At 39.6% G+C, this 57,671-nt stretch carries 50 protein-coding genes and 1 tRNA gene (1 of these 51 running past the window's edge); 18 read left to right on the forward strand and 33 right to left on the reverse strand.

Annotated features, from left to right (window positions below; all coding sequences use genetic code 11):
• Nucleotides 1-609: 609 nt before the first annotated feature.
• The 6 genes from ESV85_RS07240 to ESV85_RS07265 all read right to left on the reverse strand — a co-directional run bounded on the left by ESV85_RS07240 (nucleotide 610) and on the right by ESV85_RS07265 (nucleotide 8,597).
• Nucleotides 610-1,629: a type IX secretion system membrane protein PorP/SprF gene (locus tag ESV85_RS07240; RefSeq protein ID WP_317130774.1), complete on the reverse strand. Its 1,020-nt coding sequence runs from the start codon at nucleotides 1,627-1,629 to the stop codon at nucleotides 610-612.
• The gene (locus tag ESV85_RS07245; RefSeq protein WP_146916170.1) at nucleotides 1,629-3,965 is read right to left on the reverse strand and encodes a PKD domain-containing protein; all 2,337 of its coding nucleotides are present in this window, start codon (nucleotides 3,963-3,965) and stop codon (nucleotides 1,629-1,631) included. Before ESV85_RS07245 ends, ESV85_RS07240 begins: the two co-directional genes overlap by 1 nt.
• Before the next feature lie 102 nt (nucleotides 3,966-4,067).
• The gene (locus ESV85_RS07250) at nucleotides 4,068-5,339 is read right to left on the reverse strand and encodes an adenylosuccinate synthase (protein ID WP_146916172.1); all 1,272 of its coding nucleotides are present in this window, start codon (nucleotides 5,337-5,339) and stop codon (nucleotides 4,068-4,070) included.
• 146 nt (nucleotides 5,340-5,485) lie between these two features.
• The gene (locus ESV85_RS07255; protein ID WP_146916174.1) at nucleotides 5,486-5,833 is read right to left on the reverse strand and encodes an STAS domain-containing protein; all 348 of its coding nucleotides are present in this window, start codon (nucleotides 5,831-5,833) and stop codon (nucleotides 5,486-5,488) included.
• Nucleotides 5,834-5,837: 4 nt separating this feature from the next.
• The gene (locus tag ESV85_RS07260; protein ID WP_146916176.1) at nucleotides 5,838-6,326 is read right to left on the reverse strand and encodes a Fur family transcriptional regulator; all 489 of its coding nucleotides are present in this window, start codon (nucleotides 6,324-6,326) and stop codon (nucleotides 5,838-5,840) included.
• Between the two features lie 54 nt (nucleotides 6,327-6,380).
• Nucleotides 6,381-8,597 (reverse strand): RelA/SpoT family protein, encoded by a 2,217-nt coding sequence (locus tag ESV85_RS07265; protein WP_146916178.1) that lies wholly within the window; start codon nucleotides 8,595-8,597, stop codon nucleotides 6,381-6,383.
• Between the two features lie 158 nt (nucleotides 8,598-8,755).
• Between ESV85_RS07265 and ESV85_RS07270 the strand changes: the two genes are divergently transcribed.
• The 4 genes from ESV85_RS07270 to clpX all read left to right on the forward strand — a co-directional run bounded on the left by ESV85_RS07270 (nucleotide 8,756) and on the right by clpX (nucleotide 12,231).
• Nucleotides 8,756-8,837 (forward strand) — tRNA-Leu (locus ESV85_RS07270).
• Between the two features lie 92 nt (nucleotides 8,838-8,929).
• Entirely contained in the window at nucleotides 8,930-10,255 is a 1,326-nt protein-coding gene (tig, locus tag ESV85_RS07275; protein ID WP_146916180.1) for a trigger factor, read from the forward strand.
• 75 nt (nucleotides 10,256-10,330) lie between these two features.
• Nucleotides 10,331-11,005, forward strand: a complete 675-nt coding sequence (locus ESV85_RS07280) for a ClpP family protease (protein ID WP_146916182.1) — start codon at nucleotides 10,331-10,333, stop codon at nucleotides 11,003-11,005.
• Nucleotides 11,005-12,231, forward strand: a complete 1,227-nt coding sequence (gene clpX, locus ESV85_RS07285) for an ATP-dependent Clp protease ATP-binding subunit ClpX (protein WP_146916184.1) — start codon at nucleotides 11,005-11,007, stop codon at nucleotides 12,229-12,231. The genes ESV85_RS07280 and clpX overlap by 1 nt, the downstream gene beginning before the upstream one ends.
• A gap of 30 nt (nucleotides 12,232-12,261) precedes the next feature.
• Here clpX and lpxB read toward each other — a convergent pair whose 3' ends face one another.
• The 8 genes from lpxB to ESV85_RS07325 all read right to left on the reverse strand — a co-directional run bounded on the left by lpxB (nucleotide 12,262) and on the right by ESV85_RS07325 (nucleotide 24,481).
• A complete protein-coding gene (gene lpxB, locus ESV85_RS07290) occupies nucleotides 12,262-13,380 on the reverse strand; it encodes a lipid-A-disaccharide synthase (RefSeq protein ID WP_146916186.1) in 1,119 nt (372 codons plus the stop codon).
• 32 nt (nucleotides 13,381-13,412) lie between these two features.
• Nucleotides 13,413-13,832 carry a 6-pyruvoyl trahydropterin synthase family protein gene (locus ESV85_RS07295; protein ID WP_146916187.1) on the reverse strand — a complete coding sequence of 140 codons (420 nt, stop codon included), beginning with the start codon at nucleotides 13,830-13,832 and terminating at the stop codon, nucleotides 13,413-13,415.
• Nucleotides 13,833-13,964: 132 nt separating this feature from the next.
• Nucleotides 13,965-14,915 (reverse strand): DUF1735 domain-containing protein, encoded by a 951-nt coding sequence (locus ESV85_RS07300; protein WP_146916189.1) that lies wholly within the window; start codon nucleotides 14,913-14,915, stop codon nucleotides 13,965-13,967.
• A 22-nt stretch (nucleotides 14,916-14,937) separates the two neighbouring features.
• Nucleotides 14,938-16,521 (reverse strand): SusD/RagB family nutrient-binding outer membrane lipoprotein, encoded by a 1,584-nt coding sequence (locus ESV85_RS07305; protein WP_146916190.1) that lies wholly within the window; start codon nucleotides 16,519-16,521, stop codon nucleotides 14,938-14,940.
• A 10-nt stretch (nucleotides 16,522-16,531) separates the two neighbouring features.
• Entirely contained in the window at nucleotides 16,532-19,657 is a 3,126-nt protein-coding gene (locus ESV85_RS07310; RefSeq protein ID WP_146916192.1) for a SusC/RagA family TonB-linked outer membrane protein, read from the reverse strand.
• Between the two features lie 485 nt (nucleotides 19,658-20,142).
• Nucleotides 20,143-22,065 (reverse strand): OmpA family protein, encoded by a 1,923-nt coding sequence (locus ESV85_RS07315; RefSeq protein ID WP_146916194.1) that lies wholly within the window; start codon nucleotides 22,063-22,065, stop codon nucleotides 20,143-20,145.
• A 4-nt stretch (nucleotides 22,066-22,069) separates the two neighbouring features.
• A complete protein-coding gene (locus tag ESV85_RS07320) occupies nucleotides 22,070-22,696 on the reverse strand; it encodes a 7-carboxy-7-deazaguanine synthase QueE (protein WP_146916196.1) in 627 nt (208 codons plus the stop codon).
• A gap of 180 nt (nucleotides 22,697-22,876) precedes the next feature.
• Complete coding sequence (locus tag ESV85_RS07325) at nucleotides 22,877-24,481, reverse strand: amidohydrolase (protein WP_146916197.1); 1,605 nt, start codon at nucleotides 24,479-24,481, stop codon at nucleotides 22,877-22,879.
• A gap of 173 nt (nucleotides 24,482-24,654) precedes the next feature.
• Between ESV85_RS07325 and leuS the strand changes: the two genes are divergently transcribed.
• Genes leuS through ESV85_RS07340 form a run of 3 tightly spaced genes read left to right on the forward strand, consistent with a single transcriptional unit; the run spans nucleotide 24,655 to nucleotide 29,386 of the window.
• A complete protein-coding gene (leuS, locus tag ESV85_RS07330; RefSeq protein WP_146916199.1) occupies nucleotides 24,655-27,429 on the forward strand; it encodes a leucine--tRNA ligase in 2,775 nt (924 codons plus the stop codon).
• Nucleotides 27,430-27,476: 47 nt separating this feature from the next.
• Nucleotides 27,477-28,547, forward strand: a complete 1,071-nt coding sequence (locus tag ESV85_RS07335; RefSeq protein ID WP_146916201.1) for a glycosyltransferase family 4 protein — start codon at nucleotides 27,477-27,479, stop codon at nucleotides 28,545-28,547.
• Complete coding sequence (locus ESV85_RS07340; protein WP_146916203.1) at nucleotides 28,547-29,386, forward strand: FkbM family methyltransferase; 840 nt, start codon at nucleotides 28,547-28,549, stop codon at nucleotides 29,384-29,386. Before ESV85_RS07335 ends, ESV85_RS07340 begins: the two co-directional genes overlap by 1 nt.
• A gap of 730 nt (nucleotides 29,387-30,116) precedes the next feature.
• Here ESV85_RS07340 and ESV85_RS07345 read toward each other — a convergent pair.
• Entirely contained in the window at nucleotides 30,117-31,040 is a 924-nt protein-coding gene (locus ESV85_RS07345) for an AraC family transcriptional regulator (protein WP_146916205.1), read from the reverse strand.
• A 179-nt stretch (nucleotides 31,041-31,219) separates the two neighbouring features.
• On the opposite strand from ESV85_RS07345, the gene ESV85_RS07350 reads away from it, so the two are divergent.
• The 5 genes from ESV85_RS07350 to ESV85_RS07370 all read left to right on the forward strand — a co-directional run bounded on the left by ESV85_RS07350 (nucleotide 31,220) and on the right by ESV85_RS07370 (nucleotide 35,123).
• A complete protein-coding gene (locus ESV85_RS07350; RefSeq protein WP_146916207.1) occupies nucleotides 31,220-32,746 on the forward strand; it encodes an aldehyde dehydrogenase family protein in 1,527 nt (508 codons plus the stop codon).
• Between the two features lie 78 nt (nucleotides 32,747-32,824).
• Nucleotides 32,825-33,223: a DUF779 domain-containing protein gene (locus tag ESV85_RS07355; RefSeq protein ID WP_146916208.1), complete on the forward strand. Its 399-nt coding sequence runs from the start codon at nucleotides 32,825-32,827 to the stop codon at nucleotides 33,221-33,223.
• A gap of 64 nt (nucleotides 33,224-33,287) precedes the next feature.
• Nucleotides 33,288-33,632, forward strand: coding sequence for a hypothetical protein (locus ESV85_RS07360; RefSeq protein ID WP_191321967.1), 345 nt, complete (start codon nucleotides 33,288-33,290; stop codon nucleotides 33,630-33,632).
• Nucleotides 33,632-34,360 carry a VIT1/CCC1 transporter family protein gene (locus tag ESV85_RS07365; protein ID WP_146916210.1) on the forward strand — a complete coding sequence of 243 codons (729 nt, stop codon included), beginning with the start codon at nucleotides 33,632-33,634 and terminating at the stop codon, nucleotides 34,358-34,360. The genes ESV85_RS07360 and ESV85_RS07365 overlap by 1 nt, the downstream gene beginning before the upstream one ends.
• Before the next feature lies 1 nt (nucleotide 34,361).
• Entirely contained in the window at nucleotides 34,362-35,123 is a 762-nt protein-coding gene (locus tag ESV85_RS07370) for a DUF5995 family protein (protein ID WP_146916212.1), read from the forward strand.
• Nucleotides 35,124-35,158: 35 nt separating this feature from the next.
• Here the strand turns inward: ESV85_RS07370 and ESV85_RS07375 are convergent, their stop codons facing one another.
• The 3 genes from ESV85_RS07375 to ESV85_RS07385 all read right to left on the reverse strand — a co-directional run bounded on the left by ESV85_RS07375 (nucleotide 35,159) and on the right by ESV85_RS07385 (nucleotide 37,098).
• On the reverse strand, nucleotides 35,159-35,575 hold the full coding sequence (locus ESV85_RS07375; protein ID WP_146916213.1) for a PIN domain-containing protein: 417 nt from the start codon (nucleotides 35,573-35,575) through the stop codon (nucleotides 35,159-35,161).
• A complete protein-coding gene (locus tag ESV85_RS07380) occupies nucleotides 35,572-35,826 on the reverse strand; it encodes a DUF6364 family protein (protein WP_146916215.1) in 255 nt (84 codons plus the stop codon). The genes ESV85_RS07375 and ESV85_RS07380 overlap by 4 nt, the downstream gene beginning before the upstream one ends.
• 156 nt (nucleotides 35,827-35,982) lie before the next feature.
• The gene (locus ESV85_RS07385) at nucleotides 35,983-37,098 is read right to left on the reverse strand and encodes a DUF4407 domain-containing protein (RefSeq protein WP_146916217.1); all 1,116 of its coding nucleotides are present in this window, start codon (nucleotides 37,096-37,098) and stop codon (nucleotides 35,983-35,985) included.
• 300 nt (nucleotides 37,099-37,398) lie between these two features.
• On the opposite strand from ESV85_RS07385, the gene ESV85_RS07390 reads away from it, so the two are divergent.
• Nucleotides 37,399-38,055, forward strand: coding sequence for a GDSL-type esterase/lipase family protein (locus tag ESV85_RS07390; RefSeq protein WP_146916219.1), 657 nt, complete (start codon nucleotides 37,399-37,401; stop codon nucleotides 38,053-38,055).
• 10 nt (nucleotides 38,056-38,065) lie between these two features.
• Here ESV85_RS07390 and ESV85_RS07395 read toward each other — a convergent pair whose 3' ends face one another.
• Nucleotides 38,066-38,656, reverse strand: a complete 591-nt coding sequence (locus ESV85_RS07395) for an outer membrane beta-barrel protein (protein ID WP_146916220.1) — start codon at nucleotides 38,654-38,656, stop codon at nucleotides 38,066-38,068.
• A 196-nt stretch (nucleotides 38,657-38,852) separates the two neighbouring features.
• Here ESV85_RS07395 and msrA point away from each other — a divergent pair, with 196 nt between their 5' ends.
• Entirely contained in the window at nucleotides 38,853-39,953 is a 1,101-nt protein-coding gene (gene msrA / locus ESV85_RS07400) for a peptide-methionine (S)-S-oxide reductase MsrA (protein WP_146916222.1), read from the forward strand.
• 131 nt (nucleotides 39,954-40,084) lie between these two features.
• On the forward strand, nucleotides 40,085-40,492 hold the full coding sequence (locus tag ESV85_RS07405; RefSeq protein ID WP_146916224.1) for a hypothetical protein: 408 nt from the start codon (nucleotides 40,085-40,087) through the stop codon (nucleotides 40,490-40,492).
• Here ESV85_RS07405 and ESV85_RS07410 read toward each other — a convergent pair whose 3' ends face one another.
• Nucleotides 40,493-40,924, reverse strand: coding sequence for a Dabb family protein (locus ESV85_RS07410; RefSeq protein ID WP_146916226.1), 432 nt, complete (start codon nucleotides 40,922-40,924; stop codon nucleotides 40,493-40,495).
• A 160-nt stretch (nucleotides 40,925-41,084) separates the two neighbouring features.
• Here ESV85_RS07410 and ESV85_RS07415 point away from each other — a divergent pair, with 160 nt between their 5' ends.
• Both ESV85_RS07415 and ESV85_RS07420 read left to right on the forward strand, forming a co-directional pair.
• Complete coding sequence (locus ESV85_RS07415) at nucleotides 41,085-42,263, forward strand: hypothetical protein (RefSeq protein ID WP_146916227.1); 1,179 nt, start codon at nucleotides 41,085-41,087, stop codon at nucleotides 42,261-42,263.
• A gap of 2 nt (nucleotides 42,264-42,265) precedes the next feature.
• Entirely contained in the window at nucleotides 42,266-43,267 is a 1,002-nt protein-coding gene (locus tag ESV85_RS07420; RefSeq protein ID WP_146916229.1) for a 2-hydroxyacid dehydrogenase, read from the forward strand.
• A gap of 91 nt (nucleotides 43,268-43,358) precedes the next feature.
• Here ESV85_RS07420 and ESV85_RS07425 read toward each other — a convergent pair whose 3' ends face one another.
• From ESV85_RS07425 to trxA, 12 genes are all read right to left on the reverse strand, one after another.
• Nucleotides 43,359-43,553 carry a cold-shock protein gene (locus tag ESV85_RS07425; RefSeq protein ID WP_086501652.1) on the reverse strand — a complete coding sequence of 65 codons (195 nt, stop codon included), beginning with the start codon at nucleotides 43,551-43,553 and terminating at the stop codon, nucleotides 43,359-43,361.
• Between the two features lie 2 nt (nucleotides 43,554-43,555).
• Nucleotides 43,556-43,837, reverse strand: a complete 282-nt coding sequence (locus ESV85_RS07430; protein WP_223275941.1) for a cold-shock protein — start codon at nucleotides 43,835-43,837, stop codon at nucleotides 43,556-43,558.
• 10 nt (nucleotides 43,838-43,847) lie between these two features.
• A complete protein-coding gene (locus tag ESV85_RS07435; protein WP_146916231.1) occupies nucleotides 43,848-45,050 on the reverse strand; it encodes a DEAD/DEAH box helicase in 1,203 nt (400 codons plus the stop codon).
• Nucleotides 45,051-45,057: 7 nt separating this feature from the next.
• On the reverse strand, nucleotides 45,058-46,050 hold the full coding sequence (locus ESV85_RS07440; protein ID WP_146916233.1) for a fatty acid desaturase family protein: 993 nt from the start codon (nucleotides 46,048-46,050) through the stop codon (nucleotides 45,058-45,060).
• A 517-nt stretch (nucleotides 46,051-46,567) separates the two neighbouring features.
• Nucleotides 46,568-47,914: a hypothetical protein gene (locus tag ESV85_RS07445; protein WP_146916235.1), complete on the reverse strand. Its 1,347-nt coding sequence runs from the start codon at nucleotides 47,912-47,914 to the stop codon at nucleotides 46,568-46,570.
• Nucleotides 47,911-48,957, reverse strand: coding sequence for a c-type cytochrome (locus tag ESV85_RS07450; RefSeq protein WP_146916237.1), 1,047 nt, complete (start codon nucleotides 48,955-48,957; stop codon nucleotides 47,911-47,913). Before ESV85_RS07450 ends, ESV85_RS07445 begins: the two co-directional genes overlap by 4 nt.
• 99 nt (nucleotides 48,958-49,056) lie before the next feature.
• The gene (locus tag ESV85_RS07455) at nucleotides 49,057-49,773 is read right to left on the reverse strand and encodes an acyl-[acyl-carrier-protein] thioesterase (RefSeq protein ID WP_146916239.1); all 717 of its coding nucleotides are present in this window, start codon (nucleotides 49,771-49,773) and stop codon (nucleotides 49,057-49,059) included.
• Nucleotides 49,770-50,945, reverse strand: coding sequence for an MFS transporter (locus tag ESV85_RS07460; protein WP_146916240.1), 1,176 nt, complete (start codon nucleotides 50,943-50,945; stop codon nucleotides 49,770-49,772). Before ESV85_RS07460 ends, ESV85_RS07455 begins: the two co-directional genes overlap by 4 nt.
• Before the next feature lie 262 nt (nucleotides 50,946-51,207).
• Nucleotides 51,208-51,693, reverse strand: coding sequence for a DUF6691 family protein (locus ESV85_RS07465; RefSeq protein WP_146916242.1), 486 nt, complete (start codon nucleotides 51,691-51,693; stop codon nucleotides 51,208-51,210).
• 12 nt (nucleotides 51,694-51,705) lie between these two features.
• Nucleotides 51,706-52,287, reverse strand: a complete 582-nt coding sequence (locus ESV85_RS07470; protein ID WP_146916244.1) for a YeeE/YedE family protein — start codon at nucleotides 52,285-52,287, stop codon at nucleotides 51,706-51,708.
• A gap of 130 nt (nucleotides 52,288-52,417) precedes the next feature.
• Nucleotides 52,418-53,839, reverse strand: a complete 1,422-nt coding sequence (locus ESV85_RS07475; RefSeq protein WP_146916246.1) for an MBL fold metallo-hydrolase — start codon at nucleotides 53,837-53,839, stop codon at nucleotides 52,418-52,420.
• 91 nt (nucleotides 53,840-53,930) lie between these two features.
• On the reverse strand, nucleotides 53,931-54,245 hold the full coding sequence (gene trxA / locus ESV85_RS07480) for a thioredoxin (RefSeq protein WP_092901422.1): 315 nt from the start codon (nucleotides 54,243-54,245) through the stop codon (nucleotides 53,931-53,933).
• Between the two features lie 168 nt (nucleotides 54,246-54,413).
• On the opposite strand from trxA, the gene ESV85_RS07485 reads away from it, so the two are divergent.
• On the forward strand, nucleotides 54,414-57,395 hold the full coding sequence (locus tag ESV85_RS07485) for a DUF2723 domain-containing protein (RefSeq protein ID WP_146916248.1): 2,982 nt from the start codon (nucleotides 54,414-54,416) through the stop codon (nucleotides 57,393-57,395).
• A gap of 259 nt (nucleotides 57,396-57,654) precedes the next feature.
• Here the strand turns inward: ESV85_RS07485 and ESV85_RS07490 are convergent, their stop codons facing one another.
• Nucleotides 57,655-57,671, reverse strand: the final stretch of a protein-coding gene (locus ESV85_RS07490; protein ID WP_146916250.1) for a DUF6728 family protein. 178 nt of this gene lie beyond the right edge of the window; 17 of the gene's 195 nt are visible here — the last part of the coding sequence; its start codon lies off the right edge, out of view; the stop codon is at nucleotides 57,655-57,657.

Consider the following 57,671-nt stretch of genomic DNA (forward strand, 5'->3'; position numbering starts at 1 on the left):
CACTGCCTATAAAACCGCACGAAGCAAATTCTATAAGCTTCTCCCTGTCTGTTCTCAGGTTACTATTTTTTTTGTCTTACATCACTTCAAAGAACTTAGTGTCACTCATTTGTGACTCTGGTCAGATACCGGTAACTCGCGTTTTCCGATCCGTTTTCCCCCCTTCCTTGCTGAAGGGAGTGCAAAGGTAAGAGGATAATTTTAACTTCCAATAACCTTCTCAAAATTTAATTTCTAAAGTTTCTCAGAGGCTAACCTCTCTCCGCTTTATCCCCCTTCCGTCCTGAAGGGAGCGCAAAGGTAAGTGATCATTCCTGACTTCCAAACCCTTTGCAAAATTTAATTTTTCAATACTTTTTGAGCTTCTCAACTCTTCCCGTTTCCGCTGCCGTTCGCCTCGTTTGGGAGTGCAAATATCTGCCTTTTATTCTTAAACACAAGACCTATTTGCAAAATATCCCCTCAAAACACATAACTGCTTGAATACAACCCGCAAAGATTTTTGGAAATAAATATGCCCTGATCAAGCAAAAACGACCACCACTCCACCTAGGTGTTCTGTCCAAAATACATTCCTTGAAATAATCTCTTGAACTTTCAAGATTTGACTTAATATCTGAATGTAGGAAGCTCCGAATAATCCTTTTTACGTTGGTTGCTGGGTGAAAAAACATACCTCAAAGAAATCTCATGGGCTCCACCAGATACACGCTGACCCAATTTTGAAATAGAATAGTCAAAGCTATATCCAAAGTCCAGCCCAGAGTCCAACTCAATTCCAATTAGCCCTATTAAGGATTCATTATTTGGTAAATTATACTTGCTAGGAAGACCCCGGTACCAAAAACCAAGGATCAAAGGTTCAAAATAAAACTCCGCTCCTAGGTCTAACTGATCAAAAGCTCCCTGCGACTTATAGTTAAATGCCAATGCAAGCGATCGCTCCTGATCTGTATTATTGAAGAAGTCATTGATATTCCCCGGAGCTAGATTAAACCTAACTCCTCCGTGCAGTGAATATTTGACCGGAAGCCTATTTGAATTCAATTCCAAATAGCTAATCTGAGGCTCCAACAAATGAAAGGCAGAGAATCCAAACCAAAACTTATCTTCATAATATAAGAGTCCCGCATTTATATCTCCTGCTCTAAGGCGACTATCTCCCGAAAAGCCAGCACCTGGCTCGCCTACTACTACACCTTTATCTATATCTAATTGAGTTCCCAAGATAACTTGGTCAAAAAGCACATCTCTTGACAAGAGACTTCCCTGAGCCCCAACATGAAGAAAACGCTTTTCACCTAATCTCAATCTATAGCTATACACCAAGCCAATTTCATCCGTCCTACTTTGATTGAAGGATTCTCGCGCTCCTGAGATAATTATTCCTAAACCCGAATTATACTTTTCAGAAAAATGATCTGCATAAGCAGTGTATGCAATAAAGCTTTGATCCAAAGCTGGCCATTGATTTCGGAAGTTAACTCCTACCCTCGTGAGCCCTGTACTTCCCGCGAGTGCAGGATTCAGATAAAAAGGATTGGCATAGAACTGCGAATACTGTACATCTTGGCTGAAAGCCCTAGAAGATAAAAGAAATAGAAAAACAAATACTACGTAAATCCTCATCATCTAATCAATTTGAATTTACCTGCTTTAGTCACCTTTTCTCCATCGGTAGCTACTCCATTATACCTATATACAAAAAACCCTGCGTCAAGTAGCTTCTCATCTAGCTTCCCATCCCAACCAGCAGTGTTGATATCGTCCGTCTCAAAAATCAAATTTCCCCAAGTATTGAAAATTAAAAGTTGTCCCGAAACTAGTCCTTTGGATTTAGGAACAAAAAATTGATTCTCGTTCTTTAAAGGAGTGAAGCCAGTAGGAAACATAAGTCTGTAGCTTCTGATTATTGAAACCGTCCTAACCTCTGATGATTCACATCCCCACTCATTAGTAATAGTAAGCATTACATCAAAGTCACCTTTTTTACCATATATATGTGTAGGGTTTTGCTCAGTAGATATCGAGCCATCACCAAAATCCCAATTCCAACTTACAGTACCATCAGCCGACAGATCAGAAAACTGGAACACATCATCGGGAAAGAATCCTCCATCGTCCTCCCCTTTCACTCCTGTTCCTTGTATTTCAAATTCGAATTCCGCCAAAAGCTCTTCCTCAAGAATCACTATGTGTAATGGTTCGGGCGATGAATAGCAGTCTAAATCAACATGCTTTATCTGAAGTTCATATTCTCCAGCGATGGAGATTGCCTTCATTTCTTCATTTAAGTAAGTTTGCCCTGCTCCAGTAAGCTTATAATCATAGGTAAGCGGGTCATAATTTGAAATACTACTAGTCACATCCACAAACTGGCCAGGTGTGCAACCTACTACTGGAGAAATAAAATCAAAGTCTGGAAATTCAGGAAAACTCACCAAAACGGAATTGGAGATCGCCGGGCAATTCTTACGATTATAAGCTTTCACCAAATACTCGCCTACGGTATTCGCGGTATATTTCTCGGAAACTGCTCCTTCTATAAGTTCATCATCTTTATACCATTCGTAACGCTCATATACCTCATCACCTTTTGAAGTAAGTGTCACAGATTCTCCTCCACATAATCGCACTTCTTCTACTACCTCGGAATTACCATCGACATATATACTTACAGGCTCTGGAGATTCTTGGATTTTCAATGTCATGGCATTGCCAGCAGAGGTTTTTCCGTAGGTATCCGTAATTGTATAGTAAACAGTGACGCTTTGATCTGTAAATCCCTCATTTGGAAAAAATGTAAAATCTCCGCCATTTGTCCCTGCAGTGAAAGTGCCTTGAGGCAATTCTAATACTCTATTCTCCTCACGACATTTCCCTTGGGCACAGATGTCCTCACTTTCCTCTTCTATATCACCAAGTGATGCATAAAATTGCAAACATCTTATCTCAGAATTTTCATTTGGAAGAATCACTTCTTCATCTGTAATATAATAAGTGTTCTCTTGTCCTTCACAGGATGCAAAATCTGAGAAATCAACACCTGATGGAGATTGCAGACCTTCATCATTGGATACTTCAACAATTAGATTTCTGATTTCATGGATATTTGTCTCACCTCCAGTAGATGCAGCAAAGCCTATTTTCAGATTCTTTGAAGGCTCATATGGAAAAGGAACGCCTGGAAAAATAGTAATTGTCCTAGGTTCATTAGTTACAGTAGTAACTACCATTTCTAATTTCAAAAGATATCCTACGCCATTAGGATTAGGCTCTAACTCCAAAAAAACTTTGCGATAACCAGGAATAGCAGGAGCTGTTACTCGCCCAGTCCCAGGACCACCAGAACTCAATGGGAATTGGTATTCTACATCCAAAGCCAGTCCGAGTGATCCAGAAGGCGGATCTACAGTCATCTTCCCATCGACAAACTGATAGCCATTGAGACCTGCCCCACTTTTTCTTATCGAAATACTATTAGGGTACAAGCCATTTGGGGAGCCAGAAAACCCTCCGATTTTGCCTTCACTAGAATTACTATAATTTCCATAAGCATCGAAACCAATGCCCAAATAACCTCCTGTCATCCCAGGTACATTATCTCTCTGAGTATATCCAAACGCTCCACCGAAACCTCCAGGCTTAAAATTCTGCACATCAGCATCAAATAGAAATACAGTAAGCCCATCTGCGCCACTCCCTCCATACATAAAATATTCGAAGGAAGCTTTTATCCCATAAGCTGGAGAAAAAGGAATGTCTATATAAACATACCCGTTTTGTTCTCTTTGTGCATCTGTCAAACGCAGCACTCCATCAACTAACCTTGCACTACCTCCAAAAACAGTCGCTGATCCAATTGACTCTTCAGCACTAAAAGTTTCACAGTAAGGAAAGCCAACTTGTGAGTAGGTAGTGAAAGATACTAAGTAGAGCGCAATGGCTAATATTAAAAATTTCAATGCTAGGCTAGGTTTTTGGGAAAGCCAAAATACACTTTAAACGCATAGAAATAAAAAAGCCCTTGATTTAAAAATCAAGGGCTTCAAGTATTGTAAGCTCGATTATCGCAAAATCGTTTGAGTACGATCTGGGCCAACTGAAACTAATTTGATTGGAACATTCAATTCTGTTTCCAAATATTCAACATAATCTTTCAATTCTGTCGGGAAATCATCATATGCATTAATATTTTCCAAAGAGCAATTCCATCCTTTCATCGTTTTATAGACTGGAGAAACATCTTGTTCTGTTATCTCAAAGCTCAATTTGTCAATTTTCTCTCCTGTAGGAAGCACATAATGCGTACAAACTTTGATGTCCTTAAAGATATTCAATACATCACCTTTCATCATGAATAGTTGCGTAACACCATTGATCATGATAGAATAACGTAGTGCAGGTAAATCCAACCAACCACATCTTCTAGGGCGACCGGTAGTACTTCCGAATTCATTCCCTTCTTTTCTCATGTCCTCTCCATCCTTATCGAACAGTTCGGTTGGGAAAGGTCCGCTACCCACTCGGGTACAATATGCCTTGAAAATTCCGAAAACTTCACCGATTTTAGAAGGAGCAACTCCTAATCCTGTGCAAGCTCCGGCTGCCATTGTACTGCTACTTGTCACAAAAGGATAGCTACCAAAGTCAACATCTAACAATGAACCTTGTGCGCCTTCAGCAAGAATTCTCTTTTTGGAATCCAAGGCTTCATTAACCACATATTCACTATCTATCAGATTTAAAGTCTTGAAAAACTCAACTGCTGAGAAGAATTGCTCTTCCATTCCTGGCAATTCATCCAAAGGATGATTGTAGAATGAAAGCGTAGTTTTATGCTTAGCTACAAGTGCTTCGTATTTTTCTTTGAAATCAGGACTTAAAATATCTCCTACACGAAGTGCAGTTCTTCCTATCTTATCCTGATACGTTGGACCGATACCTTTTAAGGTAGAACCAATTTTCTTATCACCTTTAGATTGCTCAAGAGCAGCGTCAAGTAATTTATGAGTAGGGATGATAATCGTGGCTTTCTTAGAGATTACCAGGTTTTTCATGTAATCAATCGAGAATTTACCCAATCCATCAATTTCCCTTTTCAGGACAATTGGGTCGAGTACGACTCCATTGCCTATTATATTAAGTATCTGTGAGCGAAAAATCCCAGAAGGGATCTGATGCAGAACATGTTTGATCCCGTCAAATTCTAAGGTGTGCCCAGCATTGGGACCACCTTGAAAACGGGCTACAATTTCATAATCAGGCGCTAAAACGTCTACTATTTTTCCTTTTCCTTCATCTCCCCACTGGAGACCTAGAAGTACATCCATCTTCATTTGATGTGCGGTCTATCTGTTACACTAGTCTTTTTGAAGCGTGAAATTTGCGATAAGCCCATACAAAACCAAGAGAAAGGATGTAATTATTTGCTCAACGCAAAAAACGTGACGTATTAACTATAGAAAAAAAATATTGCTAAGAACTAGTTTATTGCTGACTTTTTGAACTCCTCTACCGAATCAAAAACCGTAAAAATATTATTCAGCTTGGTGATAATCAACAGTTTCTTAACGTGGTCAGATGGTGCGGTCAGGTACACTTCACCATCTTTATTTCTCATTTTTGTAAGCATAGTGATCAAAAGACCAATTCCACTGGAACTGATGTATCTCACTTCACTCAGGTCAACCACGAAATTCTTGGCACCTTCTTCCACCGCATCGGAAACAACCTCGACGAGTTTAGGCCCTACTTCATCTCCAATCAAATCACCCTGAATAAATAGGTAATGAGCAAGCTCATCCTTACTTGTATTATATGTCAATTTCATATGATTATAATTTGTCTTTCAAGGGTATTTCTTCTTTTCTGTTTTCACAATTCTCTTTGAGACAATTGCCATACAATATTAAAGAGTGGTGAAGCACTTTGAAGTTCAGAATTTCACCCACTGTATTTTGAATGTTTTGGATTCTAGGATCGCAAAATTCAAGAACCTGATTACAATCTGTGCAAATTAAGTGATCGTGCTGCTTGAAACCGTAGGACTTTTCGAATTGAGCTAGGTTTTTACCAAACTGATGCTTCGTCACCAAATCACATTCAACCAGAAGATCCAGCGTATTGTAAACAGTCGCGCGACTTACGCGGTAATTCTTATTTTTCATACTGATGTAGAGAGACTCTACATCAAAATGTCCTGTTCGGCTATAGATTTCTTCGAGGATAGCATAGCGCTCCGGTGTTTTTCGGAGCTTCTTTGTTTCAAGATAAGCTGTAAATATCTTTTTTACCTCTTCGAAGTGATTTGTATTCAAAGGCATTAGCTGGGTATTTTTTCAAATATAACTTTTGTAAGTAAGAAAAGATTCATTGCATCAATCAAACCTTGAAACCTTTAATATCCCATCCACTTCAATTAGATTTTCGATCAATTTATCAAGATGCTCTGTGCTGTGCACATACAGCTTAATTGTCCCTTCAAAAATCCCTGCATCCGAATCTACCGTGATAGAGCGCATATTCACTTTCAGCTCATTTGAAATCACTTTGGTCACATCATTAATCAGTCCAACTCTATCTGTCCCGATAATTCGCAAACCAGCGAGAAAGGCGATCTCTTTTTGACTTGTCCACCTTGCTTTTATTACTCGGTTTCCATGGTTGGAAAGCAATTCTAGCGCATTAGGACAGGATGTACGGTGAATTTTGATCCCTTCATTTACAGTCACAAAACCAAAGACATCATCCCCAGGTATAGGATTACAACATTTAGCCAAAATGTAATCTACCACATCCATATCCTCTCCGATCAGTAGCTGATCGTGATCTGGTCCTTTCAGACTTTTTATCTCTTTGGTGAAAGAAGATTCGTCCCTTACTTTCTCCTGACTGGATTTGTTTTGAAGTTTTTGCGTTGCTTTAAAATCCTTGAATGATTTGATCGAGGTCGGGTCAATTGCTCCAATACCAACTCGAAAATAAAATTCATTTGCAGTTTTCAGTTCGAAAAATGCCCGAAGCTTTTCTACAGATTCAGAATTGAATTCCATCTTCATCTGTTTCATCTTGCGCTGGACTATCTCTCTTCCATCAAGAATTGCGGATTTCTTATCCTCTCGAAGCGCATCCTTGATTTTGGCTTTTGCTCTAGTGGTAACAACGTTGTTGAGCCAATCTTCTGAAGGCTTTTGCTTGTTTGAAGTAAGGATTTCTACCTGATCACCATTTTTCAACTTATGGGAAATAGGCACCAATCGCTGATTGACTTTTGCTCCTATACATTTAGCCCCTACTTCTGTATGAATCTCAAAAGCAAAATCCAATGCAGTAGACCCAAACGGCAGAACTTTCAAATCCCCCTTAGGAGTAAAAACAAAGACTTCATCATGAAATAGATTTCCTCTGAAATCATCCATAAATTCAATCGCATTCCCATCATTGGACTCCAGCAAACCTCTCACTTGAGTAATCCAGTCATCCAGCCCAGTAGGTCCCTTGGAGTTTTCCTTGTCTTTATATTTCCAATGAGCAGCATAACCCCGCTCAGCTATCTCATCCATCCTTTCGGTTCGAATCTGCACTTCAACCCATTGCCCAGTTCCACTCATTACTGTAGTATGGAGTGATTCGTAACCATTGGAACGTGGGGTACTTATCCAATCTCTAAGTCGGTCTGGATTTGGTCTATAAAAATCTGTCACAATAGAATACACTTGCCAGCAATCAGCTTTTTCACTATCCAGGTCACTTTCCAAAATAATCCTAATCGCAAACAGGTCATATACTTCCTCAAAAGGGATCCCCTGTTTCTTCATCTTATTATATATAGAGAAAACAGATTTAGGTCTTCCTTTGATGGTGAATTCCAGTCCAGTTCTATTGAGTTCCTCTTCTATAGGCAGAATGAAGCTGCGGATGAATTTATTTCTATAGGATTTTGATTCATTGATTTTGAAAACAATCTCCTTGTAAGTCGCAGTGTCTGTGTATTTCAGATAAAGATCTTCCAACTCAGATTTTATCGCATAAAGCCCAAGTCTATGTGCCAAAGGAGCATACAAATACATGGTTTCCGATGCAATTTTGAGCTGCTTATGCCTCGGCATGCTGGACAGAGTTCTCATATTATTGAGTCTGTCTGCAAGTTTGATCAAAATCACACGCACATCATCAGAAAGCGTGAGGAGCATTTTTCGGAAATTCTCAGCTTGCTGCGAACTTCCGTATTCAAACACTCCTGCGATTTTGGTAAGACCATCTATAATAGTCATGACCTTATAGCCAAATTCCCGCTCAATATCCTCCAGTTCCCATTCCGTATCCTCCACTACATCGTGAAGTAAGGCAGATACGATTGAGGTCGTGCCCAAACCTATTTCTTCCACACAGACTAATGCCACTTCAAGCGGATGATAGATATAAGGTTCACCAGACTTACGGCGCATGTCCTTATGTGCTTCAAGAGACACATTGAAGGCTCTTTTTATCAATTTCGCATCGCCATCTTTTAGAATTGGTTTTGCTTGTCTCAATAGCCTACGATAGCGCTTAAGTATTTCTTTTCTTTCTTCTTCTATGTCCACTTCAATCATACAGGAGGAATTTAATACAAAAATGGTGGTCTAAGTTCATCTTGCATCAAATGTTGAATATTTTTTTTTGTCTGCTATTGCATTTTATATATTAGTACCTACATTTGCATCCACAATTGGAATTAGAAACATATTTTCTAATCTAAATTGAACTTATTGCGGATGTGGCGAAATTGGTAGACGCACTAGACTTAGGATCTAGCGCCGCGAGGCATGGGGGTTCGAGTCCCTCTATCCGCACTAAATACCGAACCCTCAATCACTCAACTGTCTTCAACAACAGGGTAGGGATTGGGGGTTTTTAGTTAATCTTCATTCTAAAATTTTGAGCTTTGGAAATCACACAAGACAAGCATTCAGCAAATCAAGCTTCAATTAAAATTAAATTAAACGAAGCAGATTACCAACCTAAGGTTGAGGCAAAACTTAAGGACTTTGCCAAAAAATCTAACATCAAAGGATTCAGACCTGGGAAGGCTCCTATGTCTATGGTGAAGGGCATGTACGGCACCTCTGTACTTGTAGAGGAAATCAATGCTATCCTTAGCGAATCCCTGAATACTTATTTGAAAGAACAAACTTTCAAAATCTTGGGAGACCCACTTCCACAAAATCAAGATGCAGCGATCGACTGGAAAACTCAAAAAGAGTTTGAATTTGACTACAAAATCGGATTCGTTGAGTCAGTAGATCTTACTCTTGATCCAAAAATCAAAGCAACAAAATATTCCATCAAAGTAGACGACAAGTTGATCAATGAAACTCTTGACAACCTTAAATCTCAATACGGTAATAGCACTAACCCAGAAGTAAGCGAAGAAGGCGACCATATCTATGGTGACTTGAAAGCTACTGAAGGTGAATTCGAGAAAACTGTTTCTTTGGATTTGACTAAAATCACTAAGAAACTTGCTGGTAAATTCATCGGGCTTAGCAAAGAAGCAGTCGTAGAATTCGAAGCGAAGGATGTGAAGAAAGGTCAATGGGAAGAGGCTTTCGGCCTTAGCGAAGAAGAGTCTGCAGACATCGATGGAGCGTTGACTATGACTGTAAAAAACATCAACAGAACTGAGACTGCCGAAATGAACCAAGAGTTCTTCGACAAAATCTTCGGTCCTGACGAAGTGAAGTCTGAAGAGGAATTCATTACTAAAGTACGTGAGACACTTCAAGCTAACTACGACAGGGAATCCAAAGTATTTACTGAGGAAGAATTGAAGAAGGTATTGACTGAAGCTGCGAAGGTGGATCTTCCAGAAGCATTCTTAAAAGAATGGCTTCTGATCGCCAATCAAGGCAAAGTATCTGAAGCGGATGTAGAAAAAGAATTTCCTATCTACGCAAGACAATTGACTTGGTCATTGATCTCCAACGAGATTGCTACCAAAAATGAAGTCAAAGCAGAGCATGAAGAAGTGATCGAGAAAACCAAGCAAATGGTTCGTGAGCAATTCGCCTCTTCTGGCCTTGGTGCGCAGATGGAAGACAGCATGGATATGTTCGTAGACAACTACCTTAAAGGTGAAGAAGGTCAGAACTACATGAATATGCTTACTTCAATTCAGAATGAAAAAGTCCTTGCTTTTGCCCTTGACAAAATCAGTGTAAAAGAAAAGGATATAAGCATTGATGAATTCAAGGAACTTTTAGATAAGTAATTCGCTTAAATCATCATAAAAAAGTCCTTATTTAAGGGCTTTTTTTATTTTTGCTTACCACAACAAACTCGAAAGATGATTAACAAAGAAGAATTCCGTAAGTACGCCATTCACAATCAAGGCGTAAGTGGTACTGCTTTTGACCAGTACACTCAACATATTGAAAACATGACTCGCTCTGTAATCGAAGAGCGGCCTCAGAATTTCAGAGAGATTGACGTATTCTCTAGATTGATCATGGACCGTATTATTTTCCTAGGAACAGGAGTAGATGATCATGTTGCAAATATTATTGTAGCACAGCTACTTTTCCTAGAATCAGTAGATTCTAAGAAGGATGTATTACTTTATGTCAATAGCCCAGGCGGATCAGTGACTGCAGGCTTAGGGATCTATGATACGATGCAGTTTATCAACCCTGACGTGGCTACAATCTGTACAGGAATAGCAGCTTCTATGGGAGCTGTATTACTTGCAGGCGGAGCAGCTGGTAAAAGATCTGCGCTGAAGCATTCTAGAGTAATGATTCACCAGCCATCAGGCGGTATGCAGGGAAAATCCACTGATATGGAGATTTCCTTAAAGCTTATTCTATCTATGCGTGAGGAATTATATGATATTCTAGCAGTGCATACTGGTAAAACTCCAGAAGAGATAGAGAAAGATTCCGAAAGAGATTATTGGCTTAAGTCAGAAGAGGCGAAAGCTTATGGACTAATCGATGAAGTACTAGTTAAAAAACCAAAATAATGGCTCAAGTTACCTGCTCCTTTTGCGGTAGAAATAAGAAAGATGTAGATCTAATGGTGTCGGGTATCTCGGCACACATTTGTAATTTCTGCATTGATCAAGCTCATTTGATTCTTGGTGAAGAAGATAAAACCAAGAAGCCAGATGGAGCAAAACCAAAAATCAAACTCAAGAAACCTAAGGAACTCACTAGCTACTTAGATCAATATGTAATTGGTCAGGAAGATGCTAAGAAAGTTTTGACGGTAGCTGTATACAATCACTACAAACGTCTTTTCCAAAAAGACGAGAATGATGATGTAAAGATTGAAAAATCTAACATCATTATGGTTGGAGATACCGGAACAGGTAAAACCTATCTAGCCAAAACTTTGGCAAAAACCCTTGAAGTTCCCTTTTGCATAGCCGATGCGACTGTTTTGACAGAAGCTGGCTATGTTGGCGAGGATGTGGAAAGTATCTTGACGAGATTGCTACAGGCAGCAGACTACAATGTAGAAGCGGCTGAGCGCGGAATCGTATATATAGATGAGCTGGATAAAATCGCAAGAAAATCAGACAACCCATCTATTACACGAGATGTAAGTGGTGAAGGCGTGCAGCAAGCCATGCTAAAGCTATTAGAAGGCACTATCGTGAACGTACCACCTCAAGGCGGACGAAAGCATCCTGACCAAAAGATGATCGCTGTAAACACAGAGAATATTCTATTTATCTGTGGTGGAGCATTCGATGGAATAGCTAGGCATATCGGTAAAAGACTAAATACTCAGCCTTTGGGATTCAGCAAAGCAGCGGCGGATGCGGTAGCAGATCGAGAAAACCTGTTACAATATGTAACAGCACAGGATTTGAAAGCTTTTGGCTTAATTCCAGAATTGATCGGAAGACTTCCTGTTTTGACGCATTTGGACCCTCTTCATGCTGATGTCTTGAAAAGAATCCTCACAGAACCAAAGAATGCTTTGGTAAAGCAATACGCCAAGTTGCTTAATTATGAAGGAGTGAAAGTCACTTTCGAAGAAAGTGGCATTGATTTCATCGTAGAGAAAGCGGTAGAGTTCAATCTTGGAGCTAGAGGGTTGAGATCAATTTGCGAAGCGATCATCACAGATGCGATGTATGACATTCCTTCAGATGATTCTATCACAGAATTGATTATCGATGCGAAATACGCTCATGAAAAATTCGATAAGTCAAAGTTTAAGCGACTTCAAGTAGCCTAATATAAAAACCCTGCTTCACTGAGGCAGGGTTTATTTTTTGCCTATACTTTTTAGAATCAACACAGCCGCAGTATCCGACGCACTCCCCTCTCCTATTTTCTCTTTGATCAAATCATAACCTTGGAGCATATGACCTCTGTATACTGGATTCCCTAAAATCTGCTGCAACTCAGCTTTTAGATTAGGAATCGAAAAATCATTTTGAATAAGCTCCTTCACGACCTCTTTATCGGCAATTAGATTTACTAGGGAAATGTAAGGCACACGAATCAAATTCTTGGCTATAGCATATGAAATAGAGCTAGTCCTATACACAACTACCTGAGGAACTCTAAACAAAGCCGCTTCTAAAGTTGCTGTTCCCGATGTAACCACCGCAGCTATTGCATGAGAAAGCAGATCATAGGTCTGATCAAATATCACTCGTATACCGGCATCTATTCCACGTTGATAGATTTTGACACCTAAATCGCCAACACCGGCAATTACAAACTGAGCATTAGGGAATTCTTTCACCAACTCTACCATTCGATCTAACATAGCGTTGATCTCCTGCGCCCTACTGCCAGGCAAGAGTGCAATAATGGGCTGATAACTCAGCTCATTCTTTTGAAAGAAAAACTCATGAGGTGAAAATTTTGAAATCTCGTCCAATAGTGGATTCCCCACATAATGAACGTGCATGTCATACTTTGCAAAAAAAGTAGGTTCAAAAGGTAAAATAGAATAGATCTGATCTGTATAAGCCTTTAGCTTCAACGCTCTCTTTTGATTCCAAGCCCATACTTTTGGAGGGATATAATAGTGAACAGGTATGTTGTTTTCTTTAGCGAAAGCTGCAATTTTCATATTGAAACCACCATAATCAACTAGAATGATCGCATCTGGTTTATATGCTAAAATATCATTTTTAACTAGCTTGAGGTATTTTAATACTTTTCGAAAACCTAATACCACTTCCAAAAAACCCATCAAAGCGACCGCTGCGTAATCTACAGCCAATTCCACACCAGCTTCCTTGGAGTAGCTGCCTCCCATCCCGCGAATCTTCAGCGTTGAATCCTTAGCCAAAAGAGATCGCACTAGATTAGATGCATGTAGATCTCCTGATCGCTCACCGGAGATGATGTAGAGTTTGTGGGATTTCAAATTTTAAATTTCAAATTTTAAATTAAAAAAAATTACTCACCAAAGTACTCCACAAAATTCCTGGGAGTCTCGTAAAGAGTAAGCTTATGCAAGCCCCCATGAGAAGTGATTTCATTCACAGCAGGCTCAAGGATCTTCCAGAATTCCATAATAAGATTTTCACAGCTGGCTAATTTTCCATACATGAAATCAACGTCTACGTTCAGGTTTTTATGATCTACTCTCTCAATCACTAAATTGCGAATAATAGTACTCAACTTTTTAAGATCTACTACGAAACCGGTATCAGGATCAGGCAATCCTTTTACCATCACGATTAACTCAAAATTATGGCCATGCCAGTTGACATTGGCACAAGGTCCAAATATCTCCACATTCTTTTCATCGGACCACTTTGGGTTCCAAAGTTTATGGGCTGCATTGAAGTGTTCTTTTCTACAAACGTAAATCATCTCTAATAGGAATTGGCCGCAAAGTTAACCAGAAGATGCGGAAAATGGAATTCATCGTAATTCTACCTCAAAAAATAAAACCCCGACGATATAATCGCCGGGGTTTTATCATTCAAAATAAGATAAGAGTAATTAACCTCTTTCTCTTACATATTCATATTTCTCCTTAAATACCAATCGCTTATTACCTGACTGATACATAAAGTAACTTACTTCAAGAGTTTTACCATCTTCAGAGAAGGTAGTATACTTATTTACTCCAGTAGGATCAATTTCAGCATAACGAGTATTAGCAGCAGGTTGACCATAATAGTTAGTCACTGCAGTTACGTTATTAGAATCATCTAATTTGAAGACTGCAGCATAGCTACCAAAGTAGCTAAGTCCACCTCCTGTGTTGAATACATAACCGTATCCACCTAGGAACTCAGAATCCCAACGACCTACAGTTGTAGCTGTAATTGTTCTCAATTCAACATTGTATGGATATAATCCTGAAAACTCTGGTCTTGTAAGATCTGAAAATTCACCAGTAACTTGATAAACTCCATCATACTTATTCTTAGCACCCACAGCATAAATAGCTGTTTCGAAGTTTCCAGAAATAACACCAAAAGAAGATTCAGTGATTGTCAATGGAATAGCATAGTTTTTAGAGAAATCGAAATTATTTGTAAATAATTTGATAGTCTTTTCAACTTGTCTCTGACCACTAGGAATAGTTACTTCCATTGCATCTATAGAATACAAATTAGAAGGAAGAACCTCATAATCTGTTCCTTCAGAGTCATTATATGCTTCTAAAGCCGCAGGATCCAATTTGAATTTCACATTGATATTCTGAGTATTCTCCTGCGCACCTGAGTAGCTTACTATAACCTTCAATTCTACTTCAGCAGCTGCAGTAAAAGAAGATACATATAGAGGGTAAACACTTCCTGGAGAAGCAATCAGACCAATGTCAAAGAATTCTATGACATTTTCTACTTTGTCGGGATCAAAAAGCGGATCCTCATCCAAACAAGATGTAAGTGTCACCATGGCAACAGCAAACAGTCCTATTTTAGTTAATATATTTTTCATATCTATTTCTATTAATTAAGGATTATTGGGCCTGCCAGAAGATCAAACTTGTAAACTGATTGATTCCAGTAGGAACATTAGCAGGATTAAGTTGGAACTCCGTTGAAGCGTAAAGATATCTTACTGGAAGCTCATCAGCTCTTGTAGAGGTAGATAAGATGGATGCAAAACTTAATGCAGGATTAGAAGAGCCATTAACAATCTTTGGATATGCTGTTCTTCTGAAATCAGCCCAAGACTCATGTCCATTTATAAAGTTAAAAGCGATATACTTCTGAGTAATAATTGCCTCCAATTTCTCAGCTGGAGAAGATGCCTGCTCATAATGAACTAAATAACTATCAGGATTATCGTCTTTGTACAATTGCACATCTGTTGCAGGATCCCAATCTGAAGAAGTTGCTCCAGAAATATCTTCATATAAATATCTATAAGAAGCTAGGATTCCTTTGTCAAAAGCATCTTTGTCATCGCCAGAAAGATATCCTTTCATGTAAGCTTCTGCTTGTAGCAAATAAGACTCTGCCGCTAGCATTATTGGGAAATCAGCAGTTCTACCCTTCAATAACCCTATGCTATTTGTTGCATCAGCTCCAGTTCCAGAACCTACGTACCATGCCGTTTGATTAGAAAGCGCAGCAGGGTTATCTACTAAGTTCCCAAGCTGTCCCTTAGGAGTACCTGCCGGGTAACTACGATATGTAGCATAACCTCTTCCTTGGTCAAGTAATTTATTGCCATTATAGAAGGTATAGGTATAGGTACTAGGAATAGCCGATCTACCAGATCCGGATAATGAACCTGCAGCATTAGAGTGATATCTCTCCCAAAGTGGGTTTTGCTTTCCAGAAGTAGCAATGTACCCTGGGTTAATCTTTGCATCGCTAGTAAGGAAGCCGACACTTGTGTTCATCTTAGCAAATTCGCTTGCTGCAAAAGAACTAGTCTCAGAGGCAGAAGCCATTTTGATAAGCAACCTCAATTTCAATGTATTAGCAAACTTAGCCCACATAGTCACATCACCACCAAACATTACGTCAGCAGAACCAAGACCGTTAGCACCTTCTGCTGTAGTGAAGATAGTAACAGCGGTACTTAACTGAGCCACCAAATCCTGATAAATAGCTGTTTGGCTATCGTAAACTGGAGTAACATTTTCAGAACCAGAAAGCGCCTCAGTATATGGAGCATCCCCAAATACATCTACTAACATCGCATAATCAAATGCTTTCATAGTTTTAGCTGCAGCATTATAATATGCTAACCCTGGATCTTCAGCTGATTGATCTTCGATGTATTGATAGTTAATCAAATCATCATAAGTAGCAGACCAAAGCCCATTGTAAGAAGTTGTGGTCATATTGTAAGTAACAGTCGCTCCCCATCCACCGTATCCTCCGGCATTGACAGTATAACCATTAATCCACTGAGCACTAGTGCTATATGACAAAAGCAAATTTGCGGAACTTGTCAAAGCATTTGGCAACACCAACTGAGGAGTAGCGGAAGTAGCCTGATTTGGATTCACATTATCTCCTAGAAAGGACTCACAAGAAGTGAGGGAGATAAAGGAAGCTAGTATAAATAATCTTAGTATATTTTTCATTTCAATCTAATTAAAATGTTAATGTGATGGAACCACCGAAGAATCTGGTTGGAGGTGTTGCAGCCAGAGTAACGATACCCACTGCATTTCCGTCAGAGAAATTGTAGTCAGGATCCGTGTAAATATTTGATTTCGGTGTGAAGATCAACAAGTTTCTACCTTGAGCTGTAATAGTAGCACCTTGTATAAATCCAATTCTGCTCATTAAGCTAGCTGGAAAGTCATATGATAATGCAACTTCTCTTAGCTTCCAGTAATCACCAGAAACAAGATAGTTTTCAGCTATATTTCTTCTATAAGAACCATCAGTCCAGAAGCCCGCGCCACCATCAGTTACCGTGATATTTGTGTTCTCAATATAAGTACCTGGATTTTCTGGGTTTTCATATACTGAATTTGGAATGACGAAACGCTCTCTATTAAAATAAGTAGTCGTGATACCAGATCCAGAGAAGTCAAATGACCCACCACCATCATAAAGGATACTATAACCTCCTCTATATTCTGCTAAAGCAAATAGCCTAAAGCCTTTGTAAAGAAACTCAACGTTTACACCTAATCTATGCTTAGGTGTTGTATTACCTAGAGTAACTTGTCCTTCTGCTGCACTTGGATATCCAGAGGTTGCGTCTACAATGATTCTTCCCTGATCATCTCTTTTATAAGCAGTACCAATCAATACTGGGAAAGTTTCGCCTTCTACAGCATATACTTGAGCATTCCCACCCGAGGAAAGCTGAAGTCTTTTTAAATCATCGGCGATCTCAACTACTTTGTTGTTGTTATAGGTGAAGTTAGCACCAACGTTAATCTGGAAACTGTTTCTAGAGAATGCAGTTACATTTAACATAGTCTCAAGACCTTCATTAGATACAAGACCTGTATTTTGTAAGTACGAAGAGAAACCAGTAGTAGAAGATACTCCTGTAGGAATTGTTTGGTTTTCGGTTTGAGACTTGTAGTAAGTTAACGCACCGTTAACTTTACCATCAAACAAGATAAAATCGGTACCAACCTCAAAAGATGTTGTAATCTCTGGCTTCAGATTAGCAGCTACTAAAGTATTATCCAATGAATAACCAGAAAGGCCACCATAAGGGAATCCACTGGAAGGGCTAAACGTAGGAGCTAACTGATAAGCACCAAAGTTAGTACTATTACCTAAGTTAACCTGACCTACCTGAGAGACACCACCTCTAAATTTCAATTGAGAAATAACTGTCGAATTTTGAAGAGCTTGAATAGCTTCAGAAGCAACAAATGAAACGTTTGCTGCAGGATAGAAGAATGATCTATTATCCTTTGAAAGAGTAGACACCCAATCATTTCTTCCGGTCAATTCAAGGAACAAGTAATCTTTGTATGCAGCCTTGAACTGAGCAAATACACCAATTTGACTTGCTTCATAATTACTTTCACCTACACTAGCTTCACCTACTCTGTTTGATACATTGTAAAGTCCTGGTATTACAATACCGTTGGCACTTACACCAACACTTTTGGATCTATTCTGTCTTAACTGGTTTCCAAGCAATAGGTTGAAGAACCAATCATCACCAACAGCTTTCTTCATGTTGATCAAGAAATCTGAGATAATCTGATTATTAAAGCTTGTTCCATCAGATACACCACCAGCGATATCAGTCTTTGCGGCCGAAATGTCTTTAGTATAATCAGTGAATGTGAATTTACCCGTAGTGTTCTTACTAAAAGAATTTCTATTAGAAATACCTATTCTATACGTGAAATCCAACCACTGAAGCGGCTTATATTTCAATTCAACATTACCTACGATATAGTCGTTACCAGAATTTTGACGTTGGTTATCTATAGAGAAATATGGGTTGTCGTAATACTCGTTGTAATAACCATTTGGATTAGCAAATGGATCATTTTTCCAATCCTTATAGCTAGTCAATGGGATTTGCGCCGGAGTTTGAAGAATTTGGTCAAACATACCAGATGTTGCATTTGTGATGTCATATCTATTCTGTACGTAGTTTGTAGACAAGTTTAAGCTTAGCTTATCGTTGAATTTTCTAGTACTATTGAATCTAATAGATGCTCTAGTGTAGTTATCTCCTGGAGTAGTACCGTCATTATTTAGGTACTGAGCAGATAAGAAGTTTGTTGAATTCTCATCACCCCCACTTATAGAAACATCAGTTTGGTTAGTTACACCAGTTTCCCAGAAATCGTTCTTTGATCCAGTATTAGAATAAGGAACAGTCTGAATAGAACCATCTTCCAAAGGTTTACCAATTTGCACCATAGACCCGTCGAATCTTGGACCGTACTGCTGATTCTCGTAAGGAACATACTGATGTGGATACCCGCCTGCATAGCCAGAACCAAAAGTATCCTGAATTTCTGGATAGAAGCTCACTTGCTCAAGATTCACTGTATGACCAATAGTTACTCTTGGAGCACCTGATTTACCTTTTTTAGTTACGATGATCAATGCACCATTGGATGCTGCAGAACCATAAAGGGCTGCTGCATTCGCTCCGTTAAGTACCGTTATCTCTTGAACGTCCTGAGGATTAAGGTTACCCAAAATAGAATTTGGAACAATCACGTTGTCCACTACGATCAAGGCTTCGTTATTACCTGTCAATGAACGGCTACCTCTCAATACAACTCTTACGTTTGGATTTACACCCGAACCAGTTGTGTTGATTTGCATACCTGCTACTTTACCAGTCAAACCAGCCGCTACGTTAGCAGCTCTACCTTGAGCCACATCGCGAGTCTCGATACTTGTAGCATTGTAACCCATCTCTATTCGTCTGGACTCAATACCTGCCGCACCTGTGATCACGACTTCACTCAAACTCTGTACATCTGGCTGCAGAACAACGTCGATGACAGATTGCTGACCAATTTGAATCTCTTGAGTGTTAGTTCCAATAAAACTAAACACCAATACTTTCCCTTCAGTAGGGATGGTCAATGAGTACTTACCATCAATATCTGTGGCAGCACCTACACTAGTACCTTTGACTAATACGGTTGCGCCTGGAATTGGCTCACCGTCTTCGCCCGAAGATACTATTCCGGTTACTTTACGCTCCTGTGCAAATGCCACAGCACTTACTAGGAAAAGCGAAAGCCCTAGGAGTAAAATTTTCTTCATAAGAAATATGATTTGGTTTATATTATACCCAATGATATTCCTATTGATGCAATATCGCAAAATCAAGGGTTACAAATTTGTATAAACGTAGCAGTATGGAAATTAATAAAAATCTTCATTTTTACTCAAATACAAAATTATAATTGGATTACTGTTTCAAATACCCCGCTTTCTATATTTTTGTTTTGTTCTTCTAATGTTAACAAAAGTTAATTTTTTATTAACATTGAATATGTTGCCACCTAAATAAAGGACTGACTCTTAAATAAATTAATATTTCTCCTTAAGGCATTAAAACAAAATTTTTGCTAATCTAAAAATGAAAATACGGCTCTTTATTAGCCAAAAATGACTCTTAGGGAAAATTACCATCTGATATGATATAAATTGAAAGGGAATAGACTATTAAAATAAAATTATAATGTAGTTAATAGTTTATTTTCTGGAGTATTTGCTCGCTTTTGATCAATTACTGGTTATACTACCTACAAAATTTTTATAGTTATCCTACGATTTAACGCTTGGTTTTGAGGATTGATATTTGGCACCATAGGTTCCTTATCTCCTCTACCTTCAACTAATGCCCTACCATGATGAAACCCATTTTTGATGAGGTACTCCTGAACACTTTTGGCCCGTTGTAAACTAAGATTATGATTATAACTTGCGCTACCTACATTGTCCGTATGGCCTGTGATCAGAATGTTAACATTTGGATTTTCTGCTAAAAATATAACTAATCTCTTTAGTGAAGAGATCGACTCAGATTTGAGATCGTACTGATCAAATTCAAAGAATATATTTTCAAAAACGAATTCCTCCCCGGCAGCGACTGGGACCAGTTCTATTTTCAAATCCTTTACATTTTTGATTTTATCACGCTCCACGTTGTAAATTTTGGGGATAAAACCTTTTTTCTCTACGTACAAACCTGAAATAGCCTTATCAGGATAAAGCATCATAAACTCCCCCGTCTTACCATCTGCCTTAAACTGGTATAAAGTACTGTCATTCGTAAGTGATACTAAAGATAGGGTGGCATCGATAGGCTCCCCCGTTTTTGAATTAAACACCTTTCCTTCGGTCACAGTCAAGTTCTCCCCCAATGAAATTTCTTTAGGGAATTTGAACCTGTATAATAAGGAACGATTATTTTCTTTTTCTCCCGTACTCAACTCTGTAAAATAAGCGTAATCTTTTTGCGCTGTAATAAATAATGCCACCTGATCTAATTGATCATTAATAGGCAGACCTAAGTTTTCTGGCTTAGTAAATTCACCATCGACTACTTTTGAAAGCTGGATGTCCATTCCTCCAAAACCGGGGTGCCCATTTGACGAAAAGAAAAGTATCTCATTATTAAAAAACATAAAGGGAGAGATCTCATCCTTTGGAGTATTGACTACAGCTCCTAGGTTTTTAGCAACAGTCCAAGACCCATCACTTTGCATTACACTGTACCAAATATCATTACCCCCAAATCCCCCTTTTCTATTAGAGGAAAAGAACAATATTCTCCCATCTGCAGAGAGTGAGGGCTGAGAATCCCATGACCTTGAGTTAACATTCTTGCCCATATTTCTCGGACGCTGCCAATTCCCATTCACTTTATAGGCGATATACAAATCACAGCTCCCCTCAGAATCCGGTGCATCACAAGATGTATAAATTAGTATATTTCCATCAGCAGTCACAGAGCAAGTGCCTTCATTATAAGGAGAATTAATTGCTTGGGCTACACTCTGAGGCTTGGACCAATTTCCTTCAGGGGATACAAAGGCCATATAAATATCCTCCTTATCATTATTCCCAATCCCATCTCTTTTGGTGAAAAGTATCTGCTCTCCATCTGCTGTCAATACAGGAAAATACTGGAGCTGAAATTCATTGAGTGGAGCTGGTAATTTTTCCTTTTCTATATGCCGGAAATTCTCCAACTGCTCAGCCAAGAATTCCATTTGTGCCTTAGTGTCCACATATGAAATTGACTTCTTGAAATCTACATCCAATAACGGATCAGTCAGCCCAAACTCATCAAAAGAATCCTGAAACCTCCCTTGCTGCAAATACACGTGAGTCAGTACCCAACCCAAATCTGCTCTATGCTTGACTGTAACATTCTTTCCAGACAATCTTGACTTACCGGCAATTACTGTTTTCTCAGCATTCGCTAAGTCACCTTGTGTAATCTGAAGTTGTGCTAACTTCACATAGGCTTCTAAAAATGAGGCCTCTCGGTCTATTGCATCCTTGTATTTGCTAATCGCCTCGTCATATTGTCGGGAAAGAGTCAACTCCTCTGCTTCGCGATACATCCTTATTGCCTTACCATCAATAATGGAATAGCTTTGCGCGTTAGCGAAAGAAATGGTCAATAAAAGAAGAATTCCGGCTAGAAAAGGGCGCATGGACTTAGGGTATGTCCATAAATTTATGAGTTTGAAGCGATATTTTCCACTTTGGGCTATTTTTTGCAAAATCAATAATGATCGGAGTGAACTTATCAGCCTTGCTCCACTCTGGCTGAAGTCGCAATTCACAGCTTGAATTCACCAGCCTAGCATGCTCTTCAGCAAAGGCAAAATCACTCTGGTGGAAAACCACAACTTTCAGTTCGTCCGCCTCTTTATATATAGAGTCATGTGGTTTTTTGAATTTCTTAGGAGAAAAACAAACCCAGTCAAAGTCGCCTGAAAATGGATGCGCTCCAGAAGTCTCAATATTTGTAGTGAATCCATTGGCTTTCAAAAGTGCTGTCAACGGCCCCAAATCATACATTAAAGGCTCTCCACCTGTGACCACGACTAGTCGACCAGGATAAACCAATGCTTCGTCAACAATCTTTTCGATTGAGTGAACCGGCCACTTGCCCGAATCCCACGATTCTTTGACATCACACCAGACACAACCCACATCACAGCCTCCTAGCCGGATAAAATAAGCGGGATGTCCGGTAAACCTTCCTTCTCCTTGTATAGTATAAAAAGCTTCCATTAAGGGAAGCTCCAATCCTTTTGCTACTAACTCCTTCGTATCCATATTCATCTGAATTTTTGATAAAGCGGGCAATTGAACCGCTGAGTGAATTATGCCGCAAAGGTAAGCATTGGATTGAGAAATTCTAAAATTGAAAAATTGGAAGATTTTTCAACCAATCAAGCGGCATCCCTATTGAGTTCAGCTTTAATTAATCTTTCAATCTTCCAATATTTAAATGTTTCAATTTTGTTTAACCGTTGGATACTTCACTCCTAATTGCTCTAAGTACGTATCAAACTTCGTCTCATCGTAATAAAACTTCTCTAGCTGTGGCCTGAACTGATCCATTATCCCTTTATTTAGAAAAATCGGCGCAACGTCATCTGCACTAAGCATCGGTTTATATTCCGTCTCCTTTGTCTGGACATTTTTGAAATAATCCCAAGCTTCCTCCACCAATTCTGGCTGTAGTAAAAAGTCTAAAATCGTCATCGCTTCAGCTTTAGCCCCAGCAGTAACTCCCTTATGTGCAATCGGAGTTGCCATAGCAATTGCATTGCTCCAGTGGTGACCAGGAAGTCCAGGTATATTAGAAGGAAATCTCAACGTAACCGTAGGAACAACCCAAGACACATCTCCAATATCATCTGATCCGCCAGAAATTGGCGTGGTCACGGGGAGGCCAAGCGTATCCAGCTTCATAGCCAAACCCTCCACTTTACTTGCACTAACTTCAGCTTGAACTGCTTTTGCTAATTCCTGATCAACTTCAGACCATTCTGGCAATCCTACCTTTAAAATATTAGCATACATTTTCTCTGCTATTGTCTTGTTGAAATGGCGAGGCCATGCTGTCCCTAGAATCCTGGAAGTAACTTCTGTATCGGTCATCAAAGCAGCACCTTCAGCCATTTTATTGGCCATGCCATACATTTCCATGATGCCTTCATACGTTACATCTCGTAAGTAATACCAAATTGAAGCTTTGGAAGGCACAACATTTGGCTGGTCACCTCCATCGGTGAAAATAGAATGAGATCGCTTCAAAGGATCCAAGTGCTCACGACGATAATTCCAGCCTACATTCATCAATTCAGCTGCATCCAACGCACTTTTCCCTCTCCATGGCGCTCCTGCTGCATGGGCAGCCTCTCCTGAGAATGTGTATTCAACAGATATCAACCCAGTACCAGATGATTGTCCATAACTAACGCCCAGATTATTTCCAACATGTGTAAAAATACAGATATCAATATCATCGAATAAACCGTCTCGAACGAACCACGCTTTAGAAGCTACCAGTTCCTCAGCGATACCTGGCCAGAGAATAAGCGTTCCTCCTATATTCTCTCGCTCCATGATTTTCTTTACTGCCAATGCAGCTGTAATATTCAAGGGAATTCCAGAATTATGACCTTCCCCATGCCCAGGAGCTCCTTCGACGATTGGCTTATGATAGGCAACCCCAGGATATTGGGAGGCTTTTGGGATATCATCCACATCTGAGCCCAAAGCAATTGTAGGTCCTTCTCCATTTTTCCACGTCGCAAACCATGCCGTTGGAATCCCAGAAACTCCCATTTCTATTTTAAATCCATTTTCCTCTAATATCCCAGTGAGGTATTTTGAAGATTCTACTTCCTGAAATCCCAATTCCGCAAAACTAAAAACCTTATCAACCATGACTTGACTCATTTTAGCATCTGCCTCTACCAATTGCATAACTTCTTGCTTGAGTGCATCGATTTGTTTTTGGGAGATTTTCTTTTGTGCCAAAGAAAAATTGGCTCCCGATAACAGAAGAATTAGCGTGCAAAGCACACTATTTAGAGATTTAAGTTTCATAAGGTTTTATGGTTAGGATCGTTGAAAAATACTAAAAACTCTTATGTTTTCCATTGGAAAATGATCAGCGGCAAAAATAGTATCTGCCGAGGATTTATGAGTTTGGATTCCAAAGCCCGTCAATTTTTCTATTTTTGCAGGCGTTCAGCTAAAAAACTAGAAAAAATTCAATCATGGCGGAGTACACTTTTAAGGAGATCGAGAAAAAATGGCAGGCTTACTGGGAAAAGAATGAGACTTTCCTTGCCAAGGTAAATCCTGATAAACCAAAATTTTATTCTCTTGACATGTTCCCATATCCATCGGGTGCTGGACTTCATGTCGGCCACCCGCTGGGATATATCGCCTCAGATATTGTCAGCAGATTTAAGAAATTGAAAGGATACAACGTCCTTCACCCTATGGGTTACGATAGTTTTGGTCTTCCTGCTGAGCAGTATGCCATTCAAACAGGGCAGCATCCAGCCATTACCACAGAGCAAAACATCACACGATATACAGAGCAGCTGAAAAACATTGGCTTCGCTTTCGACTGGAGTAAGGAAGTGAGAACATCCAATCCAGACTATTACAAATGGACGCAGTGGATATTCATGCAGCTATTCAATAGCTACTATGACCAGGATGCAGACAAAGCGTTATCCATTGATTCTTTAATAGTACGTTTTGAAAAGGAAGGAAATTCTTCCGTAAAGGCTGTTTGTGACGACGAAACAACAAGTTTCACAGCAGAGGAGTGGACTACTTTCTCTGAAAGAGAAAAGCAGGAAATACTCCTTAAATATAGATTGACCTTCCTAGCCGAAACCACCGTCAACTGGTGTGCAGCTCTAGGAACAGTACTATCCAACGACGAAGTCAAAGAAGGCTTTTCAGAAAGAGGCGGACATCCTGTTGAGCGCAAGAAAATGATGCAGTGGTCGATGAGAATCACCGCTTATGCAGATCGTTTATTGAAGGGCTTGGATAAACTCGATTGGTCTGAGCCAATAAAGGAAATGCAGCGAAACTGGATTGGAAAATCCATTGGGGCTGATGTAGTTTTCCAAGTAAAAGATTCTGACCAAACGATCAAAGTCTTCACCACACGTGTTGACACTATATTTGGTGTGACTTATTTGGCTTTGGCGCCAGAAAGTGACTTGGCAGCAGCCTTGATCACCGAAGATCAGCGAGAGAAAGCTGAAGCTTATATTGAAGTAGCTAAAAACCGTTCTGAGCGTGAGCGCATGAGTGATGTCAAAACCATCTCTGGCGCATTCACTGGTTCTTATGCTATTAATCCATTCAATGGAGAAGAAATCCAAGTTTGGGTGGCTGATTACGTATTGGCTGGATATGGCACAGGAGCAGTGATGGCAGTTCCAGCTCATGATGAGAGAGATTACAACTTTGCGAAGCATTTCGATCTTGAGATCAGACAGGTGATCGATGGCTCGATGGAAGAAGGCTCTTTCCCTGGAAAAGGCGGCTTGATTATCAATTCAGGCTTCATTTCCAATCTTTACATGAAAGATGCGATGAACAAAGCCATTGAATTTTTGGAAGAAAAAGGCATAGGAAAAGGTAAAATCCAATACAGAATGCGTGACGCGATTTTCACTCGTCAGCGCTATTGGGGTGAGCCACTTCCTGTTTATTTCAAGGAAGGTTTGCCTAATTTAATAGAAGAAAAAGACTTGCCTTTGGTATTGCCGGAGGTAGATAAATACTTGCCGACAGAAGATGGTGAGCCTCCACTTGCTCGTGCAAAGGATTGGAACTATAAAACGTCGGATGGAGAATTTCCTTTAGAAAGAAGCACAATGCCAGGCTGGGCAGGATCTAGCTGGTATTTCTTCAGATATACCGATCCTAAGAATGAAACTGAGTTTGCCGACAAAGCAAAAACGGATTACTGGGGTTCAGTTGATTTATACATCGGAGGATCTGAACATGCCACAGGCCACCTTTTGTATTCCAGATTCTGGACTAAGTTCCTTTATGATCTTGGAGTAGTGAGCATCGACGAGCCATTCCAAAAGATGATCAACCAAGGCATGATCCAAGGTCGATCAAATTTTGTGTACAGAGTAAAAGGCACAAACAAATTCGTGAGCTACGGATTGAGAGATCAGTATGACACCTTTGCCATGCATGTGGATGTGAATATCGTTTACAATGATCAGTTGAATCTGGAGAAGTTCAAAGCATGGAGACCTGACCTTGCCGATGCCGAATTCATCCTGGAAGATACCAAATACATCTGTGGATCTGAGGTAGAGAAAATGTCCAAGTCCAAATACAACGTAGTAAACCCAGACGATATCATCGAGCGATATGGCGCGGATACATTGAGACTGTATGAGATGTTCTTGGGTCCTTTGGAGCAATTCAAACCTTGGAATACCAATGGAATTGACGGAGTATATAAGTTTTTGAGAAAGCTATGGAACCTGTACCACTCCAACTCTGGGGAACTCCAGATTTCCGATACTGAACCAAGCAAGGAAGAATACAAAGCGCTTCATAAAGCCATCAAAAAGATGGAAGATGACATGACAAATTTCTCGTTCAACACATCTGTTTCCAGCTTTATGATCTGTGTGAATGAACTAAGCGCTTTGAAGTCTAACAAACGTGCGATTTTAGAACCATTGGCACTATTGGTTTCTCCATACGCGCCGCATATCGCTGAAGAGCTTTGGAGTTTACTAGGTCACGAAGGTTCCATTACCGAGTCATCATTCCCAATTTTCGACGAAAGTCATTTGAAGGAAAGTGCATTTGAATATCCTGTGATGATCAATGGGAAAATGAGAGTTAAAATCAATCTTGATCTTTCTCTCAGCAAAGACCAAATCCAAGAAGCAGCTCTTACAGATGAAACAGTCATGAAATGGCTGGAAGGAAAAGCTCCTAAAAAGATCATTATCGTACCTGGAAAGATTGTCAACTTGGTGGTTTAATTAAATTAAACCATTCGGGATATTGAGCTTCGTTTCAATAAAACTAAATGAGCCGTAACAAAATACTATATGTGACACCATCCATGCAGTCATTTGTAAAAAGTGACGTACGGATGTTGTCAAAATATTTCACTGTTCGGGTCATTAACCAGCCTTGGGGTGACAAAAGGCTAGCTCCATTTAACTTCATAGCTCAGTTTTTCGATATGCTATTCAGCATTTTCGGGGCAAAATTCATCCTTGTCAACTTTGGTGGATATTGGGCTTTTTGGGCAACAATCTTAGGAAAGGCTTTCGGTAAAAAAGTATTCATTGTCACGCACGGTACAGATTGCGCAGCTATTCCCGAGATAAATTACGGGAGTCTTAGAATCCCGCTGCTAAAACGAATTTGCAAATTCAGCTATACCAGGGCCGATGCGATATTTCCTGTAAGTGAATCATTGATCGAGACTGAGTTGCTTTTCGACCCGGTTATCACCTCTAGAAAGCAAGGCCTTCTTTTCCATTTCCCAGAGCTAAAAGTTCCGATAGAAACAATCTACAATGGACTGGATGAAAGTCAGTGGACTTTACCTGAAAAGCCAGATCGAATAACAAATAGCTTTTTGGCGGTCATGTCTCCCAGTCAATTTAAGCTTAAAGGAGGAGATTTGATCATAGAGATTGCTAGAGAATACCCAAACTGCAGCTTCTATTTCGCAGGAATTCAAGCAGCAGAAATAAATCAAAAATCATCCGCTAACGTGCATTTTTTAGGATTTCTATCTCCAGAAGAACTGCTTGAATGGTACCAAAAAAGTGAATTCTACTTCCAGCTTTCAAGTTTTGAAGGATTCGGCTGTGCCTTATGCGAAGCTATGCTTTGCGGAGCTATACCCATTGGCTCAAACTCCAATCATATTCCGAAGATTGTGGGGAAATCAGGATTTATCATTCCTCAGAAATCCTTGAAAGCCGCTATTCCTATCGTGGATAAAGCCCTCAGTAGTGTCAATAAAGATTTACTTTCCATAAATTCACGACTTCAAGTTCAAGCCAATTATTCTATAGCGCTTCGAGAGCAAAAATTAATTGCGGCTCTAGAACGATTTACAGGCAAGTCTTATACTAACTAATGGAACACTTCTTAAGTAAAATTTCAAGGAATTTATATGTGATTCCAGGCGGTTTTTTTGTCACCAAATTGTTTAGAAAATTCTTCGAAGGCTCTTCTCAGCCTGAAAACTGGAGGAATTTCGAATTCCGAGGCGTTGCGATGAAGGTTGATATTGCCAAGCAAATGGGGGCTGCGATCTATTGGCGAGGTGCGCATGACTGGGCTCCTATTTTCGTATTGGAAAAGTTTTTGAAAAAAGGCGACACGTTCATTGACGTGGGTGCAAATCAAGGAGAATACTCCCTTTGGGCAGCTAGAAAAGTCGGAACTCAGGGAAAAGTGGTGGCTTTTGAACCTATGCAGCAGCTTTATGATCAGTTGACTGAAAACATCCGACTCAACGAGGCATTTCATAAGACCATTTCGCCCGTTAAACTAGGGCTCTCTGACAAAAAGGGAGAGGTAATTCTCTACGCAAGCGAGGATTCTAACGAAGGGACAAATACCATTTACAACACTGATAAGTTCAGCATAGAAATAGGTAAAATCCAACTCGACACACTTGACGAGCAGCTAAAAGAATTGAATGTAAATGAAGTAAACTTCCTCAAGATAGATGTGGAAGGAGCAGAACTTCAGGTCCTAAAAGGCGCTATTAACACAATCAAAACACATCGCCCTATACTTTTATTAGAAATCAACAAAGACGCTTGTATCGCGGGCGGCTACCTGCCCGAACATATTTTAGAGATTCTGAAACCATTCAATTATTCTTTCTCTAAAATAGGTCTTAGAGGATCTCTGAGTAAGGTAGACAAGCTGCCCGATTTCTGTAATATTCTAGCTACTCCTCAGTAACTTTTCTAAATAATATATTTAAGGACTTTTGTTTGGTGTTTTATATAATTGTCGTTGGACTCATCCTTGTATACATAGAATATACCTGAGGCTTCTCTTCTGGTAAAACAAGAACCCATCATATAACATAAGTATACCTTTTTAGCCCTCTTCAAAACCCAAAGCACTGACATAAATCATCAACTTATTGATTAAGAGCTGCTTTACATTGAGGAGTTCTTTCGCTTTTAGTAAAAATTCTAGTCGGTAATAGGAAAAAGTTTTAGGGTTTATACAGATTTCAACCTCTAACGTAAAAAAGTCGGTCTTACCCGATAAAAACATTCTTCTAATCAGATCAGTATTTTAATTCTAAAAATAATCGTTTTCGGAATTTTAGAAAGGGTTTTTCCATTTACACCAAATTTTCCATTAAAAAGATATAATTCAGGTATACTAACTCTTTTTAACCGGTTTTTTGTATCTCAACATAAATCTGATCCAAATCAAAGATTTTTTAAACCACATTTTTACATATCCACAAAATGTAAAATAATATAAGCATAAAAAAAGGGAGCTTTTAAAAAAAGCTCCCAAGAGTGGGTCTATCGTCAATCATCTAAAACCAAATATACTTTTGTAATCCTTGCTGTGTATTTGTTTTTTTGATCTTTTAATTTTGATAAACATAATGAAAATGTTTTAAACCGCCCAAAAACAAATAATTATTTTCTACAAAAATTTATAAAAACTAATTCTTTTGGGTCTGAAATACTTTAGGTGTCAATCCAAATTCCTGCTTGAAAGCACGGATAAAGTACGTTATGTTACGAAAGCCAGACATGTAGCAAACTTCCTGAATCTGAAATCCTCCGATATTTAAATATTGTTTTGCAAGTTTCAATCGCTCATGAAGAACAAACTCCATTGGCGTCAAACCCAAATCTTGCTTAAACGTGCGGATAAAATGCGCTTTGCTCATACAGGCTTGAGAAGCTAGGTCTTCCAAAGAAATTATTTCTCTAATATTCTTCTTGATGTATTCTATCACATGCGCCATTCTGTTTCCAGCAGCCAGTTCCTTATAACTTTTCTCCATCATATCCCGAGCCTGTGTTTGACTCAGCCTGATCAAGAGTTCTTTGAGTGCTAAGGAAGCAATCAGGTCTTTTTCCCGGGAACCGTCTTTTACACCAATTCGAATGAAGCGATTAATGATTTCGGAGAGATCCTGAGTATTAATCAAATGAAAATAACTGAGATCAAGTCCCCAGTCTTTTGCTATCATTTTATCCGGAAATTTTTCATTCAAAAGATTGAAAGTCGCTTCTATCATTTCTTTAGAAATAGAAAGAGCGATGCATTGCGTAGGGTTATCTAATTGTGCTTCAGGGAAATCAATTTTCATCACCTCATTAGGCGGAACGATGACCGATTCACCTGGCAAGTATTCAAATCCTGGCCGATTAAATAGATGCATGATCTTTTTGCCCTTCAGCATGGTGGTCAGAACCAGGTCTCCAAAAACCAAATTGACATCATCTGCCTGTTGATGTGTTTCGAAAATATTCAGCTCGCAGTTGTCCAGTGTGTAGGTGGTGCGGTTTTCCACCAGTGTTTTTAGATCCCTGGTATTCCGCCAAGGTACACCTGCTATAAAATTATTTTGGGTCATGCCATTAAAATACTAATAATTAAACGCTTCCTGAAATTGGATAGTCTTTTCCAAACTCAATTAAATCTAATTAACCTCTATCCATATGTATCAACTCAGGTGGATAGGATGTTGTTCCAGTGTAATTTTTCAAAACGGTAAATAAGGAGATTTGAACATAACCAAAATAACCGTCCAGTATGACAACATTAACATTATCTCAAGCTAAGCCTGTGGATCGCCCATCCGTCAAGGCCAAATACGATCATTTCATTGGTGGAAAATGGGTAGCACCTAGTTCAGGTGAATATTTTGACAACATCTCTCCCATTGATGGAAAGCCATTTACAAAAGCCGCCAGAGGAAATAAGGAAGACGTAGACAAAGCAATTGATGCAGCCCATGAGGCTTTTAAAACCTGGTCTAAAACTTCTGCAGCAGAACGAAGCCGAGTGCTAAATAAGATTGCCGATATCATGGAAGAAAACCTTGAAATGTTGGCAAGGCTGGAAACAGTAGATAACGGTAAAGCACTCAGAGAAACAAGAGCAGCAGATTTACCACTTTGCATAGATCACTTCAGGTATTTTGCCGGAGTGATCCGAGCTGATGAAAGCACGATTTCTGAGCATGACGAGAACACAGTAAGTATAGCTTTGCATGAACCACTCGGCGTAGTCGCTCAAATTATCCCTTGGAATTTCCCTTTGCTGATGGCCACCTGGAAAATAGCTCCTGCTTTGGCAGCCGGATGCTGTACCGTGGTAAAACCCGCCGAGCAAACTCCTACCAGCATCATGGTACTTATGGAGCTTATTGCAGATGTAGTTCCTCCTGGAGTTCTTAACGTGGTCACTGGATTCGGAGTAGAAGCGGGGAAACCATTGGCTTCCTCCAATAGAGTTTCCAAAGTTTCATTTACAGGAGAAACTACTACCGGTCGTCTGATTATGCAGTATGCTTCAGAAAACCTTATTCCTGTCACCATGGAATTGGGAGGAAAATCACCAAATATTTTTATGAAATCTGTGGCAGATGCAGACGATGAATTCTTCGACAAAGCGGTGGAAGGAGCCGTGATGTTTGCATTGAATCAAGGCGAGGTTTGTACTTGTCCTTCTAGAATCCTTGTACATGAAGACATCTACGACGTGTTTATGAAGCATGTCATTGAAAGAACCAAAGCCATTAAAATGGGCCACCCATTAGCTGAAGACACCATGATGGGAGCCCAGGCTTCTAATGACCAATACGAAAAAATTCTTTCCTATTTGGACATTGGAAAGCAAGAAGGAGCAGTTACTCTTTGCGGCGGCGAAAGCGCTGGATTGAATTCAGGTCTGGAAACTGGTTATTACATTAAGCCTACCATTTTCAAAGGCCATAATAAAATGCGCGTATTCCAAGAAGAGATCTTTGGTCCAGTCGCTTGTGTGACCACGTTTAAGACCACTGAGGAAGCCATAGCGATCGCTAACGACACCATGTATGGTCTTGGCGCAGGACTTTGGTCACGAGACGCTCACGAGCTTTATCAAGTACCACGTGCTATACAAGCTGGTCGCGTTTGGGTAAACTGTTACCACACTTATCCGGCACATGCACCTTTTGGCGGATACAAAAAATCTGGTTTTGGTAGAGAAAACCACCTGATGATGCTCGATCATTATCGTCAAACCAAAAATATGCTTATCTCTTATGATAAGAACAAACAAGGATTCTTTTAAATCGTCAATTTCTAAGATCAGTAAGGGCAGGGGATATTTCTCCTGCCTTTCTTTCATTTTATATAAACCCAAATAATCATGGAGCCAATCAAAAGAGTATTGATAACTGATGAAGCAAAAGAAGTAATTGACACACTTCGAGAACGCTTTGGATCTGATCTTATGTTCCATCAAAGCGGCGGATGCTGCGACGGATCTTCTCCTATGTGTTTTGAAAAAGGAGAGTTCAAAGTAGGAAGTCAGGACATTTGGCTAGGTGAGGTTTACTGCTGTGATTTTTTCATGAGTGCGGATCAATTTGAGTATTGGAAGCACACCCAATTGACACTGGATATTACACCTGGAAGAGGAAGTAGCTTTTCTATCGAAATCCCTATGGGAATTCGATTTATGATTCGTTCCAAATTATTCACTTCGGAAGATTTAGAAAACCTCAGCCCGGTAACGACAGGAGAAGAAAAGCTAAGCGAGGGCTAATCCCGGAATCTACGTCCCGATCCCGTTGTATTTTTCATTATCTTCAAAAGTGAAATCACTTGCTATGAAGAAATTAATCATTGTTTTGGGAGCTATCGCGCTGCTTTACTTTTCCGCTACGCTTATTTTCCCTCCCTATATTGAATCTCAAAGAAACCCAATCAAATCAGCTCCACCCTATTCTGTATCTTCTGAGGCCCAAGCGATGTATAATCGGCTGGATTTCATCTCAGACTTACATTTTGACGCCTTGATTTGGGGAAGAGACTTGACCAAACGGGAAAGCCGAGGCCAGGTAGATTTTCAGAGGATGCGCGAAGCTAATGTTGCATTGGAGATATTTACAATAGTCTCAAAATCTCCAGCAGATGAGAATGTAAAAAGATTTTTCCTCCAAAACCTTAACTAATGAACGAAGCACATATTCACCAAGAAATTAAATACTTTCAAAAACTCCAAGAATACCTTCGAGAATTTGTTTACGGAGGAATTGACGGCGCCGTCACCACATTTGCTGTGGTCGCCGGTGGATTCGGAGCAGATCTGGATCCGGGAATTATTATAATCCTGGGCTTTGCCAATTTGCTTGCTGATGGCTTCTCCATGTCTGTAGGAGCATATCTATCCGCTAAAAGTGATAAGGAAAATTACAAGAAACACGAATCACTTGAATACTGGGAGATAGAACATCTTCCTGAAATAGAACGAGAAGAGATCACGGATATTTATAGGGCAAAGGGATTTAAGGGTGACTTATTGGAAAAAGTTGTAGATCAAATTACTTCTGATAAAGACCTATGGGTAGCTGAAATGATGAAGGACGAATTAAACCTAATGGAGGAAACCAAAAGTCCCTTTAAGATTGGTGTCGCTACTTTTGTGTCTTTTCTTATTGTCGGATTTATTCCACTTCTAGTTTATCTCTGGACATTTTTCTACCCGTCCACAATTAATATTTTCTTCTGGACTAGTGTCCTGACAGGGCTGGCATTTGTAGTAATCGGAGCTTTGAAATCCTTAGTGAATCAAACATCGCCAATTAAAAGCATAGCAGAAACAGTTGCATTAGGGCTTTTAGCCGCAGTTGTAGCTTATTATGTAGGTGACATCCTTGAAAACTTTTTTATAAAACAATGATATGAAAACCATAGATGACGTACTGGTTCGAATGGATCAAATCGTAGCTGAATGCAAAAGCAATCAATCACGCATTGGCTATTTTGCCATTCTTTACAGACAGGTTACTCGAAGAATCCGAGATGGAATCCTTGTCCGGGAATTTGAAGACAATCCAAGGATGGAAAAGCTTGATATACTTTTTGCAGGCAGATTCATTAATGCGTATGATTCATGGGTAATTGGTAATAAACCTACAGAAAGCTGGTTGATAGCATTTGAAGCAAGTAAGGTAAGTAAGCATCTAGTTCTTCAGCATTTGTTTTTGGGTATTAACGCACATATCAATCTAGACCTTGGCATTTCAGCTGCAGACACCGTGGGAACTGAGCCTATTTCAGGTATTCAGAATGATTTCAATAAAATCAATACAGTTCTAGCCGAATTAGTAGATGGAGTCAAAGTCAATATCAGCAAAGTCTCTCCGATTTTTGGCTGGCTAATACCATTGGCCAAAGGCCGGGATGAAATGCTTCTCAACTTCTCTATTCAGCTTGCCCGAGATGGTGCATGGAAATACGCCGGAGAATACTATGCATGTCCAGATCGTGCTGTTTCGATAGAAGAACGTGATGTCAATATCTCCAAACTGGCAAACAAGCTTATCAACCCCGGGAAATTCTTGCTATTTATAATAAAAATGGTCGGCTTCGCAGAATGGAAATCCGTTAGCCGCACGATGGAGCAACTGGATGAGGTGGTGAAAGAAGCACAAACACTTTAAAGAAAAAACAGCGAATCTATTCTTTCAGAAAGCACTCAATAAATGTATTTTCTGAGAAAATATTCACAGCCCAGCACAGGGATTTTAGAATAATAAAAACCATCCGAATCTTCTGTCACGATCACTTCACAATCGCTTCCTAAAGCAGAATAATACTCCAAGCCATCTTCAAAATCCTGAACTTGACTATTGGACAAAGCTTGATCAGTGATAATTTGATCTACCGTAGTCATAGCAATCTTTTTGGACAGCATTTCTATCTTCAACTTTGCCATATCGGCACCACTTTTCTTTTCTGAAAAGTAAAATGCTATCGCCAGACAAATCGGAGAACTGAATAGCTGCACCCCAGTTCGATCCGCCAAACTCAGTACTCGAGATGAAATAGGAAATAAGGGATATTCCTTGTTTAAAACCGAAATCAAAACATTCGCGTCAAGAAAAATCCTCATTTCTTGGAAGAGAAAAACTCATCTTTCAACTCTTTTCTATTTTTCGATTTCCGGTATTCGACCCTTCCTTCAGCAACAAAATCCACCCAATCAGATATTGGAAGTTCTTCGAGTGATTTGTAATCCTTTGAAGTAATCTGAGTATAAAGATATTCTGTCAGCCTAGAAAGACTGATGTTATTTTCCTCAGCAAAGGACTTTGCCCGATCGATTACGTCTTTGTTAAATGACAATGTGACTTTGGTATCCATGATATAGATATTTAACTACACGTAAATATAAATAATTCTATACGTACAGCATATTTCTCTTTTCTTTTTTATTCACAAAGCTATCGCACCGTTACAAAATGGATCGCAAGAATAGAATTCCGATTCTAAAGATTCAGACACTAACCTCTCTAACTATCAACCCCTAAACCTTTCTTCTATTTCTGAAATCTCCGATTCAGTTTGAGCTTTGTTTTTTCGATTGGTTTTTTCCTTCTGTAGATCCGTAGCATAGAAATGAGTGTCTTGAAAGTATCCAACTCTAGCTTCTGATTCGCCTTTGGCAAAAGTCCATTTTTCACCTTTGAAAAGCCTAACCTTGTCTTCATGTAGTTCTAGATACTCATCATAAGGCCCACGTGGAGATATCAACTTCACGAAAATTGGAGCAGTTTCAATCGCGATAAAAAGCAGCATGATAAATACATTGGCCATAGCCATCGCCGAGCTCTCTTTAGTTAAAGCATCAAGTACTTCCATCCTTGCCGCCAACCCATCGAAACCTTCAATCCCTGGTTGTTGCTTTTCAAATTCCAGTTGACGTAAGGCAATAAATTCACGAATCTGAGCTTCAAGCGTATCGATTCTAACTTGGTTTCTCAATCTCAACTCATCCAACGTCACTTGAGCCGCATCGAGCTGCTGTTCTTTCTTCTTGGCATTTGTTCCTAAACCGACTACCCCACTCGTGCCTGCTGTTTTCTCTCCAAAACGCTCCGCATCATACTCCAACTGTACTTTGTTTCGAAACTCTTCGCTGGTCGCAACCTCAGATTTTAACGTATCAATTTTAGCCTCCAACTCTTGAATCTCTGGAAACCCCTTAGCCAAATTGAGCTTAGATTCTGTGATAAATTCAGTCCGCTTTTCATCAATTTTGCGATCAATTTCTCGCTCAAACATTTTCAATTCCAAAGGCTTAGAAATTACAAGAGCCAACAAAACTGCAAGCACCAATCTAGGAATAGCTAATTTCCATTCTGCCCAAGCTTTTTCGCGCTTACGCATACTGGAAACAATAAATCGATCTAGGTTGAAGATCATCAAGCCCCAAAGCAATCCAAAAAAGATAGCTGGCCAAATAGACTGAAAGACAGTGAACAACGCATATCCAGCGGCCAAGGCAGCTAAAACACCAGTGAAAAACACCGTTGCTCCGATGCCTATATACTTATTTGATTCCGTGGGTGATCGCTTGAGTAAAGAGAAGTTAGCGCCACTGCAAAACCAGAAAAAACGAGTGAAATTTTTCATGAAAGGAAAAAGGGTTGATCTGAATAGATAACGCTAAAACCTTTCCAAAACTGATTATTTCCATCTTCCCAACATCCAACTGGGACGAATTTTAATAAAAACAGTCCCCTTGCTCAAATTTCAAGGGAAAGATGTGATGAAAGTAGCTTATTGCCTAGTTGCGTACATAGCTCTTAAAATGTCCGAACTGTACGTATTTGAACTTTTACTGATCGAATCTGCTCAGAAATTTTTAGAGAAAATTAATTGGTTCAGAAAAGGAATCTGGCTTTTCAAATGTCCCCTCCTTAAATTCAAGATATGAAAACATACATCTCCTCCGCCCTACTTTTCCTTTTGATAGTTAATCTGCAATTCGCATTTGGTCAAGAAGTCCCTTTTCAACAGGAAGTAAATAAGAGAGCAAAAGAAATCGATGCTGCAGGCTGGGAAAAAGGCAGTGCTGTTTTTACGGGAAGTTCAAGCGTGAGAATGTGGAAGAATCTGCAGGAGCAATTTCCTGATGTAGCCCTGATTAATTCGGCTTTCGGTGGATCTACTGCAGATCAGCTACTGATGCATTTGGATAAAACTGTTTTTCGATTTGAGCCATCAAAAGTATTCATCTACGAAGGTGATAATGACATCAATGATGGGCAGGAAATATCTGAAATCATGAAGAACTTAGATGAACTCACTACAAAAATCCACGCGAAATATCCAAACGCGATCGTGAACCTGATCGCAGCGAAGCCAAGTCCATCTCGCTGGGAGAAGAAAGTTTCTTACTTAGCCCTAAATGACCTGATACGCCAATACGCTACTACTCATGATAAAGTAAATATTGTGAATGTCTGGGATATTATGTTGGATGATACCGGAAAGCCTAGAGCAGATATTTTCATAGAAGACGATCTCCACATGAATGAGAAAGGCTATGAGCTTTGGAAGGAGATATTTACTCCTTTTTTGAAGTAGAAAAACTTTTCTAAAACTGAAATGAAAGCGCTAAAATGACTTGCTCTGATTTGAAGCTATCTTCACGTTTTAGGACACGATCTAAGGTGAGCTTTTGATCATTAAACACTCGCTCGTATCTTAAATCTAAGCCGACGGGGCCTACATTTAGACCTAAGCCAAATTGATAGCCAAAATCAATTTTTTGAGCTGATTCAATTTCTAAAACCTCAGGATACTCTTCATTAAGTGAATAGTGAAACGATGGTCCTCCGACAATACTAAATACTTTAAATAGGTGAAACCCCACCATAACAGGCGCATCCAATCGATTATATTTGACTTGGCCCAATCCAGATTCAAACTTGGAATGTGTATAAAGCATCTCTGGTCGGAGAAAAATATCATAGGATGCCAGTTTGTAAAAAGCTCCAACCTGGTACCCTGTCGATGCTCCTGGATCATCCCATATTGAACCGGCATCCTTGAAATACTTTCCTGAAGTATTGTAATTCATCCCAGCTTTGACCCCAAGCCCTGAACCTTTGCGCTGTGCATTTCCTTCTATTGCAAAAAGAAATACAATTCCAATTGTGAAAATTACTTGGACAAATTTTCTCATATGTTTCAGATTTAATAGAAATCAATGCGACAATCGTAGGAAATGCAAGCTGCAAGACAAACCGAGTTCGGATTCATCTCGTATTTCAACATATTAGAATCTTAAAATAAGTAAAGTCTCAAAACAGAATTACTTAAATTGAGTTTCGTGTTAAATGATTCCTATATCATCCAAAACAAAAAAAGAACCAAAAAAAATGTTTAGCTCAAATAAACTCATGACGCCAATGTTATCTCTCATCGTAGCACTGATGTTTGCCTGCGGTAACACATCGGTTCAAAACCAAGAAGATGCCGCAGATGCAGCAAAACTTGCAGACTATAAAGGCAAAACAGAAGTAGCCACTTTTGCAGGCGGTTGTTTCTGGTGTGTAGAAGCTCCTTTTGAAGGAATAGATGGAGTGATCACTGCTATTTCAGGCTATGCCGGAGGCAAAGAGAAAAACCCTACCTATGGCGAGGTTTCCAGCGGAAATACTTCCCACAGGGAATCAGTTCAAATCACTTTCGATCCAGAGGTGATCAGTTACTCCGAATTAGTAGATATTTTCTGGCAAACATATGATCCAACTGATGTAGGAGGTTCCTTTTACGACAGGGGTTCTCAGTATGAATCAGCCATTTTCTATCATGATGCTGAGCAGAAGAAAGTCGCAGAAGAATCTAAGAAACTACTTGACAAGTCTGGGAAATTCGAAAAGCCAGTTGCTACTCCCTTGATCAAATACACAAACTTTTACCCTGCTGAAGAGTATCATCAGGATTATTACAAGAAGAGCCCGCAGGACTACTATTCTTACAGAAGTGGATCAGGTCGTGATAAATTCATCAAAGCTCACTGGCCTGAGCTGAGCGAGAAAGAATATAATGCTCCGCCAAAGTCTGAATTGAAGAAGACCTTGACTGACCTACAGTATGAAGTAACCCAAGAGGATGCTACAGAAATGTCATTCCAGAATGAATACAATGGCAATCACGAAAAAGGAATTTATGTGGATATCGTATCTGGCGCTCCTCTTTTCAGTTCTAAAGATAAATATGAATCCGGATCAGGATGGCCAAGCTTCACAAAGCCTATTGATGCAAGGGCGTTGGAAAAACCAACAGATGATGATCTTGGAATGCTAAGAGTAGAAGTAAGAAGTAAGTTTGGAAAAAGTCACATCGGCCATGTATTCTATGATGGACCAGAACCAACAAGCTTAAGGTATTGCATGAACTCTGCGGCGATGAAATTTATCCCAAAAGAAGAAATGGAAGCCAAAGGATACGGTGAGTATGTTTGGTTGGTTGATTGATTTTTGAGTAAAAAGGCTACTTTCGGGTAGCCTTTTTTTTGTTTATTTGAAGAGATTATATTTTTATTTTGACAGCTTTTTCAATTAAAAATCATCCCGATTTATATCTTTAAGCCAAACTTACTCTTGATATGAAAAAATTCGCGTGGATTTCCGGTATTGTTATAATCGGAGTTTTGGCTGGGATATTTTGGTATAAATTCTACTTCGTGTTTGGTGAAGGTGTGAAGGCAGGAAGTCTAAATTACTTCGTGAAAAAAGGAGTAATGTTCAAAACCTACGAAGGAAGAGTAGTTCAGGAAGGATTTCAAAGCCCTACAGCGGGCGGATTGCAGAGTAATGAGTTTCGGTTCAGTGTAGTAGACGCCGACGTGGCACAGCGACTAGAAAGAGCGTCTGGCAAGTTTGTCGAGCTTCGCTACAAAGAATATAACGGAATACTTCCATGGAGAGGCACCAGCAACTTTGTAGTCATAGAAGTCCTAACGGTGGATAATACGGGCAAAACTGACGGGTCAGCTTTGCCCTTTGATCAATAATTAGGGTCTAGACCAGTAATCTATTACGGTTACTTTATCCAAATGAGGACCTAATATTGCGCCAAAAGCCTTATGAGCTGGATGAGGCAAATATGCGTCTCTTGCTTCATTGGAATAAAATGTCAGCGTAAATGCGTGCGTCAAACCTTGATTCAATCCTTCAGGACTTGAATTCACTCCATATTCAAATGCTTCAATGCCATCAATTTCGTTCTGAAGATTTCTAAAAGCATCCACTACGGACTGAATATCATCTGGAGTAGCAGTCTCTTTAAAGCTAAAAAAAACATTATGTCTTAGTACTGAATCAGGTTTTGCCGCCATTGTGTCTTCGTGAATTTCTTCAGTAATTTCTTTTTCGATTTGTTTTTCTTCTTTTCCAGCACAGGAAAGTGCTATTACCAAAGGAAGAAAATAGAATAGTTTTTTCATAGGTTATTGATTTTTGGACAATCTAAGGAGATTCAACAAATTATTCTAAATCTATAGAGGATTGTAAGCCCTCACTTCGAATAACTCTGAATCCATAGGCATTTATAAATAATAAAACTATATTTAACGAAATTTTAGTAGATCTACGAAATAAAAATAAATGAAAAACTCTTTTTATTCAACCAGTATATTGTTCTTGATTTTTCTCGGCATTTCCGCTAGCTGCTCCACAAAGAATAGTGATTCCGCGACTCAAGCCGAAGGAGTTTATGAATTAGTCAAAATTGACTCATTTCAAATAGACAATTTTACACGCATAAGTATTCTTGACTACAGCGCAGAGGAAAAGATCTACTTAGGATACTCCATAAATGAAGATGATATTTTAGAAATATCAGAAGATGGCAAAATCCTAAATAGAGCCCATAGAAAAGGTGATGGGCCTGATCTTTATGGAACGTGGAACCCAATTGGTTTGGGCTTTGGGCCAAATGGGCAAAGGATTGTAGAATTACCTTTTCAGGTAATCAGTTACAACAAGAATTACGAAATAAAACAATCGCACAGAATTATGTCGCCCCTACCTATTCGTGCTAACACGCCGCTAGGTAGACCACCTTACTACCAAAAAAATGATACCACTTTTCTCTTGGTGGGACCAAGCAACTACCTCACCGCCACTTATCTTATTCATAATATAGAAGGAAAAGACACGCTTCAGAACTTCTATCAACTGAATTTGCAAACAGGTGCGGTAAAAACGGTAGTCCCTTACGAGTCAAATTCAATCTATAATTCAACAGAAAGTATCTATTCGGAATTAATGGGAAAATCATTTTTCATCGACCATGAAAATAATGAATTAGTGCTTGTTCAGAATTTGGATAATGAAATCTTAATTTATTCATTATCGGATCTATCCTTAAAGAGATCAATACAGATTGCACATTCCGAATTCAAAACTTATTCACCTGTGCCAATCGGCACTCAATTTCCCGACCCTAATGTATTACAGCTAAGTAGGCTTTCGGCAAGAAACCAGAAACTTCTTAATTTCGGGGACAATACCTACCTACTACAGTATTTCACTGGAATATCACAAGCTGAATATGATGGTAGAAATTCAGAAGAGAATCCATACGTGGGACCACTTGACGAGACAGAACAGAGGATAATAATTTTCGAAGGGGAAAAGCAAATCTCGAAGGAACTTCCAGGGATAACTGGAAGCTTAATTTTACCACTACCAGGCAACAAAATACTAGTTCAAGAACGCGAGAATACAGAGATTGAGGAAGAGTTTACTCGCTTTTCCATCTATCAACTTCAATCCAACTAATCATGAGGGTCGCCTTTTTCAGTACCAAATCCTACGATAAAGAGAGTTTTAATAATCGGCTAGAAAACACAAAACACGAGTTCACCTATTTCGAACCAAAACTTGATATCAACACCATAGCGCTTGCAAAAGGTTTTGACGCAATCTGTTCATTCGTAAACGATCATTTAGATATAAAAACCCTCACTAAACTATCTGAAATGGGGGTGAAAAACATCCTGTTAAGATGCGCTGGTTATAATCAAGTTGATTTGAAAAAAGCTAAGGAACTGGGTTTCAAAATTTGTAGAGTTCCTGCATATAGCCCTGAAGCGGTTGCAGAGCATGCCTTAGCACTATTGATGACATTGAGTCGCAAAACCCATAAAGCATATAACCGAGTTCGTGAAAACAATTATTCCTTGGAAGGACTTACCGGGTTTAATATACACGGTAAAAAAGCAGGAATAATAGGTACAGGAGCTATAGGCAAGGCATTTTGTAAAATAATGATTGGAATGGGGTGCAAAGTTGTTGCTTACGATCTCTACGAAAATGAGGAGCTTAAAATTCTCGGTGTCCAATACATTCCTATGGATGAGCTTTTGGCCGAAAGTGATATTATTTCTCTCCACTGTCCACTCACTCCTGACACCTTTCATCTGATCAATCAAAAGACATTGACGCTAATGAAAGATGGCGTAGTCATCATCAATACCAGTAGAGGTGCATTAATAGAAACAAAAGCGGTAATAAAGGCTCTGAAAAGTAAGAAAGTGGGAAATCTCGGGATTGATGTATACGAGCAAGAAGAAGATCTATTTTTCCAGAACAGATCTGAAGAAATACTTCAGGATGAGCAAATTTCCAGACTGATGGCATTTCCAAATGTACTAGTCACCGGGCATCAAGCCTTTCTGACTAATGAGGCTTTGGCTCAAATAGCAGAGACTACTTTAAAAAACCTAGACGAGCTGGACGCAGGTAAGGAATTGACCAATGAAGTACTCTGGAAAGAAGAGTAGCCAAAACCGCTAAAACATGAAAATGCCTGCAAATCATAGATCTGCAGGCATTGAACTTTGTATTTCTTAATTGGGCAAAGCCCGATAGGAATTACTTAGCTACTTTCACGTTCACAGCGTTAACGCCTTTTTTACCTTGAACTACGTCATAAGTAACGTGATCGTTTTCACGGATTTCGTGTACTAGACCTGAGTGGTGTACAAATACATCTTCACTGTTGTCTGCTGGTGTAATAAAACCAAAACCTTTGGTTGTGTTAAAGAATTTTACTGTTCCTTCATTCATGATTACTCGTTTTTAAATTTGGTGTTTCTATTAAATTTTTGTTGTGTATTCTGCGGTCTAGGCAAACTTTGAGGCCTAGGAGCGTTTTCTTTTTTCGGTGGTTCTGGTTCTGGCGGAGTGTCTGAGATGTTACCAAACTCATCCACGTACGCAATCATATTATCCAGATCTCCGCTTTTTGGCTGATCCTTACGAGCTGCCATCTTTTCTTGCTTTTCTCTTTTCTTTCTCTTTTTAAGTTCTGCTTTTTGCTTTTTAATGAATGTGTTCTGGTTTTTTGACATTTCGGCGATTTTAGTTGGCAAATGTTATGGCCGTACCGGTTTTTCCGGCTCGACCTGTCCGGCCTATTCTGTGGATATAACTATCCATAGACATGGGAAGCTGGTAATTGATCACATGGGTCACATCAGCTACGTCTATACCTCTGGCTGCTACATCAGTAGCGACCAGCACTCGAGTCACTCCAGTTTTGAACTCATCAATCGTTCTATTCCGGAAGTTTTGGGACTTATTTCCATGTATCAACCCAGATTTGATTCCGGACTGATTTAATTGCTTGCTTAACTTATCCGCGAGTCTTTTGGTTTCAGTGAAAATAATCACCTTCTCTAAATCATTCCCTCTAAATAAATCGGCAAGTATATCAAATTTATTCTTGCCTTCCGGCACATGAATAACTTCTTGATCTACGTTCTCACTGGTTGTACCACCAGTATTTACTTTAATCTCAACAGGATTACTAAGTAATCCATCAATGAGCGCCTTTTGACCTGGCTCCAATGTCGCAGAGAAAAGCATCGTCTGACTTCTCTTTGTCATCAAATTTACGAGTTTTTTTACATCATGTACAAAACCCATATCCAACATTCGATCAAATTCATCCAACACAAGAGTATTTACTCGGTTGAGATGCAGCAGTTTGCGATTAGAAAGATCCAATAATCTACCTGGAGTTCCTACAATCACATGCAGTTTTCTGCTTAATGCCTTAAAGTCAGAATTGATATTCGTCCCACCAATGAAAGTATTAGAATACAAGTTCATTCCTTTGCTTAGACTTTTAAATTCTTCTTCGATTTGTAAAGCCAACTCACGAGTCGGAGTGACGATCAAAGCAGTAAAATTCTGCGGGTCTAGCTTAGCATGCTCTATAATAGGAATCAAAAAAGCACCAGTCTTACCTGAACCTGTATTTGATATTCCAAGCAAATCTCTTCTATCCATCAAGGAAGGAATAGCCTGCTCTTGGATATTGGTCATGCTTTCATAACCCTTAGCTTCAATGTTTCTCAACAAAGAAGCATTCAGATTAACGCTTGAGAAAGGTGTCTCTGAGCGAAATCCTTCTTGACCACTAGGCTCTGCCTTTTTGATCAATAAATTTGGATCTAACTTCGATTCTTTCTTTTTATTCTGACCTGGCCTTGCCGTAGGACGAGTATTTCGTCTTTGATTGGCTGGAGGTCTAGTAGTTGTATTTCTATTAGTACTCATAAGATAATTAGGCTTTGATTGGCTCCATTTTGGGTTCGTTCCCCAATACATAGAGCATTTTGAAATGGTCCAACACAGCCATTAAAAAATGTGGTTTTGAATAATAAGGCACATTGAATTCTTCCGCTGTTGCCTTTACAATAGGTGCTATATCCTTATAATGCACATGGCAAATATCAGGAAACAAATGATGCTCTACTTGGTAATTTAACCCTCCTACAAACCAAAATAAGACTTTTGATTTAGGAGCAAAATTGCAAGTAGTCGCTAATTGATGAAGTATTCTCTCTCCTTCCACGACACCATTGGCGTCAGCTTTAGGGAAATCAACCACTTCTACGATATGCGCTATCTGGAATACCATCGTAATGATAAAACCTGTCACAAAGTGCATCATTATAAAGGCTAGAATAATCATTCCCGCAGAGAATTGAGAGAAAATAAGGGGCAATCCTAGCACCACAGAGAAATATGCAAGCTTTAGAAAAATCAATTTAATGATCCCCTTTCTGTATGCTTTCTCACCGCCTTTTACAAGGCCTTTGTTATAATATCTCGTGAATCTGATGAAGTCTTTCGCCGTCACCCATGAAATGGTAGAAAGTGAATAGAAGAACCACGCATATAGATGTTGATATTTATGCAAACCGTTTTTCTCAGCATTCGGAGAGAATCTCAAAAAGAAAGGTGCGTTAATATCGTCGTCATGTTCGTCAATATTAGTATAGCTATGATGAAGCACATTGTGTTGAAGGTGCCAAACCATGGAGCTCGCTCCCACCATATCAAGGGTATAACCTATCCAGGTGTTTACTTTCTTATGTTTTGAATAGGATCCATGAATCGCATCATGCATAACTCCCATGCCCACGCCAGCCATTCCAAAAGCTGAGACTAAATAACAAGCAAATAACTGGAATGTGGTGGTTGCCACGCCCGTAATCACTAAAGAAATGGGCACGACATACATGGACACCAGAATAATGGATTTAATAACCATTCCTGTGTTTCCGTACTTCGATTTGTTTGTGGACGTAAAATGTCCATAAACTCGTTTTCTTAATGTTTGGGAGAATTCAGATAATTCTGATTCTGAGAACCTTACTGTCTTAATGGCACTGAAATTAAACTATAAATACTAATGTTTCCCGTGGGATTTTCTCTGCAGGTTTTAATTCCAAGAATGGACTTGACCGAATCTTGTGAATTAAAAAAGTAGAAAGATGAAGAATTAAAACCTTTGCGAGGGGAAACTCTTGAATTTGCTACTTAAGCAGGTTGATAATCAACGCATACTTTATTTCAAGTAAAAAGGATATCCGTGGACAGCGCCTTTATGGGTACAAAGGTGACTAGAAGATTCCGTATATCCTAATTCATTATAAATGCAATCCATTTTAATCGTGCTAAATGAAGAAAATAATTTTCCTTTAATTACTAAAATCGCTTAATTTCTCATTTTAAAGCACTTGCAGGTAAGTCACATCTCAGGAAATAAATAGACGATTTTTTTTTATCTAGTTCAAACTCCAATTCACAATTCCATTAACATGGAACATCCCGACCTTATTATATTCCTGACCAGGTTTTAAATTCTGATTTCCAATTGCTTCTTTGTTCATGACCAACAATTGAAAATCAAGTTTTGAAATTGCCTTGGGCGAATACTTCATCCCCAAATTGATTTGTCGGTAAGACGGCATGTTGTATTTATTCTCCGAAGGAGCATTCAAGGGTGGGAGCCAATGGAAGCCTACATGTGCAAAAGCCTTCAGATCGGTGTTTGGAATGGTGTATTCTGCAAAAGCCGTCACTGCGTCCAATAAGCTAAACCCTTCATTTCTTTCTCTAGGGATAAAGGTATACCAAGCCCCCTTCCCCCACTCTCTTGGACTTAGCCAAATTCCTTCTCCTCCAGTTTTGGTGTAATTCAGGTGAAGATTCCATGCTGCCTTTTTGAATCCAAATCGTGAAGAAACAACCCAGTTTCTATCTTCAGGGTTTTTATATTGAAAAGTCTGAACCTCATTTCCTCCATCGCCTAGGCCAGATTGGAATCCCGCTTGCACTCCCCAAAGCCAAGTAATTCCTGATTGTTCATTCCGCCACTTTTTCTCAGCTTTTGCCCAAAGCGTAGTGGAAATATTCTGAACCAAAGTATTGGAGAAATGTATACTTAACCCATTCCAGACTTTTTCCACTTCAGCTATCCCTATCCAGTCACTTTCAGTATTCCCAGCATATTGAGACCCTTCGCCATTTAGATCGCGACCAACAGGAAATACGCCAATACTCTCACCAACAGAAAGCCATTCACTTGTCCCACGCACACTCATCGCTCCGATTCCCCAAGCAGAAATTTTCCATTTATCTTTTGTCGAAAACCATACATTCGCACCTTCTATTCCTGTAGGAGAAAGTCTACCGTCCTGCCCATTAATCCAATCGGTATTGATTGCCATACGACCAGCAGATATCCCCCAGTTAGTTTTGGAATAGGTTAAGGATAGATTTTCCAACTTCCCGAAAAAGCGATCTTCTTGGTTTAACAAGTCAAACAACCCAACCTCATAGCGATTTCCATTATGGCTAACAGGATCAAGAGCTGTCAAATCTGAGCTCCATATATTCCCAAAAACACGATATCCCACACGAAACTGTAGATTCTCAGCATAGGTTATTTTCGCGCCAAGATTTAAGCTTGTACCCAAAGCATAGTCATCCTTGAAATCACCTGAATAGCTGGTACTCATCCAAAACATTCTAAAATGAACATCCGGAGATACTTCAAGCTTTTTCTCAGGCTGCTGCGCGAAAGTTAGAAATGGGATAAAAACGAACAGTCCCAATACATATTTCATCATTTTCTTGCAGCTTCTTTGATCACTTGAAACGGACCAAATTTATGTTGCTGCTCAGAGAATTCATCTGAATAAGGACCGAAAGGATGGTCCATAGGCTTTTTAGAAATATCAGGCCAGTCACTCGGGAAATCTCTCTTCGGCCTATCCAAACTATTGACATATGCGGCTACATCCCAAGCTTCCTCATCCGAAAGGATTGGGTTTTCATACGTTGCGCCAAAGGGCATATTTACTTTTACGTATCCAGCAAATCTAGACATACGAAATAATCCAGCGCCTTGGTTATAGCTATGCTCCCCCCAAAGTGGCGGATAAGTATAACCTGAACCATCGGCCTTCATTACTCCTTGCCCATCGATCATATGGCAAGTCACACATTGCCTTTCATAAATAGTTTTTCCTTTGACAGGGTCTGCAGCTCTATCCAGCAAAGGCACTTCGTAAATCCCGGAACCTTTCGGTTCTTCACCTTTAGCCACGTCTTTTCCAAGCCAATTCATATAAGCCACTATGGCTATCATTTCCTTGCTATCGTTAGCCAATACCTCCCCATTCAAGCTTCGCTGGAAGCAGCCATTGATTCTCAATTGTATATCTTCTGAATTTCCTGATCTACCTCGCACCTTTGGGTAGGTACTCTTGGCTGTGGAATAATTATTCCCTAAAGGAGCTGTCCCTGCCTGTAGATGGCAGTTCTGACAATTTAATCCATTCGATATTTTACGCACCTTACCCTGGGGCCCAAGGTATTCAGACGTGTTGGCTATAAGTTCACGACCATATTTTATCTCGTCAGCATTAGCTTCGGCATCTACTGAAGTCCAATCTGGAGCTTGCCACATGCCTACTGGATCCATCAAAGCTTTTGATTTAGGTGAATCTAGAGTTGCTGGCACAGCAGCTAATTGCATTTTTGGCGGCTCAAGACCTACATAATCAAAATACAAAAGCCCTGCAATTAAACCTACAAGAAGAAGCGCCGAGACTAGAAGTCCCATGATAAGTGGGAAAAGTCGAAATAAAGATTTAGAAGTCTGATTCATAATTACCTGATCAAGCTACAAAAATGATCTAAATCTTCCTCGTAGCATGTGACGAAGATCACGTTGACTGTTTAAAAAATATGATAGAAGAGTAAGGTATCATTTGGCTTCTGCCAAAAAAACCTGCTTTCCGTCTACTATACCCTGAACTATATAATGTCCTTCGTGTCTGTATAGATGAATATTCAATTCATCACCCATAACACATTCCGCTAGGTAATTAATCAAAAACGGAAGCGTATGACAGCCGTTTTCACGAAGAATATTTTCCACCCAACGTACATAGCTGGTATTATTAACATGATTATTCAGATCTAGATCCGAATACCTCACTTTCAGTTTTTCGCTTTTCAGCAACTCCCCTTTAAGCCGAATCTTCTCAGGCTGCCAGGCTGGTTTTTCCTCAGGATCAAAAAGCTCAGGAGGAAGAGCATTTTCAGGTCTTAGTATTCTTTTGCTCTGCAAATTCATCAACACCCAAGAACTCATCGCCCGGGCAAGAATTTCACCGGTAGGATTTGTGACTAAAAACTCCCGAAAAGCAAACAGCTTGTCTACTCCTCTACCAGCGGTATAGACCTTGATAGAATCTCCCCAAGAAGGCAAATTCTCACAGATAATGTCAATCCGAGCCAGAATCCATGACAGATATTGCTCTTGTAGATTCCTTCCAAAATCAGCTGAATCAGCATGACGCCAAGCTATTTCCTGAAATAAATTAGACAATGCTGTCAAACTCAACTTCCCATCTGGATCGACCTGATAGGAGCGGACTTCAAAATCTTTTTCAAACTGAAAGGAAACCTTAGAACTCATTTAGCGCGGTTTGGTGAAGGCTTAATTGGAATAAGAAAAACAGCTTTTCTTATGCTTGACAGAACGGTAATTCCCAATCCCGCTACTGCTATAAGCGCAAAAGAGAATTTTAAATTAAATAATTCTGCAATAAATCCAATCATAGGGGGCCCTAGCAAAAAGCCAAAGAATGAAATAGTAGAAACCAAGGCCAGTGCAACGCTTGGCGTATACAATTTAGATCGTCCAGCAATGCTATAGGAAAGTGGAATAATCGAGGCTACCCCAAGTCCTACCAATAAGAAACCTAACGTAGAGGTAACGAGAGTCGGGAATAGCACAGCTAAACTCAAACCTAGAAAAATCAACACCCCACTGACTTGAATCACCTCCACCTTGGTATATCGAGCCGCTACTTTATCCGTAATGAATCTACCCGAAGCCATCGCTCCCATAAAGGCAACGTAACCCAAAGCAATTAAGGAAGGATCTGACTGGACAACTTTTTTAAAATAAACACCTGACCAATCAAACATACAGCCTTCGGCCATCATGCCTAGAAAAGCAATCAGACTAATCCTTAGCAAAAGCGCATCTGGTTTTTTTATCACCAATCCGCCTCCACCTTCTGACACTTTCTTGTCCTTGATAATATAGCGTTGGGCAGAAAGGATAATGAGAACCGAAATAACCATCACCACAGCATAATGCTGTGCCGGTGAAAAGCCAATATAAATCATCAATGCCCCCAATCCAGCACCTGTAAAACCCGCTAAACTCCATAAGCCATGGAATGAAGCCAGGATACTTTTCCCCATCTCATCTTCCAATCCCAAAGCTTGAGTATTGAGCGATATATTCATCACATTCCCAAGCATTCCATACAGAATGAGCACAGGTATCAAAAACCAAGTAGTAGGTGCTAATCCAATTAATGGCAAGGTCATCGCGTAGGCAAAACTGCCAAACATAACTACTGAACGGCTTCCAAACCGATGAACTGCCCAGCCTGCGATCGGCAAGCCTATGACAGAACCAAGTGGCAAAAACAGTAATAAGGTACCCAACTGACCTTCTGAGAGATCGAATTTGGACTGTATATCCGGAATCCTTGCCGCCCATGAGGCGAAGCAAAGACCGACGAAAAAGAAAAATGCCCCTAGGGCAACTCGTCTTTTAGAAAGTGTGTTCATGTAAATAGGTGGTTTAGGAGGCTCACAAAAGTAGGCAATAGTAGTCCAAAAACCTGCCTCTTTCAGAACATTACCTTGATAAACCAGTTACCTTAGTCTTACTCACTTTATCAAAAATCCCATGGAATTGGTCATAGCAGGAGCCGTAATCGTTGCCGCCATATTTATTGTGCGCTTTATCATCAAAAAAGTTTTTGACTAAAAAAAGCCACTTTCTTACAGGAAAGTGGCTTTCAAAATTGAATTTTTAACTTTTAGTCTATCAATTCGGTAGTTTATCGGAAAATTTACCATACACCCAGGTTCCTGCAATAGCAGAAAGTAATGTTACGATCACTATTGTAAACCCAGATCCGATCTGCGCAAATAGCGGCCCCGGACAGGCTCCAGTTATTGCCCAACCTAAGCCAAAGACAAATCCTCCGATGATCTGTCCCTTACGGAATTCTTTTTTAGGAATATTGATTTCCTCTCCTGCAATTGATTTGATTTTCAATCGCTTGATCAATTGAATGGAAATGATACCGGTGACAATCGCCGAACCTATTACTCCATACATGTGAAAAGAGTCCATTCGAAACATTTCCTGAATTCTAAACCAAGAAATAATCTCAGCCTTCACAAACACTATCCCGAACAAAACACCTATTACCAGGTATTTTAACAATGCCAAACCTTTCTCCCCAGACTCCTGAGAATTGGGCGCATCACAAACTGCTTCCTTCATATTTTTATCTGCTACTAACATTTCTATAATCGATTAAAATCCTGCCAATTTCATTAAAGGGCCTAAAAAGACCTGCGTCATCAGAAAGCCACCTGCCATAAAGAAAATGGTTGCTACTAGTGATGGCCATTGCAGAGCACTGATCCCCATTATAGCATGTCCAGAGGTACATCCTCCAGCGTAGCGCGTTCCAAAGCCGACTAGGAATCCTCCCAAAACAAAGAATAGCAATCCTTTTGCAGTGAATATGTTTTCCCATGAGAAAATATCCGAAGGCATCAGGCCTGAGAAATCAGTAATTCCTAAAGCCGCTAAATCAGTTTGAGTTTGTGCGGCAATCAAAATTTCATTTGGATTAGAGATAAAAGAGGTAGCTATAAAGCCTCCAGTCATAACGCCAAGCACAAATACCAAATTCCACATTTCCTTTCTCCAATTATATTGGAAAAAAGGAATTTTAGCGGGTATACACATCGCACATACATGTCTCAGGGAAGATGAGATTCCAAAGCTTTTATTTCCCAAGATCAGTAAGGCGGGAACTGTAAGGCCTATCATTGGCCCTGCCACGTACCAAGGCCAAGGCTGGCTAAGCCAGTCAATAAATTGATTCATTTGAATATTAATTGGGTGATATAATTTCAAGCTGTTAATCAGCTTGAAAGTTAAATTAAGTGGCCTGTGAGGACACAGACCACGGTTTTATAATTTTGACTCTTTAATCTTAATACTAGCTACTTGCCACTTACAGTAACGTTGTTGGGCAGACAAATTCTGAAATTTCAAATTCTCCAGATTCCTTAAGCTCTTTGAACCCACCTTTGACATCAATAAGGTTATCATAACCTCTGGCTCTAAGGATGGAATTGAAAATCATAGATCGGTAACCACCTGCACAATGCACGTAGTAGGTTTTATCCTTGTCTATCTTCAGCATGCTTTCGTTGATGTAATCAAGGGGTGCATTTTCTGCATCAAGTACATGTTCCGATTGGAATTCTGAAGTTTTCCTCACATCCAGAATATTAATGTTTTCATTTTCTTTCTTGATGTCTGCAAGTTCTGAAGCAGATATTGAAGTGATTTGATCTATTTCTTCGCCTGACTTTTTCCAAGCTTCAAATCCACCATTCAAGTAGCCAATAGCATGATCGTAACCTACTCTAGCTAATCTAGTCACCACTTCCTCTTCTCTTCCTTCATCTGTTACGACCAAAATTTGCTGCTTCAAGTCTGGAATCATAGCTCCTACCCATACTGCAAAACTCCCATCAATTCCTATGTTAATTGAGTTGGGAACAAAGCCTTTGTTGAAAACCTGAGGGTCTCTAGTATCCAATATCAAAGCACCTGTATCATTTGCTACCGCTTCAAATTCTTTCGGCATCAATGGCTTCACTCCTCTTTCCAACACATCATCAATGCTATCATATCCTTCGATATTCATCATGACATTTTGAGGGAAATAAGCTGGCGGAGGAGTTAAGCCAGTAATCAATTGCTTAGTAAACTCTTCCTTAGTCATCTCTTGAAGAGCATAGTTCGTTTTCTTTTGGTTGCCCAGAGAATCTGAAGTCTCCTTACTCATGTTTTTACCACATGCAGATCCTGCGCCGTGAGCAGGATAGACAATCAAATCGTCCTCAAGCGGCATGATTTTATTGTGAAGCGAATCATAAAGATGTCCTGCAAGTATATCCTGCGTCAAATCTGCGATGACTTTCTGCGCCAAATCAGGTCTTCCTACGTCACCTATAAACAAGGTATCGCCTGTGAAGATCGCTTCCGCTTTTCCTTCCTCATTGAAAAGTAAGTAGCAAGAACTCTCCATGGTGTGACCTGGAGTGTGAATCAACTTGATTTTGGCCTTGCCGATCTGAAACTCCTCTCCGTCTTGAGCGATGTGGGCATCAAACCCTAACTTCATATCCGTTGGGCCATAGACTATCTGAGCGCCTGCTTTCTTAGCCAAATCAATATGCCCAGACACAAAGTCTGCATGAAAGTGAGTTTCAAATACATACTTTATTTTAGCATTTCTCCGATTGGCTTTCTCAATGTAAGGCTGTACTTCTCTCAAAGGATCGATTACCGCAGCTTCTCCATCTGACTCAATATAATAAGCTCCTTGGGCTAAACATCCTGTATATATCTGTTCGATTTTCATATCAATCTTGTCTTATTTGCTATTAACCTGTCCACAAAAGTAGGGGTTTGAGTTTTGGCCCTGAATGACTTTTGTCACAGAAGGCTCATCCTTACTCTATAATATTAGATTTTATTGTTTTGACCAACTGATGAGCTGGAACGACTCCAGACTCTCTCCAGAGGATTTTACCTTTTTGGAACAGTATCAATGTAGGTACTCCACGAACTTGAAACTTACTTGCGGCCAACTGATTTTTGTCCACATCTACTTTCAATATCCGAACTTTATCTCCCATTTGTTTGGCAGTATCCTCCAAAATGGGTTGCATCATTTTACATGGACCGCACCAAGTGGCAAAGAAATCCACCAATACCGCTTGATCTCCATCTATTAGTTCTTGGAATGTTTTAGCTTTTGCACTCATAGTTTCTGTGTTTTCGTCACAACAAAAGTAAAAGCTAAATCAGTTCAGGTTAGTAATTATTATCACATAGGAATGGACAGGTATAACAGCAAGAGTTTTAAAATACCTAAAATCACCCTAATTGGTATTTATTTTTTTTATTTTCGCCTGTCAAATTCCACTTACTAAATGCTCAATTACAAGCAAATCAATAATCTGACCGGTTGGGTCGTTTTTGCGGTAGCTACCTTGGTTTACGTTCTTACGGTCGAACAAACTGCTAGTTTCTGGGATCCAGGAGAATTTATAGCTGTAGCATACAAGTTACAAGTACCTCACCCTCCAGGAGCTCCATTTTTTCTTTTAGTGTATCGCATGTTCAGTTTCTTCGCATTCGGAGATCCTTTGCAGGTGGCCTATTGGATGAATATCGGTAGTGCGCTATTCTCAAGTTTCTCAATTTTATTCCTTTTTTGGTCTATCACTCTTTTCGGAAAAAAGCTTTTCAAAGTAGTAGAAGGCCAGGAAAGCAAGGGAGAAATTATCACATTAATGGGCGCAGGAATCGTTGGAGCTTTGGTTTACACCTTTTCAGACAGTTTCTGGTTTTCTGCTGTTGAGTCAGAAGTTTATGCCATGTCTTCCTTCTTCACTGCAATCGTGATTTGGGCATTCTTGAAGTGGGATGTGATCAAAGACCCTCGTGAAGAGAACAAGTGGATGATTTTCATCGCCTATTTGGTCGGACTTTCGATCGGAGTACACTTACTGAACTTGGTAACTTTGCCAGCTTTGGCATTGATCTACTATTTCAAAAAGTACGAAAACCCAACTTTAAAAGGAGGCTTTTTCGCTATGTTCCTAGGTGGAGTAGCGCTGATAATTATCAATAATCTGATTATCCCTGGTCTTCCAAGCTTGGCTGGTTCTATGGAGATTTTCTTTGTGAATAGCATAGGTCTACCTTTTGGATCAGGTATAGTTGTATTTATGTTGTTGTTTTTTGCAGCGGTATTTTATGCTTATAAATATTCCCGCAAAAAGGGAAATGCTATTCTGAACACAGCTCTTTTATCATTCATATTTATTCTGATCGGCTATGCGAGTTATGCACTGATAGTAGTGCGTGCCAACCAAGACCCTATCATCAATGAAAATGCGCCGAAAGATATCGTCAGCTATGTATCGTATCTGAAGCGTGAGCAATATGGTTACAGACCTTTACTTCATGGGCAGTATTTCACTGCACAATTAGTATCCCAAGAAGAAGGCGCTCCTGTTTATATGAAAGGCAAGGACAAGTATGAGATCGTAGACTATTCTTTAGTAAACACCTATGATCCTACGAAGACAACTATTCTTCCAAGGATTTACTCTACGCAGGAAAGTCACAAAAGGCTTTACCGTCAAAAACTAGGCTTGAGAGAAGGACAGGATCCTACCTTTGGAGACAATCTTTACTTTATGTTCTCGCACCAATTAGGCAAAATGTATTGGCGCTACTTTATGTGGAATTTCTCCGGCCGTGAATCTGACTTCAGTGATGCACCATGGATTGGAATTACAGATGCATTCAAAGATTATCCTGACTACATCACAGAGAACAAAGGGCACAATAATTACCTCATGCTGCCTCTCTTGCTCGGAATCATAGGCTTATTCTTTCAAGCTATGAAAGACCCTAAATCTTTCTATGTTAATTTGATGCTATTCCTAATGATGGGAGTAGTGCTTGTCCTTTACCTGAATTCCCCTCCGGTCGAGCCGAGAGAGCGTGATTACATCTATGTGGGTAGTTTCTATGCATTTGCGATATGGGTAGGAATTGGCGTAATGGCGATAGCTCATATGATAGGTCGAGCGACGAAGAATCTAGCAACAGCTGGAATTATTGCAACGCTACTCACGCTTCCTGTGGCTGGCCTGATGGGAGCTCAAAACTGGAATGATCACAATAGAAAAGGAAGATACTTCTCCGTAGACTCTGCCAGAAACTTCTTGGCATCTTGTGCTCCAAACGCCATCCTATTTACCGGTGGTGATAATGATACCTTCCCACTTTGGTATGTTCAGGAAGTAGAAGGTTTCCGTACCGACGTCCGTGTGATTGTATTGAGCTATTTCGACACGGATTGGTATGTGGATCAAATGACAAGACCAGTCAATGAATCTGAAGCTTTACCATTCAGTCTGGATGCTAACCGTTACCAAAAAGGCACAAATGATGTGCTTTATGTAATGGAAAGAGAAGGCATGAATGCTATCTCGGTAAGGGAATATTTGAAGCTTCTGAACTCAGGATCTGATCTTCTGAAAATGGAAACAGGCGGAAAGTCTGTTGCCAACATGGTTCCATCGAGAAATCTGATTCTAGAAGTTGATAGTGCTGCAGTAGCCAATAAGGATATTATTCCTACGGAATTTGCTCCTCTTTTCGCTCCGCAAATGAATCTTCAGGTCACTGGAAATTATGTCACAAAAGGTACTTTGATGCTGATTGATTTGATTACTTCCAATAATTGGGAGAGGCCGATTTACTTCAATAATACTTCCCTAGCTACCATCGGTCTCAACATTCAAGATCACGTAGTGATGGAAGGCTTGACTTATCGATTACTTCCCGTTCAAAAGCCTGATTACATTCGTGAAGAGCTAGTAAATGCTGATTTGGCCTATGAAAACTACATGACCAAGTTTGCCTTCCGTGGTATGAACAATCCTGATGCGTATTTGGATGAGGAGTATAGAAGATTTGCTTCCAATCACCGAAGTGCTTTGAATAGCATTGTCATTGCATTGCTAGAAAAAGGGGATATGGAAAAAGCTGCTACGTTACTTAATTACGGATTGGAAGTCATGCCAAATGAAGCGATTCCTTACGATCTATCTAGTGGTCAATCAGTCCCTCTTTTCTTTGAAGTAGGAGAAGATGAAAAGGCATTAGATATTATCGATAAAGTATCTAAAAAGTCTCTTGATATGATCGAATTCTATACCAGCGAAAACAGAGAATACGATAGAGAAATGATGATCTCTGTGGAGATGATCAAGTATTTCATTCCACTTTTGGAAGAAAGAGGTTATCAAGAAAAAGCTCAGGAACTAAAGCTAAGAATGGAGCAATTCCTAGGCCCACAGCAAAGTGGCGGCAGTGCTTTGGATAGAAGATAAATAGCTATTAAACTATAGAGAAGGGGTTCGAAGATGATTCGAACCCCTTTTTTGATTTTTAACCGCGGTGAGCACAGAGTTTTTCGCAGAGGGCGCAACTCACTTTTCAATTGATAAGGGAAAAAGGCATAAGAATGATTATTAGCTAGAAAAAATCTACAGACTTAAGGGTGAATTCTTTAGATCCAAATCCGGAGCTTTAATCAATAATATTGCGCTCTCCGCGTAAAACTTCGCGGACTTTGCGGTATAAAAAACTCTAAATAAACCTTTTCA

The organism is Algoriphagus aquimarinus (assembly GCF_007997215.1).
In the GTDB taxonomy this organism is placed as follows: domain Bacteria; phylum Bacteroidota; class Bacteroidia; order Cytophagales; family Cyclobacteriaceae; genus Algoriphagus; species Algoriphagus aquimarinus_A.

Excerpts from the sequence above, each read along its gene's own strand:
- ESV85_RS07445 (WP_146916235.1), bottom strand. The coding sequence starts at position 47,914 with ATGATGAAATATGTATTGGGACTGTTCGTTTTTATCCCATTTCTAACT.
- ESV85_RS07310 (WP_146916192.1), bottom strand. The coding sequence starts at position 19,657 with ATGAAGAAAATTTTACTCCTAGGGCTTTCGCTTTTCCTAGTAAGTGCT.
- ESV85_RS07385 (WP_146916217.1), bottom strand. The coding sequence starts at position 37,098 with ATGAAAAATTTCACTCGTTTTTTCTGGTTTTGCAGTGGCGCTAACTTC.
- ESV85_RS07305 (WP_146916190.1), bottom strand. The coding sequence starts at position 16,521 with ATGAAAAATATACTAAGATTATTTATACTAGCTTCCTTTATCTCCCTC.
- ESV85_RS07280 (WP_146916182.1), top strand. The coding sequence starts at position 10,331 with ATGATTAACAAAGAAGAATTCCGTAAGTACGCCATTCACAATCAAGGC.
- trxA (WP_092901422.1), bottom strand. The coding sequence starts at position 54,245 with ATGAGTGCAAAAGCTAAAACATTCCAAGAACTAATAGATGGAGATCAA.
- ESV85_RS07255 (WP_146916174.1), bottom strand. The coding sequence starts at position 5,833 with ATGAAATTGACATATAATACAAGTAAGGATGAGCTTGCTCATTACCTA.
- ESV85_RS07320 (WP_146916196.1), bottom strand. The coding sequence starts at position 22,696 with ATGGATACGAAGGAGTTAGTAGCAAAAGGATTGGAGCTTCCCTTAATG.
- ESV85_RS07300 (WP_146916189.1), bottom strand. The coding sequence starts at position 14,915 with ATGAAAAATATATTAACTAAAATAGGACTGTTTGCTGTTGCCATGGTG.
- ESV85_RS07370 (WP_146916212.1), top strand. The coding sequence starts at position 34,362 with ATGAAAACCATAGATGACGTACTGGTTCGAATGGATCAAATCGTAGCT.
- ESV85_RS07260 (WP_146916176.1), bottom strand. The coding sequence starts at position 6,326 with ATGCCTTTGAATACAAATCACTTCGAAGAGGTAAAAAAGATATTTACA.
- ESV85_RS07430 (WP_223275941.1), bottom strand. The coding sequence starts at position 43,837 with ATGTCAAAAAACCAGAACACATTCATTAAAAAGCAAAAAGCAGAACTT.
- ESV85_RS07250 (WP_146916172.1), bottom strand. The coding sequence starts at position 5,339 with ATGAAGATGGATGTACTTCTAGGTCTCCAGTGGGGAGATGAAGGAAAA.
- ESV85_RS07375 (WP_146916213.1), bottom strand. The coding sequence starts at position 35,575 with ATGAGGATTTTTCTTGACGCGAATGTTTTGATTTCGGTTTTAAACAAG.
- ESV85_RS07355 (WP_146916208.1), top strand. The coding sequence starts at position 32,825 with ATGGAGCCAATCAAAAGAGTATTGATAACTGATGAAGCAAAAGAAGTA.
- ESV85_RS07450 (WP_146916237.1), bottom strand. The coding sequence starts at position 48,957 with ATGAATCAGACTTCTAAATCTTTATTTCGACTTTTCCCACTTATCATG.
- ESV85_RS07295 (WP_146916187.1), bottom strand. The coding sequence starts at position 13,832 with ATGATTTACGTTTGTAGAAAAGAACACTTCAATGCAGCCCATAAACTT.
- ESV85_RS07395 (WP_146916220.1), bottom strand. The coding sequence starts at position 38,656 with ATGAGAAAATTTGTCCAAGTAATTTTCACAATTGGAATTGTATTTCTT.
- ESV85_RS07325 (WP_146916197.1), bottom strand. The coding sequence starts at position 24,481 with ATGAAACTTAAATCTCTAAATAGTGTGCTTTGCACGCTAATTCTTCTG.
- ESV85_RS07390 (WP_146916219.1), top strand. The coding sequence starts at position 37,399 with ATGAAAACATACATCTCCTCCGCCCTACTTTTCCTTTTGATAGTTAAT.
- ESV85_RS07365 (WP_146916210.1), top strand. The coding sequence starts at position 33,632 with ATGAACGAAGCACATATTCACCAAGAAATTAAATACTTTCAAAAACTC.
- ESV85_RS07470 (WP_146916244.1), bottom strand. The coding sequence starts at position 52,287 with ATGAATCAATTTATTGACTGGCTTAGCCAGCCTTGGCCTTGGTACGTG.
- ESV85_RS07340 (WP_146916203.1), top strand. The coding sequence starts at position 28,547 with ATGGAACACTTCTTAAGTAAAATTTCAAGGAATTTATATGTGATTCCA.
- ESV85_RS07435 (WP_146916231.1), bottom strand. The coding sequence starts at position 45,050 with ATGAGTACTAATAGAAATACAACTACTAGACCTCCAGCCAATCAAAGA.
- ESV85_RS07335 (WP_146916201.1), top strand. The coding sequence starts at position 27,477 with ATGAGCCGTAACAAAATACTATATGTGACACCATCCATGCAGTCATTT.
- msrA (WP_146916222.1), top strand. The coding sequence starts at position 38,853 with ATGTTTAGCTCAAATAAACTCATGACGCCAATGTTATCTCTCATCGTA.
- ESV85_RS07425 (WP_086501652.1), bottom strand. The coding sequence starts at position 43,553 with ATGAATGAAGGAACAGTAAAATTCTTTAACACAACCAAAGGTTTTGGT.
- ESV85_RS07315 (WP_146916194.1), bottom strand. The coding sequence starts at position 22,065 with ATGCGCCCTTTTCTAGCCGGAATTCTTCTTTTATTGACCATTTCTTTC.
- ESV85_RS07360 (WP_191321967.1), top strand. The coding sequence starts at position 33,288 with ATGAAGAAATTAATCATTGTTTTGGGAGCTATCGCGCTGCTTTACTTT.
- leuS (WP_146916199.1), top strand. The coding sequence starts at position 24,655 with ATGGCGGAGTACACTTTTAAGGAGATCGAGAAAAAATGGCAGGCTTAC.
- ESV85_RS07460 (WP_146916240.1), bottom strand. The coding sequence starts at position 50,945 with ATGAACACACTTTCTAAAAGACGAGTTGCCCTAGGGGCATTTTTCTTT.
- ESV85_RS07420 (WP_146916229.1), top strand. The coding sequence starts at position 42,266 with ATGAGGGTCGCCTTTTTCAGTACCAAATCCTACGATAAAGAGAGTTTT.
- ESV85_RS07405 (WP_146916224.1), top strand. The coding sequence starts at position 40,085 with ATGAAAAAATTCGCGTGGATTTCCGGTATTGTTATAATCGGAGTTTTG.
- ESV85_RS07240 (WP_317130774.1), bottom strand. The coding sequence starts at position 1,629 with ATGAGGATTTACGTAGTATTTGTTTTTCTATTTCTTTTATCTTCTAGG.
- ESV85_RS07415 (WP_146916227.1), top strand. The coding sequence starts at position 41,085 with ATGAAAAACTCTTTTTATTCAACCAGTATATTGTTCTTGATTTTTCTC.
- ESV85_RS07485 (WP_146916248.1), top strand. The coding sequence starts at position 54,414 with ATGCTCAATTACAAGCAAATCAATAATCTGACCGGTTGGGTCGTTTTT.
- ESV85_RS07410 (WP_146916226.1), bottom strand. The coding sequence starts at position 40,924 with ATGAAAAAACTATTCTATTTTCTTCCTTTGGTAATAGCACTTTCCTGT.
- ESV85_RS07265 (WP_146916178.1), bottom strand. The coding sequence starts at position 8,597 with ATGATTGAAGTGGACATAGAAGAAGAAAGAAAAGAAATACTTAAGCGC.
- ESV85_RS07455 (WP_146916239.1), bottom strand. The coding sequence starts at position 49,773 with ATGAGTTCTAAGGTTTCCTTTCAGTTTGAAAAAGATTTTGAAGTCCGC.
- ESV85_RS07440 (WP_146916233.1), bottom strand. The coding sequence starts at position 46,050 with ATGGTTATTAAATCCATTATTCTGGTGTCCATGTATGTCGTGCCCATT.
- ESV85_RS07380 (WP_146916215.1), bottom strand. The coding sequence starts at position 35,826 with ATGGATACCAAAGTCACATTGTCATTTAACAAAGACGTAATCGATCGG.
- ESV85_RS07475 (WP_146916246.1), bottom strand. The coding sequence starts at position 53,839 with ATGAAAATCGAACAGATATATACAGGATGTTTAGCCCAAGGAGCTTAT.
- ESV85_RS07465 (WP_146916242.1), bottom strand. The coding sequence starts at position 51,693 with ATGTTAGTAGCAGATAAAAATATGAAGGAAGCAGTTTGTGATGCGCCC.
- clpX (WP_146916184.1), top strand. The coding sequence starts at position 11,005 with ATGGCTCAAGTTACCTGCTCCTTTTGCGGTAGAAATAAGAAAGATGTA.
- ESV85_RS07350 (WP_146916207.1), top strand. The coding sequence starts at position 31,220 with ATGACAACATTAACATTATCTCAAGCTAAGCCTGTGGATCGCCCATCC.
- ESV85_RS07345 (WP_146916205.1), bottom strand. The coding sequence starts at position 31,040 with ATGACCCAAAATAATTTTATAGCAGGTGTACCTTGGCGGAATACCAGG.